Here is a 55,349-nt window from a genome sequence, read left to right as displayed (position 1 = left end):
GCCATTCAATTGTGCTCCATCCGAAGCCGTGTCTCATCAACCTGAACACAGTGTAACGCATCCCGAAGTAATATTCACGGATCAAAATGTTCCACGGTACGATGTTCCACGAATTCCACGCGTTCTGCGACAACGCCAAAAAACCGCTGCAGGCAGCAGCGGTTTTTTGGCGTTATTTCTTCGGCAAATTATAAGTAATGATGTAAGCACCGTCGTTGTACCGATAAAAGTCATAATAATACATTTGCTCGCCGGATTGATCGCGGGCGTAGAACAATTCCCATACCGGCTGGCCTTCCAGCAGTCCCAGCTGCATTTGCTTCAAATCTGCATCAGGCTTTCCTTGAAAAAATTGCTCCTTCAGCTGGGCTCGGATGACGCTATCCTTCTTCTTCCGCACGATAAACTGGTCCAGCTTCTCGCCGGTTAACCACACGACGGCGTCGTCGCCGTCCGTGTCCTTCCCTTCCACCACCCAAGCCGTCGTATCCCACACATACTTGTAGGCATCTTTCGTGGAGACGAGACCGGCGGTCTGTTTCGCCTGCCACTTCGCTTGGTTCTCTTCCTCCCACCGCGGGCCTTGAACGTGCATGTAATAAGCGTTGAGGCCGACCAGCAGCGTCACCAGGACGACCGCTGAAAATAACGCAATCCGCACGGGCGTCCAAAACGGTGAACGTTTGCGACGTACTGTTCGCATTAACGGGCGAGCAACCCTTCGAATGCACGTTGAGCTTCGGCCATAATTTGCTCCTCGTCGAGCAGCGTGCACACGCCCGACTTCACGACCTGGCGGCCGTCAACCCAGACATGCTGCACGTCGCGGCCTGAGCCGCTGTACACGAGATGCGAGACGATATCCGTCTGCGGGTAGAAATGCGGCTGTTCCGTATTAATGGCAATGAAATCGGCCTTCATGCCGGTTTTCAGCGCGCCGATCTCGTCCGCTTGCCAGATCGCCCGAGCTCCATAGACGGTTCCCATGCGGAGCGCTTCTATTGCCGGGATCGCCGTCGGGTCGCCGGAGACGCCTTTGTGAATCAGCGCCGCGATGCGAATCTCGTCGAACAAATCCAAGTTGTTGTTGCTAGCCGCGCTGTCCGTGCCAAGCGATACGGTGACGCCCGCTCTCAGCAGGTCGGGGACGCGCGCGACGCCGCTTGCCAGCTTCAAATTCGACGCCGGATTATGGGAAATGGCTACGCCGCGCTCGGCCAGCAGCGCAATTTCCTCATCGTTCAAGTGCACGGCATGCGCAACGAGCGACGGCCGGGAGAAGAAGCCCAGCTTGTCGAGATGCTCAACCGGCCGCGTGCCGTAATCGTTCACGTTCTGCTGGACTTCCGCTGCGGACTCGGACATATGCGTATGAAGCGGCACGTTCAACTCATGGGCCGCTGCGACGATACGCTCAATGTAATCCGGCGGACACGTGTAAGGCGCATGCGGCGACAGCATCGTACGGATCCGCCCGTTTGCCTGACCATTCCAGTCCTTGGCGAACTGCTTCGCTTCCTCCAGCTTCGCGGTCTGCTCCGCCGGCGAGCATAAGCCGATTACGCCGCGTGTCAGCACGCCGCGCATACCCGACTGCTCGACGACCTTTGCCAGAATCGGCATCCGGTCATACATGTCCACGAACGTCGTCGTGCCGGATTTCAACATTTCAATGACCGCCAGGGCATTACCCCAATGCGCGTCATCGTCGTTGAACTTGCCTTCCATTGGCCACATCTTATCTTGCAGCCATACTTGAAGCGCTTCATCATCCGAGTAGCCGCGCAGCAGCGACATCGCCGAATGGGCATGCGTATTGATCAAGCCCGGCATGAAGACCAAGCCTCTGCCGTTGATGCGCTCCGCCCCTTCGGGAGCCGGCGACGGAGCAGCCTCGCCTATGTATGTAATGCGGTCGTTCTCTACAACCATATGGCCTCTCACCAAAGGCTGATTATCGTCCATCGTGACGAAGGTGCCGTTCTCAATCCACAACCGGTTCATTCTCGGTCTCTCCTTCTTTCTCCAAATAATAGGCCAGACTAAGCAGGTCGCGTGTAAAATCCGCATAATGAATACGAACGTGTTCGGGTACGCGCAGAATGACAGGCGCGAAGTTCAAGATCCCTTCGACGCCTGCCGCAACGAAACGGTCCGCCACGTTCTGCGCTTCGAATGCCGGCACCGTGATGATGCCGATTCGAATGTTCAGCTCTTTGACCTTCTCGATCAAACTGTCCATAGGCTGCACGGTCAGACTGTTAATCTTCGTGCCGACGATCGGCGCGTGCGCGTCGAATACCGCCGTTATTTTCATATTATCCTTCAAATACGTATTATAATTGCATAACGCGCGGCCCAAATTACCGGCACCGACCAGTCCGACGCTGAGCGGCTGGTCTAGTTTCAGGATCTGCCGGATTTTCTCGATGAGATAGGACACATCGTAACCGATCCCTTTGCGCCCGAACTCGCCGAAATAAGCTAAGTCTTTGCGAATTTGCGCCGGATTCAGATCGAGTTTGTTGCCAAGTTCCTGAGAGGAGACCGTCTGAATATCCCGCTTATGCAAATCGCCGAGCACTTGAAGATAGACGGGAAGCCGGCGCACGACGGCCTCGGAAATTTTGAACGTCTTCGTCATGAGCGAACCTCCTCTCCTGTTTCGGTGGACAACCAATTGCGAATGCGCGGGACGATTTGATCCAAATGCATGGTCTCGATCTTCGGACCCGGCAGCGAATATAGGAAATATTTGCCGTAGTAGGTATCAATGACGCGCGTATCATAAATCAGCACGATTCCTTTGTCCTTCGAGGTGCGCACGAGCCGGCCGAAGCCTTGCTTGAATTTGATGACAGCTTGCGGCACCGACAACTTCATGAATGGGTTCTGCTTCTGCTGCTGCAGCAGCTCCGACTTCGCTTCGATCAAAGGATGGTTCGGCGGTTGGAACGGAAGACGGACGATCGCAAGACATGTCAGCGCATCCCCCGGTATATCGACGCCTTCCCAGAAGCTGCTCGTGCCCAATAGGACGGACTTGGCCTGCTGCTGGAACCGCTTGGTCAACTTGCTGCGATTGCCGCTGTCAATGCCCTGCCCGATAAGCTGAATGCCGCTTGCGGCGAGCAGCTCCTTCAACGGGTCGTACACTTGCTTCAGCATCCTGTACGAGGTGAACAGGACGAGCATCCGTCCTTTCGTCTCCACGGCAGTATCGGCCAGCGACTTGATTAGCAGTTCGTTAAAGTAAGGATCGCCGGCAGCCCCTTTCAATACGGGCAAATTGCGCGGGATTACGACGAGCGCCTGCTCTCTGTAGTTGAACGGAGATGGCAGTTGAACCGTCTTCAGCCTGCCGTTCTTCTCGTCTTCCGCCAGCCCCAGCTGCTCCGCTGCGTATTGGAACGACTTCTGGACCGACAACGTGGCGGAGGTAAGCACGACGCTCTTCTTGGCATCGAAGAAGTGAGTGCGAAGCTGTTCGCTCACGTCGGCCGGAACGGCATAGAGGTGAATCGACTTGGCCCGGAAATTCGTATTCGCTTCCAGCCAGTAGACCATATCGATCTTATCCGCCTTCATAAAGGTACGCAGCTCGTCGCGCGCGCGGGTCAAATCTTTGACGGTGCCGCTTAAGTCCGTCACCATCGCGGTGATCACCGTATCGTCGACCTCATCCTTGATCTCGCTGAACACTTTGTCGAGCGTTCGCACGATTTTGCTCAAATGGCCGTGCACGCTCTCTTCCACGATCTGCGCATCGCTCCACCCTTTCGGCAAATTGCCGTGACGCAATCGCAGTACCAGCTGCCCGGTCTCCGCCGAATCGGATGAACCGCTGCCCATCATGGCATAGAGCAGTTCGTACAACCGATCCCAATCATCCCGCAAGTCGCCGAAGTCCGGCAAAATCTCGTCAATCTTCTCCCGCCAAGCCAGCGACTTGTCGGAAGGCTCGCCCGCTAGCTTGTGAATCAGGCTGATCAATTGACCGTTGCGTGCGTCCTTCGCCAGACGGATAACGGGATGCTGCACGGATAAATACGAAATTTGCGTGCCCAGATGCTTGCCGGCGACTTCCTCGAGGTGATGGGCTTCGTCGACGATCAGTTGCTCGTAGCCTGGCAATAACCGGTGATCGGCGCGGATATCGGTGAACAGCATCGAGTGATTCGTAATGACGACGTCCGCAAGATTCGCTTCCTGCTTCGCTCTATGGTAGTAGCACCGCTTGAACCACGGGCAGCTTCGATTCAGACAGGAGTCCGCGTCGCTGGCAACCGTTCCCCAGAATTCCGTGCCTTTGTTGCCGAAATTGAGTTCTTCTTGATCGCCGTGTCCGGTCTCCGACAGCCATACGACCATCTGCGAAGCCGTGATCCGGTCCTCCGTAGGCGAGGCGAAATCATGCATGTTCACTTTGCCTTCGAATTTGCGCAGGCACAAATAGTTGCCGCGCCCCTTGAAGATGGCTGCCCGGAATGGCGCCGGCATTACCTGCTGCAGCAGCGGCAGATCCCGCTGACGCAGCTGTTCCTGCAAATTGATCGTATGCGTGCTGACGACTATCTTCTTGTCTTGCTGGATACCATAAAACAGAGCGGGGATGAGATAACCGAGCGATTTGCCCGTTCCCGTTCCCGCTTCAATCAACAGATGCCGGTTCTGCTCAAGCGCGGCCAGCACCTCAGTAAACATTATATTTTGAGGCTCACGTTCCTCGTAACCGGGGATGAGCGCCTTAATATTCTCTTTTAGTCCGCCTAGAAACTCGTCGAACGTCCATTCCGCAACGGGTATGTTTTCGCCTTCACGCGGCGGCTGCTCTTCCGTCCAGTCGCCGGCTTGCATCGCGAACTGCCTGAAATACTGATAGGCATCCGAATCCACGGAGGACATCGTTTCCTTGCGAATCGCGATCTCGTTCACGAGCCAGCCCGTATCGTCGATGGCGTCTCCAAGCAGCGAAGCGATGCGCTGCAGCGTTAGCAGCGGCAATTGCTCCAATTTGCGATAACACGCCGCAAATAGCTCAGCCGTTGCCATTGCGTCGCTATCGGCCCGGTGATGCTGATCGTGCGCAATGCCGAAATGCTCCGTAACCGAACCGAGTTGATACGAGGTCAACGTCGGATACAAAATCCGCAGCAAGTCGATCGTGTCCAGCTTCCGGCCGTCGAAGGTCATATAGCCGCTTCGCTCCAGCGCTTGGTTCAGAAAGCCGGCGTCGAAACCGACATTGTGGGCGACCAATACCGCGTCGCCTAGCAACGGGATCACTTCGAGCAGCACGTCGTCGATTGGCTTGGCATCCGCGACCATATTGTCATCGATGCCCGTCAGCTGCGTGATAAAGACCGGAATCGGAATCGTCGGCTTGACGAAGCTGCTGTACGATCGAATCGTCTGCATCTCTTCGTCAAGCAGCACGAGACCGACTTGTATAATTTCATCACCGGCACCGTGGCCGGTCGTCTCTAAATCCAAAACCGCATAGTTCATCTTCCGCTACTCGATCCTCTCCGCATACTAAAGCTGCCCGCTACCGAAATAAAGTGATAAGTGCCCATTCTGCTGCTGACATGATTTCAAATTCGATAAAGGGTCGGTAAAAGCCGGGTCAGTCTCGTGCGCCTTCAAGAAATAACGTTCTGCCTGCTCCAAATTCATTCGTACCGCTTGAATACAGCCAAGCGCGTTATATCCGAGCGCCTGCCACTTGGGGTGATCGGTCAGCTCGACGAGCAGTTGAAAATGTCTTTGCGCTTCCTGCCATTGTTGAAGATGCATATACGTCATCGCCAAGAACAGGCGCGCCATGTTGTTCTCCGGTGCCGCGTACACTGCTTGCTCGAAGTGATCGGCAGCCTCTTTGAACATGAATAATTTGAAATACCCTTGCCCCTTGACCATCAAGCTCGTCTCGAGGCTTGGATCTTGCATGATCGGCTGAGTCTGCTTCGGTCCCGATGATTGGGGCGAGTGCTCCTCGGCCGTCTTCACGGTACCAGGCTTGCTGGCTGGGGCAGCCGCCAATCCGCTCGCCCCGGGCGCAGCGCCGGGCGGCTTGCCCGTATCCGGCGCGTCCCGGTACGTATCTCGAAATTCGGCCAGCTTCTCCTCGAAGAGCAGCCATTCCTCGATAAAGGTGTCGCTCATTGATTTTAACATGGATAATTGCTCGAAGTACCGTTTCTTCTGATCGTGTTCGGCGCTGCCAAAATGGATCATGATTTCGTCAAGCAGTTCGTGCATCGTTGCGAATACATGCTGGAACATCGCCTGCATCCCCACCTTCACGCGTCGAATTTGAGTGAAATGTTATGCTCATTCTTTGCGCGGGGGATGTTTTTCATACTCCATGGCAGTCGTTACACAATCGAGCCAACCGGTTTAGATGCTGACGCCGTGAACTTCTTCATAATGGGAGTCCACTGGTTTGTTGCCGGCGTCCATCAATACGATCTTAGGCTTATACTGGCGTGCTTCTTCCTCGGTCATCATGCCGTACGAAATAATGATGATGTTATCGCCAGGCTGCACAAGACGCGCCGCGGCGCCGTTCAAGCAGATAACGCCGGAGCCGCGAGGGCCGGTAATGACATAGGTCTCGAGCCGGGCGCCATTGTTATTGTTGACGATCTGGACCTTCTCGTTCGCCCAGATGTCGGCCAGCTCCATCAGGTCTTCGTCGATCGTGATGCTCCCCACATAATTCAGGTTCGCTTCCGTCACGGTCGCGCGGTGAATTTTCGATTTCATCATCGTTCTAAACATGGTAGCCACCTCCGTGCAATTCCATCAAGCGGTTATCGATCAATCTCGTTCGGCCGAATTTGACGGCCAGCGCAACGAGAATTTTTCCATTGTGACTAATAATCTCGGCATCGTCGTGCAGCGATTCCAGGTCGGGATAGGTCAGCACTTCGGCATAATCGATCTTAGCCAATGGCGCTTGTCCGATCGACTCCTTTATTTTATCCGAAAGGGCGCGATTCGTCATGCCCGGGGATTTCACCCATTCCTCGGCGCGCGCAAGCGTCCGGGAGAGGATCACCGCTTGGCTGCGCTCCTCCTCGCTCAAGTAGACGTTGCGGGAACTTAAGGCAAGTCCGTCCGCCTCGCGTACGGTCTCGCACGGCACGATTCGGACCGGAATGTTCAAGTCTTCCGTCATCCGCTCAATGACCGCTACCTGCTGGGCGTCTTTCATGCCGAAGTAGGCACGGTCTGGCTGAACGAGATGGAACAGCTTGCTCACGACGAGCCCTACCCCGTCAAAGTGACCCGGCCGGGAAGCGCCGCACAGTCGTTCCGTCACGCCGCCGATCATCACCTTGGTCACTGGCTTCTTCGGGTACATCTCCGCGACCGACGGCATGAAGACCACGTCGATTCCGTTCTTCTCCGCAATCTGTATATCGCGCGCAGCGTCTCGCGGATATTGGTCGAAATCCTCATTCGGACCGAATTGCATGGGATTGACGAAGATGGAGAGCACGGCATAGCCGCACTCTTCCTTCGCTCTTCGCATCAAGCTCGCATGCCCTTCATGCAGGAAGCCCATCGTCGGCACGAAGCCGATGAATTGTCTCGGGTGAGCCTCCCGCTGTGCGCTTAGAGCCGCGTGCAATTGTTCGATCGTCTCGGCGATGATCACCCTCTAGCGCCTCCTTGATGCTGCAGTTCCTTCGCGGGAGCTTCGGCCGCGGCTGCCGCCTGTTCTTGGCCCCCGTAAAGGCTGGCGACCTCTTGCTGCTCCTGAACGCCGAAAGCATGCTGTTCGGCCGGGAACGCCCGAGATTTAACCTCCGTTACATAAGACGAGATCGCCTCCCGGATGGTTGTGCCGATATCCGCATACGTCTTGACGAACTTCTTCTCCCGATAGGGCGAAGCGTATTTCAGCAAGTCATGGTAGACGAGCACTTGGCCGTCGCAGCCGCGTCCCGCGCCGATGCCGATCGTCGGAATCGACAGCTCCTTCGTGATCGCCGCGGCCAGCGGTTCGGTCACGAGTTCAAGCACGATGGCGAACGCGCCGGCAGCTTCCAGCGCCTTGGCGTCGTCAATGAGCTGCTGCGCTTCTTTCGGAAGCTTGCCTTGCACTTTATAGCCGCCCAACTGATGGACCGATTGCGGCGTCAGTCCGATATGGCCCATTACCGGGATTCCGGCGCGCACGAGCGCCGCTACCTCGTCCGCGATATCCGCGCCGCCTTCCATCTTCACCGCATGCGCGCGGCCTTCCTGCATGAGACGTGCCGCATTGCGCAGCGTCGACTCAACGCTTAACCGGTATGTCATAAAGCTAAGGTCAGCCACGACGAACGTGTTCGCCGCTCCCCGCACGGTCGCGCGCGTATGGTACACCATATCATCGAGCGTGACCGGTATCGTTGTATCGTAGCCAAGCACGACGTTGCCGAGCGAGTCGCCGACTAAAATAATGTCGATGCCCGCTTCCTCGGCAAGCTTAGCGGATGGGTAGTCATAGGCGGTCAGCATGGAGATCGCTTCTCCTTGCTGCTTCATTTTTTTCATCTTCGTAATGGTGAGTGCTTGTTTCATGTCGTCATCCTCCTTTTAGGATTAGGGTAAACACAAATAAACCTTTTAGCCGCCGCTAAAAAGGTCCCATATCGAAAAGGAGCATCTTTCGCTGCTTGCGCAAGCTTCCTTCTGTCTCGGTCCCTAACGGCTCAGAGCAGAATACGCACTGCCATGCAAATATTGGTCAATCTCCTGCAAGACCGTTCGTTCAGGTGCAGTTCGCCCCATCCGCGATACCGCCCCGATAACGGTTTCCAGTTATGCCTATTATACCAGATCGCCCCCGGAATCGTCTATGAACGCGAATCCAAGGGCCGTACCGCTTCCGCGGAGAAGACGGGAAGCTCCGATCCGTCCGCCAGCCGCACGAGCAGCGCGCCGCTCTCGGTCAGCGCAACGGGCACGCCTTCAACCACGCCCCCAGGGGTCATAAGCTTCGCTGGCTTATGCAGCGTGACTGAGAGGGCTTCCCATAGCGATTGAATCGTCGCGAAGCCTTCCTTCAAGTACAAACGGTACAGGTGCTCGAACTGCTTGACGAATGCCCCGACCACGCTTGCCCGGTCGACGATCTCGCCCGAAGCGATTCGAAGCGAAGTCGCGATCTCCGCCAGTTCGGAAGGGTAATCTTCTATAGTCAAATTTACACTTATGCCGATTCCCATGATGACGTGACGGATCCGCTCGTCCTCAGCCGATGACTCCAGCAGGATGCCGCTAATTTTTTTGCCGTTGATCAGCAAATCGTTCGGCCATTTGATGCCGATCTCAACCGGCACAAGCTCCTTTAGCGCTCTGCACAGCGCAACCGCCGCCAACAACGTGAGCTGCGGCGCAAACTGAAGCGGCAAGCTCGGACGGAGCACCATGCTCATGTAGATGCCTTTGCCGGCGGGCGACACCCAGGCGCGGCCCATTCGTCCGCGTCCGCTCGTCTGCTGCTCCGCGATGACGAGCGTCCCTTCCTCTGCGCCTTCCTCGGCCAGTTTATGGGCGATATTTTGCGTGGAGTCCGTCGTCTCGAACAATTTGATGCCGGATACGAGCGTCGTGCCCTGCAGGTTGCCGAGCAGCTCCACCATCGTCATCCGGGACGGTCTGCCTGTCAGCCGGTAGCCTAACCGAGGGGAGGCTTCGATCCTATATCCCTGAGCTTCCAGCTTCCGGATCTGCTTCCAGATGGCTGTGCGGCTGATCCCAAGCTCGCGGCTAAGCCGCTCGCCCGAAACGTATTGCTCGCCGCCTTCCTCCAGCAGCGTCAAAATGCGATTGCTCATCTTGTTTCGCCTCTGCTTTCTCTCTGACTCTCCAGCGCTTCCGCGGCCTTCAGCAGCGTCTCCTTCTTGTTCTCCACTCTACCATGGGCAGCCTCGCGCAGCAGTTCCTTCAACAGCTGCCCGAGCCATGGACCGCTCGGCTTTCGAAAATGGCTCATCACATCGGCGCCCGTCACGGCAAGACCTCGCATGTCCGTCACCGCCATCTCCTCCCGCAACTCGCGAAGGAGGGTCGGAAGTGACGCGTATAGACCGCGATCTTGCCCGGCACCTGCATTGTCAAGCGGTAGATGCTCCAGCGCATACAGCCAGTTGTCCGCGATCTGCGCGCCGTGCGATAAGATGGCGTCCATCCAGAAGCGTCTCAACTCTTGAAGTGCTCGGGCTTCTTCGACTGCGCCTTCATTGACCTTGATTCTACCGATACTTGCATCCATCCGCTCAGCCAAGCTCATCGTCAAACCGAAATTCGTTCTGCGGCTGTTGGCATACTTGAGCGCTTCAAACAAAGCATCGGCATCTTCCGGCGCTAGTCCAAGAATCAGACCGGTTCGCAGCCAGTTATAGTCGACCGGCTTGTCCTTGTCGGCCGTTCCATCGTCCCACGCCGCCTCGAAGCCTGCGAACGGCGCATGCGGATGAGCGGCCTCCTGCTTCGTCAAACAGCTAGGCAGCCGTTCTTTGGTATGCGCGAGCAAGCCGCTGCGGGCAAACAAAACGGCAGCCCGCCGAGGGTGGCTGCCGCTCATCATTTTATCGGCTTCCGCGCCGATTCGCTCCATCGCTACGTGCCGCAGCAAAGGCGCATGCCGCTTCAGCGCACGCCACGTCCCGAGCGCGATCCGCAGCCGGAATTCCCCGGCGAACCGAACCGCGCGCACCATCCGAAGCGCATCCTCTTGGAATCTCGCGTCGGCTTCGCCTACGCAGCGGAGAATGCCGCGATCGATATCGCCGGCGCCTCCGTAGGGATCGACCAATGTTCCATCGGCGCGAACCGCCATTGCGTTCATCGTGAAATCCCGTCGGAGCAGATCCGCTTCAAGACTCGTCACGAATTGCACCGCCTGCGGTCTTCGATATTGTTCGTATTCGGACTCCGTCCGGTACGTCGTCACTTCGTAAGGTGTATTTCCCATCATGACCGTAACGGTCCCGTGTTTGAGACCGGTCGGGATATGGTTCGGGAATAAGGCAATCACTTGATCAGGCGTGGCCGACGTCGCCAGGTCCACATCCTTGATCGTTCGTCCCATATACGTATCTCGTACGCATCCGCCTACGAATACGGCCTCATACCCGTGCGCCTGCAGCGTCTCTAAGACGGGAAGCGCTCGAGTCATCTCTTGCGCCAGCTTCATGCCGCGCTCCCTCCTCGGCTTGCTATTCGCTACAGATTGGCTGCGGCAGATCTGCTTCAATGCCCAGCACGCGGTAGTAGATCCGTTCGTATTCCGCCGTGATCAAGTCGTTACAGAACCTCGTTCTGGCCCGGTGCAAACAAGCTTCGCGGAATTTCTGATACATCGCTTCATTGCGCAATAACATGATAGCATGCTCGGCCATCGTATCCGTGTCGCCGATCGGTGCCAGGAAGCCTGTTTCTCCGTGCGTGACAAGTTCAGGAATGCCGCCCGCTACCGAACCGATCGTCGGCACGCCGCAAGCCATCGCTTCCAGCGCGACCAAACCGAAGCTTTCTTTCTCCGACGGGAGCAGCATCAAGTCTGCCATCGAGATAACATGCGCCACATCGTCCTGTTTACCCAGGAAATGGACGCGGTCCTCAAGACCCATTGACCGAATTTTGTGTTGGATTTTGGGCAAATCCGGTCCTTCGCCGACAAGCAGCAGCCGACTTGGCACTTCCTCCGCCACTTTGGCGAAGACCTCCACGACGTCGCTGACGCGTTTGACCGGGCGGAAGTTCGAAATGTGCATGAGGATTTTCTCGCCGTCACGTACGAAATCGTTCCGCAACGAAGCGCAGCTGCGCGGATAGTAAATGCGTTTGTCGACGAAGTTATACGTCAGGTCGATCGGATTATCGATATCGAGCAGATCCTTCGTTTCGTTGATCAGATCTTGAGATACGGCTGTCACCGCATCGCTTGAATTGATCGCGAGCCGGATTAAATCCTTGAGTGATTCGTCTTGCGCGAGCACCGTAATATCCGTCCCGTGCAGCGTGGTGACGGTCTTGATATCTCCGCCGATCATCTGCTTCGCTAGCAGCGCACAGATTGCATGCGGAACAGCATAATGCACATGCAGCAGGTCCAGATTCTGCATTTTGGCGACCTGAGCCATTTTGCTTGCTAGCGACAGATCATACGGCGGATAGCGGAAGACGTAATAATCGTTAACTTCTACTTCGTGGAAAAAAATATTCTTCTTGAACTGGCCGAGCCGAAACGGAATGCTGTGCGTTATAAAATGGATTTCGTGCCCTTTCTCGGCTAGCAGCTTGCCGAGCTCTGTCGCAACAACGCCTGAACCTCCGAGTGTTGGGTAACAGGTAATGCCGATTTTGAGAGGTCTCGCCACGGTTCCCACCTCCTGGTGCGTATCTTTAGACAACTATATGCATGATGTGACGAAAACTGGCGTTAAAAAAATGCAACGGGATGCGGACGTTTGGTCGTAAACCCTTCCGCATAATCCCAGCCGCGTGTTTGCCCTAGCAGCAAATCCCTTGCCGCCACACGTTCAACATAACGATCGGTCAGCGGGGTGTCGACATGGTCTTGACCGAGACTCGCCGGATTGAACTGCGACTTGTACGCCTGAAGCGAAGCGATCTTGCGCTCGTAGCATTCACTCACGTCCACCATGAGCGTCGTCTCCGCCGAATCGTTAATATAATAGAAAATGAGCTGTTCGACGTTGACCGGAGGCATGTCCGGTGCATATTTGCGAAGCTTCGCATTAAACACCGCTTCTTCGACCAAGCGGCTGCATGCCACATGATCGGGGTGCCGATCTTCCCAATAAGGCGCGAACACAATGCGCGGACGCAATCTTCTGATCTCGCGTACGATCGCCTCGACCTGGTCCGGCGAACCGTTCAACCCGCGGTCCGGCAGACCGAGACAGGAACGTTCGGATAGACCAAGCACCGCGGAAGCTTCGGCGGCTTCCAGCCGCCTTGATTCCACGGTGCCATTCGATGACATCTCCGCCTCGGTCAAATCGCAAATCGCCGTCTTCCAGCCCGCCTGCGCATGCTTGGCCAACGTGCCGGCCATGCCGATCTCCACGTCGTCCGGGTGCGCGCCGAACGCCAAAATATCGACCGAATATGTCATGGTTGCTCCCTACTCCGGTTTGTATTTATGAACAAGCTCTCGCCATGCGAAGTCGCCGCGCTGCAGCGCTTTGACGAGCAGTTCGGCTGTCGCCACGTTGGTCGCGACCGGAATGCCCTGCACGTCGCACAGGCGAAGAAGGGCAATAATGTCCGGCTCGTGCGGCTGTGCCATGAGCGGATCGCGAAGGAAGATGATCAGATCCATCTCATTCGTCGCTACCAATGCCCCGATCTGCTGGTCGCCGCCGAGCGGGCCCGACATGAAACGGTTGATCGACAGCGAAGTCTGTTCCATGATGCGGGTTCCCGTCGTCCCCGTCGAATACAGCGTATGGCCTTCGAAGACGGGTTCGTACGCCGTCACGAAGTTCACCATTTCGTCTTTCTTGCGGTCATGCGCGATAAACGCGATATTCATGCTGTGCTCTCCTCTCCCGTTATCCCGGTACCGTCCGTTCTACTCCATTATGTGCTCGAATCCGTAGATAAGTCCCTCGTACGTCATGACTTTCTTCACCGCATGATTGACACCCGGCATATAGCCCGCCCGGTCATAGGAATCGTGACGAATCTTGAGCGTCTGGCCAAAGGCGCCAAACACCACTTCCTGCTGGGCGAAGACGCCCGGCAGACGAACGCTATGTATGCGAAAGCCGTTATAATACCCGCCTCGCGAGCCTTCGATGATTTCTTCCTCGCTCGGATTACCTTGGCGAAGCTCGCCGCGAACTTCCGAAATGAGCTCGGCCGTCTTGATGGACGTGCCAGATGGCGCATCAAGCTTCTGATCGCCGTGATACTCGATTATCTCCAGATGCGGCATGTACTTGGAAGCTTCAGCCGCGAACTTCATCATCAGAATGGCGCCGATGGAGAAGTTTGGCGCGATTAAAGCGCCGAGCCCCCGCTCTTGGCACAGCTTGTCCAGCTCTTGCATTTGCTCTTGAGTAATACCGGTTGTCCCAATGACCGGGCGCACGCCGTGCGTGATGGCCGTCCTTGCGTTCTCGTATCCGACCTGCGGAATGGAGAAATCGACAAGCACATCGGCCTTGGCCGCGGCTAACGCCGACTCGAGATCCGTTGCGGTCATTACGCCGCAAGCCGCGACTCCCGCAAGGATGCCTGCATCCACGCCGCCAGCAGACGGGGAGACGGCTGCGACGAGCTCGAGCGTTTCGTCCTGGAGGACCATCTTGACGACTTCGCGTCCCATTCGGCCACGAGCTCCCGCAACCGCCACTTTGATTCGATCAGTCATATCGTACGTAACCACCTGTCTACATTATCTTCTCTTCTTCCGGACAATCGTTCGAAACGTACCGCGCATGTTGCGGTTCACGTCGGCAAGCAGCCGCTGCGCTGCCGAATGATGCGGGTCGAGTTTCATCGCTTCGCGCGCGTACTCCGCCGCTTCTCCGAAACGGTTCTGCGACGCATAGGCAGCGCCCAGCAGGAGCAGCACCTCTACATTAAGCGGGTCAAGGCTCGCCGCGTACTTCAGCTTCTCGATCGCGCTTTCGGTATCTGGCGGCGTTCTGCCGAGCAACGCTTCGACTTCCCGCACCAACAGCTTCGCTTGCACGGTCTGCAGCTGGAACCGGAATTCATCCGAGCTCGGATCAAGCGCCGCGGCGCGCTGCGCATGGTGCAGCGCCTTCTGCGTCTTGCCGCTCCGCAAGCATGTAATGGAACATTTATAATGATGCGACGCGTGATCCGGCTCCAGCTCGATCGCTTGTTCGAACCAGCCGATGGCCTGCTCATAATCGCCGTTCAAGATGGCTTCGTAAGCTTTCTTTATGCAGCTTTCTCCATCCATCCGCCCACCCTCCTTGTCTTAACGGTTGATGGTAACAGCATATGAAGAAGGTGCGGTTACGGTTCGATGTTTTTTGGCGTCCAGCGGCCGGCGTCGCGCGTATTGAATTTATGCATAACCCGGTCATGTGCCTCGGTCAGGTCGATGCCCAGCGAATTCGCGAAGCATATGACGATGAATAAAATGTCGCCAAGCTCCATCTCGATAGAGTTATCTGCCTCATCCGCTTTCTTCGGCTTCTCGCCGAACCGATGGTTCACTTCTCTTGCCAGCTCGCCAACCTCTTCGGTCATGCGGGCAAGCATGGAGAGCGGGCTGAAATAACCTTCTTTAAACTGCGAAATATAACGGTCCACTTCGCGCTGCACTTCGGCGAGCGACTTCTCGGATGCGTTCTCGTTCATCGCGTTAATCCAATCCTTCCCTCAGGTTCACTCCATATGTTATCGTAAAGCGTCCGTGAAAACAATGCTTTTCGAAAGCGCTCAAATCAGCCATACTAGACAAGGCAACCTTAGTTTTTGGGCAGAAAGGAGTTTTACATCATGAACGCACGGCTCTCCGCCTTGCTGCGTCAGGTGCCGCTTATCACCCTGGGCACCGCCATTTATGCGTTCGGCTTGCAGTACTTCATTATTCCGAATCAACTTATGGAGGGTGGCGTAACGGGCATCGGGGTCCTGCTGAATTACGCGATCGGTCTCCCGCTCTCGGTCTCCACGCTATTGCTGAACATTCCGCTATTCATCATCGGCTGGAAGGTGCTCGGCAAAGGTCAGATGGGACTGTCCATTTACGGCACGGTCTCGCTCTCATTCTTCCTCTGGCTGATCGAGAAAGGCGTGGAAGCGGAATGGATCGAGCCGCTCCATACGTCGCACGACTACATACTTGCCGCCCTGTACGCGGGGGTCACGACTGGCGCGGGACTCGGCATCGTATTCCGTTTCGGCGGCACGACTGGCGGCGCAGACATCATCGCGCGCATTGCCTCCAAGACGCGCGGCTGGAGCATGGGACAAGTTATCCTCACGCTGGATGCCTTCATCATAGGAGCTTCGCTTCTATATATATCGAAGGAAAAAGTACTCTACACCCTCGTTATTGTTTTCATCGCCGCACGCGTGATCGATTTCATTCAAGAAGGAGCTTACGCGGCCAAAGCGTTCCAGGTATTCACCGACCACGGGCCGGAGATTTCGGCACTGATTACGAAGGAGATGGAACGGGGCGTAACGTTGTTCGACGCGAAAGGCGCATATTCTGGCAATAAAAAACAGGTCGTCTACTGCGTGATCGCGCGCCATGAAATCCGGCGTCTTAAGACGATCATTCGCAGTATCGACCCGCGGGCATTCGTTGTCATTTCCGACGTGCACGACGTACTCGGCGAAGGGTTCAAAGAAGAATAATCATGCATCTCGTTCCCAAGGCGATTTGGGCGGCGGGTAAGACGCACCGTGGCTTTCCTCGAATTTATACCTTTGCCATCCTACGAAAGCAAGGATACCCATGACGAAGGCGGCGATAAACATCGTCGCCAACTGTTCGCGGGCCGCCATGTCCGGCACCAATGGCATTATTCGTGCCGGTGCTGGATCAGTGGCGGCCGCTTCGGACGGTTCCCCCGAGGCCGGCTTCGTTACGGAGCTGTCGCCAAAAAGCATATCCGCCGAGTTTTGCAGCTCCAGCCAAACACGATCCAAATTACGGTTTCGCTCTTTCGCGCCGCTGCTTTTCGCCGCGTACACGATCGCATATTCCATCCGGTTCATCAACTCTTGAAAATGCGTCACATCGGCTTCCGGCCTCTCCAACAGCGCCGCCACCTCGAATCGTTCGGCATGAATGCGCAGCACGTTCAGCGCGGCAAGTTCAGCCGAAGACCGATCCTCCCACTCGATTACCCATGCCTGGCGCAATCTCTCCAGATCTTCCTGTACGACGTTCTGATATTGAAGCCATAACGGAGAAGAACGATAAAGCGCGTCAATCGCCAGTCTCAGTCGCGCCGCATGCAGATAGGCTTCCTCCCCGTTCGGTTTTTGAGCGAAAGCCTTCTTGGCGGATTGGATGCTTGCATCGAACGCTTTCCACCCTTTCGACGTGCCCATAGCCCGAACCTCGGTTCGCTTGGACTCCCGCTCCAATTGGATTAGCGCCGTATATGCAAGCTGACGGTTACCCTTATTCGCGGCATCGTAGAGCTCGTCCGCTATCCGAATGGCTTTAATTCCGCTCGTCGCCGTGTTCGCGTACGATTCGGACTTCTCATGAACCGCTGCAGTTCGTACCCAGTCGCTCGCGCAGCCCGACGTGATCATCAAGATCGCTGCCAATACGAGTGTCGCGCCGATTGTTTTCCTCACATGCATCCCCCCACTGTCTAAATGTATGGGGGGATGTCCCTACTTATGCTTCGATCCTTCTTGCTTTTCGGCCAAGCTGCAGGAACAGCAGCGTGAGAAGCAGGCTAAACAGCGTCAACCCGAACGTAAAGTTGCGAACGGCTTGCACGACCCTATCCAATACCTCCGGCAGCCAAGGGTAGATGTTATAGGTATAATCCATCGTATCGTTCAACCACAGCCAGCAGCCGGCGGCGAACGCCGCCCATCGGCCAAACGTGAAGAAACGGACGAATAACAGCCCTTCAATCGCCATGCTTAAATGCGAGACGATCAGCATATAGTGCTGCCATACGAGTTGATCGCCTTTCATGGCGCCGGCCACGATCATGACGACCGCCCAAATCCCGTACTTCACCGAAGTGACGACGCCCAGGGCCTCAATGATCATCCGAATCCCCCGCGCGACCGGTCCTGCGCTAGTCGAGAGCGGGAATAGCAAATAGATTAACGCCAGCGTGAAGAACAAGCTCGCCGTCGGGCTGTCCGGTACGAAGACCAGCTGCCAGGCTGGCTGCGTCTGCGACGTATCGATCAGCTGATCGCCATACCAATAGTAGCCGTACACGGTTCCAAGCGCATTGACGACGAGCAGCAGCCACAGGACGCGCCGATCCAGCAGCACAGCTCGACTCACCAAAAAAGAAAATAGCGACACTGCCCATTGCCCCTTCCTCTATCCCAAACCCATTCTCTTCAAAAAAAACCTGATCGCGATAAAACGATCAGGTTCTTCATCCATTATTCAGCTTGCTTCTGTTTCGATAGCCATGTCGTGAGCTGGTCGATTTGCTCGGCGCTCAGGTTCTGCCCGAATGCCGGCATTCTTCCGCCGCCCAGGCCATTGGTGACAATTTCAACCAATTCTTCTTTGGAATGACGGTCGCCAACGCCGCGCAGTGCAGGGACGTTCGCGCTCTCATTACCCTTGAGATCGGTTGCATGGCAGCCTACGCAGTTGGCTTTGACGATTTCCATAACAGGATCGTCCGGCTCCACGATTGGAACAACGGCTTCTTCTACCGGTACACCGCCATTCGCTTGCGCTTTCTCCCACTCTTCGCGAGCTTTCTCTTCCCGAACGTGGTGCTCTGGAATCGTGTTCGTGATTTCAAGCTCGTGTTCGTAGTGGTCCCAAGATACTTTCGTCAAGTAGAACAACGAGAACAGCGACAGCAACATTAAGGATGTTGCGATCGGACGTCTGTAGAACCGGCGCTCTTTGCCCGTATCCAGGAACGGAGCAAGCAGCAGCGACGCGAATGCGATACCCGGCACGCCGAGAATACCGAATGCCACGTAATCACCGGAAGCATAAGGATATTTCAGGAATTGATACATAAACAGGAAGTACCAGTCCGGCATTGGAATGAATGCCGCGTTCGTCGGATCTGCCGGATAACCGAGCGGTGCCGGTTCCGCAATCGTCAGAACGAGAAACCCAACCAACGCCACGCATCCAACCATCCATTCCTTCAGCAGGAAGTTCGGAATGAACGCTTCCGATTTACCCGGGAATGCCGTGTAGTCCGGCGGGATTGTATCACTGCCGACGCTCTTAGGCTTCTTCACCCGGGAGTCGCCGACATAAATTACTTTTTCGTTCGATTTGTGACCATGTGCCATTCGCGAATTACCTCCCTTCGGCTTAGAGTGGTCCAGAAATGCCTTGACGGCGGATCATGATAAAGTGAGCCCCAAGCAGCGCAAGAAGCGCGCCTGGCAGGAAGAACACGTGGATCGCGAAGAAGCGAGTCAGCGTCTCGGCGCCGATAATGTCGCCGCCCTGCAGCAATTCTTTAATGTAAGGCCCGATATACGGCACGGCTTCTGCGATCTGCATGCCGACTTTCGTCGCGAAATAAGCTTTGTTATCCCATGGCAGCAGGTAGCCTGTAAAGCCAAGGCCGAGCATGATGAAGAAGATCAACATGCCGACAACCCAGTTCATCTCGCGCGGCGCCTTGTAGGAGCCCGTGAAGAAGACGCGAAGCGTATGTAAGAACATCATGACAAGCACAAGGCTTGCGCCCCAGTGATGCATACCGCGCACGATGCCGCCGAACGCGACTTTGTGCTGGAGGTAGTCGACGCTTTTGTAAGCGTTCAAAATATCCGGGACGAAATACATGGTCAGGAACATCCCCGACAAAATTTGGATGACCGTGATGAAAAACGTCAATCCGCCAAAGCAATACACGAATGCGGAGAAGTGGTGGGCCGGGTTAACGTGTTCCGGAACTTCATGGTCCGCAACGTCCCTCCACAGCGGCGTAATATCAAGACGTTCGTCAATCCAGTTGTACACATTTTTCAACATCTGAGCCTACGCCCTCCTTATACCCGTGAATTCTCTTTGATCGGTCCGAGGTAAATCCAGCCTTCCTTGACTTCGAGTTCATACTCGTCAAGCGGCTTCGGCGCTACGGAGAGATTCTTGCCTTCGATCGTGTAGTGCGCGCCGTGACACGGGCACACGTACTCGTTGTTCTTCTCCGTGTTCCAGCCGATCGTGCAGCCCAAATGCTTGCAGACTGGAGAGAGAGCATAATATTTCCCCTGCTCGTCCTTTCTGATCCAAGCCGTTTGTTCCGGATCGCTCACGTACCAGCCATCGATCTGGTGAATCTTAAACTTGAATTCCTGCGGTTCGTTCGTTACTTTCGATTCTTCAACAACCTTGATCAAGGTGCTGCCGCTTTTCTTTTTAAGAATCGGATCAACCGCGAAACGAACCATTGGCAGCGTTACGCCAGCAGCCATGAAAGCCGTTGCGCCTCCGAGCGTATATGACAAAAATTGACGTCGGGACATTTCGTTGCGTTTCACCGGTCGATGTGCGTTCTGATCGTGGTTACTCATCTTGTTCTACCCCCTTTGCCAACCATATCTTGCGTCTTGCCCAAATGGCAAAACGTATGACGAACTTAGGACATTTCCTATAATAGCCTAGGTCATATGGAGCGTCAAGAATACTGCCAAAGTTTTGCTGGACGGAACAAAAACCCATTTTGAAATTGTTACGATTTTGTCACAATTGACCTGCTATGGCATTTGTTTTTCCCATATCGCATTCGCCTTATGCAGTTGCTGTCGATTCCGGCGGAAAAACAACGGCGCCGCTTAACGTCCAAGCCATAATTTGCGCACTGCCGTACTTACCTCTTCCGCTTGAGGCGGATGGCCCTGTGCGTCGGCGCTGACAATCAAGTCGGCGCTAACCAGCTTGTCCTTCCATCCTTCAGCATGGAAAGCGACCGCCACGATGACGTATTTGAATCCAGCCGTCTTCAAATTCGCGCAGATCACCTCGACTTTGTCGGTTAGAGCGTCTTTGTCGGCATATTGGCAAGCCGGGTAGGTGACGATCCGTCCTTTGAAAGGCTGCTCGACCAAGTCGAGCACATCGCGCAGCCGTTCCAGCGCCGCGGTCGCTTCGAAAGGCAGTTCGATTCCGCTAAGGCCCGTTACCGGCAGTACGGCGGTATCGAGGTAAAGCGCAAGCTCCGCCCATTGGTCCGGCGACAGTTCACTGAATTTCATGGTTTACTTTTCCCCTTCGCGAGTAGCTTCATTATTCCCCCAAACATCCCTTTATCCTACCATATTATCGACGCCTACGGAACGATGCGCTATACTCGCCAGCTTTAACGAAATGCCAATCGAATTTGCACGTAAAATAACCTACGCGGTGAAGATGGTCCTTCGCCGCGTAGGTTCGTTGGGCGCACGTGTTTAGGCGTGCAGCGTCTTTAATTCATCCGTCAGTCTGCGAAACGTATCCTTGTCACCCGAAGCAAGCGCTTTGTCGATCGCCTGGTACAATCGCTTCGACCGAAATTCCACAACTGCCTTATCCAGCACCATCTCGGCCGCGAGTCCGAGCATGGCTTCGTACGATACTTTCATTTTGTCCATAGGATCACCTCCAAGCTTTCGTTCAAAGATATCCTATACTCATTCCCCTGGCCGAACTGTCTCTCATCGTCCGCATGATGCTCTTGCATGCCTTCATATTCGGGTTCAAGCGAAAGCGATAGGTTTAACCAATATCCGCTTCTACTAAATTATATTCTCCGGCGTGAACAGCCGTATCCTGCGTTTGCCCTTATCCCGCGGGAATGTGCTGCGGCCTATTAATAGAAGCTAGTCCAACACGATGGCGTCTTCGTCCTCCAAATTCAATCCTGCAACGACTGCTCTCCCTAGCGGAGTGGCGCGAATGACCTTGCCGAACTGCGCGTGTTCCCCGATGCGAATCAGACCCAAATGCAGCATCATCCCGACGATTCGCTGCTCAAACAACGTCTCGGAGCTGTCATAGTAAAACGGCCTAATGTAAGGAACCAATGCGTACTTAAGCGATTCTGCCGTCACCCATTGTTCAGATAGTTTGTCGGTCCAGTAGACGAGCGACCGCAAGTTCGGCATGGCATTCTTATATAAACGGAGCCAGAACCGGTACAGCTTGTCGGTTCCTTCCGGGGCACCCGATGCTTGGCGTTCGAGGCCTGCCGGCGTTAGCGTCAGTTCGCTCTCGCCTTCCGCAATCCAACCGTTATAATAACCGTAGTCATAGATGAGGGACATCCGGTTCGGGTAATCTTTCATCCGGCGTCCGTAACCGAACCGCCACTCGCCTTTTCCCGGGAGCTGTTCCTTCACGGCTAGTCGGTCCATGATCTGAAGCACGCTTCTTTTGTACATAGCCCCATCGGAGGTCAGCTGGATTTCATTGTGATGAATAAAGGTCAAAAGCTCCTTGACATCCTCGCCCAATAGCTGCTGTTCATCCCGATAAGCTTGTGGTTCATCGTACACGAATGTGAGCTGGGAAACGAACTTCCGCTCCATGGCTTCCTTGAATCTGCGCTTCAGATCGTGAGGAACCTGGAACAAATATCGGTTCGGTCCTGAAATTCCATTAAACAGCCAGCCGTATTGTTTAAACCGCGAAATCGTCGCACGCGGGCCGCTTTCAGCTGGCGGTGCTGGTTTCTGCGTTTTGGTCCGCTTGGATGACTTCTTCGCCTGCGATGGCTCCGAAATCCGTGCCGTATCCGGTACCTCCTGCTTGTCTTCCTCCGCCCCGAACTTGCTTTGCTCGGCACGTGCCAGCAGCTCCTCCAACGAGAACGTATCCCGTAAATCGAACAACAGCGAATTCATGAACCGCAAGTCTTCCAGCTGCATCGACTTGATTTGCGTTTCGAATACATCCCTGCGGTTAACGGTGGATAAAATGGACTGGATCAGCTCATTCTTGGAGTGGCCGTTGCATTCGCATCGGTACGTCGACGCAATCCGGCTGAGCTGTACGATATCGGCATAGCTGAGCATATCCGCCAAATTCATGTCCAATCCTCCGATCTCTCGTTTCTTCGTTTAACTAGTACCATTATGGGAAGATTCGGAGCATTTAATAACCGCCCTATGAAAAAAAACCTGCCTCGTTTCAGATGAAACGAAGCAGGTCCAGATGGTCCATATATTATAGAAGCAACTAGAATAAACTAGGCACGCGCCAGGTCGTCCAGATGAAGCGTGCAGTTGTGCAGCAGCGGCTGCCAACGGTCGGTCTCGCGCTCGAAAATACTAAGGGATACGTTACCGATCGGCTTGTCCGCCAATTCCGCGCAAAGTCCCTTCAGCAATTGAGCAAGCAGACTGCCATGCGTGACGACGAGAATACTGCGATTCTCCGCATCATGCGCGGCAAGATCGTCGACGAATGCCATTGCTCTGCCGCGCAGCACCTCATCGGATTCCTGACCGTGAGGCTGGCTCCGCCAATCGGCTCCCCATCTGGCCAGCCTTTCTTCCTCCGTCGTTCCTTCGATCTCGCCGAAGTACCGCTCGCGCAATCGGGCATCGCCCGGAAGCTGCGGGATGCCGAGCGTCTGCGCGATGATGCGGGCCGTTTCGTCGGCACGCGCAAGATCACTGGCTATTATCGCATCCCAGCGTACATCCTCCCGCCGGAGCCGCTGGGCCAACAAGCCCGCTTGCCGAATACCTTCTTCGTTCAGGGGCGTGTCCGTCTGTCCTTGAATTTTGCCCAGGGCGTTCCAATCGGTCTTCCCGTGGCGGATTAATCCGATACGCATATCCATCTCCCCTTGAATGAAAAATCTCCAGCGCATACAGGCTGGAGTTCTCTGGTCGGTAACGTAATATTACGATGCGGCAAAGCAGGTTACTGCCTCGTGCGAGATAGCCAATTCAAAATGAGCAAAGCCATAATCATGCCCAAAATGGACAAGGCGATCCAATATTGCGGAAAAGTCGGTACGACGTTCAGCACCAAAGGATCGCTGATGCTGGCCACGGGAAGATCCGCATAAAAATCCGCCGTTATTAACCCCGTATTCTCAGCCGCGTTCGCCGTCTCGATCAGTCCTGTCAGCTTCGCCATCTCGACGGACGAGGCGTCCTGATTGCCGATCAACATATAAAACAAACCGCATATGAACATCGCCATGCAGCATGCGATCGCAGCGGCCGCGTTACGGCGGAATGACCTTGAGAATTGATAGGTGCGGCTCGGAACCGGCATAAACCAGGAATCCTCCGCATAGATCCGCTCCATAACCCCACGGTTGACATGGTCGACTTCGATCGGTCCGATCGCTTCGTCCAGCTCCGACAGGCTGCGAATTAACTGCTCGCTTTCTTCCCAAAGCCGAAATTCTTCCCGACAGTCGTCGCAATGGACCAGGTGGTCGTCAACGGCCATGCGTTCCGAGTCGGTCTCGGCTAGATCCCAATAGACGCCGAATGTCTCGCGTACCTCCAGGCATTTCATCGCATCTTCATCCCCTCGAATTCTTCCAGCACCGGCGATTCGCCGAAGTAGGGCTCCAGCTGCATCTTCACGCTGTTGCGCGCGCGAAATAGCAGCGACTTGACGGAGCTAACGGTCTGACCGAGTATGCTCGCGATCTCCTGATAATCCAGCTGGTCATATTCCCTTAGAATAAGGGCGGAGCGCTGTTTCTCAGGCAAATTGTTAATCGCTTCGCGCACCATCGACATCCGCTCGTTGAGCAGCAACCGATGCTCCGGCACACTGTCTGGCGGAGCGACCGGCATCACGTTGATCTCATCGAGGGACACGTTGCCGGATTTCTGCTTGCGCAGCTCGCTAAGCACCGTATTGCGGGCGATCGTGTACAGCCAAGTCGAGAACGTAGCATCCGTCTCACGGAAAGAATGCAAGCTTCGATACGCTTTATAGAACGTTTCGGAGCATAAATCCTCCGCTAACAGCTCCATCTTCGCGCTCTTCAACATATGAAAGATGAAGGCAAGGATTTTGCGCTGGTATCGCCGCATCAATTCCGAGTAAAGCTGAACGTTACCGTCTTTGATTTCGCGGATTAACTGGGAATCGGTCATTGCGGGCGACCCTCCTTGGACTTCGGAGTGTTCTCCACCCGGTACTATCATTGTACCGAACGGGTTCGAAAAAGTTGCGCGACTCCAACCAAAAATCCGTTGATAAGTCCACGCAAACGGACAAGCTATATTGAATTCGAGTTAAACTCGCAAATTCCTGCTAGATTCGACATTTTATCGACGCGCCAGATTTTTACATTCAATACTCCTATTGTAGCACAGCTATTTGCTGCTCGTGTCTTAAAAATTTTTTATCAAACCTATTCGCCCTTTCTTGATTCAAACAAAAAAAAGACCACCTCGAAAGGTGGCCCGCACAATGTGCGTTGGATTTGGATAGGAGTGGAGAGAAACCATACTGTACCTTTATTATATGTATCCGTTTTCATTCTGTCAATAAGCGTTTTCATTTTTTATAAATCATTTTTTAGAAATGAACGGAATGGCCAGTTTGGTTCAGCTTCTCCACCGCTTGATCCAAATCATCCTGGGTCCGGAAAGACAGTCTTAGCACGCCCGGAACGTCCTCCCGGCTCTCAATGATCTGAAGATTGCTCAGATTGATTCTCGCATTGCCAAGCTCCGTCGCGATTCTCCCGATAATGCCAGGGTGGTCCGGTACGTCGACGTAACACTCGTAAATGGAATGGATCATGCCCTTGCGCCGCTCAGGGAGCTGGCTCCGGAATGCGCCCGCTTGCTTGAACGCCTCCTGAATGCCCTCCGCATCCTTCCCTTCTAGCATCCGGATGAACTTGCGCGTCTCCGCGTTCCATCCTTCCAGTAAGTTAAGCAGGACATCGCGATTGCTGATTAATATATCACGCCAGACGACCGGATCGCTCGAGGCGATCCGCGTAATATCGCGGAAGCCGCCCGCCGCCAGCACGCTATACAGCGGATTCGACTCGTTGTAGCCTCTAATCTGGTTCACGAGCGCAACCGCTATAATATGAGGCAGGTGGCTGATGGCGCCTACGATCTCGTCATGTTCGTCAGGGGCCACGTGCACGATATGCGCTTTGGTCGCCTTCAACAAATGGGTCAGCCGCTCTATCGCAGCCGCAGGAGCACCCGATTCCGGCGTCAGCACATAGAACGCGTTCTCGAACAAATGCGAGGACGCCGCTTCGACGCCCGAACGCTCGGAGCCCGCCATCGGATGCCCGCCAATGAACGTCGCGCCGCTGAATCGAAGCGCCGCTGCCGTACGCGCGACGGACGACTTCGTGCTGCCGACATCGGTGATGATGCAGCCTGGCTTAAGCCGAAGCTCGCTAATTTCCCTTACGTACTGATCAAGCACGCCGACCGGAACACACAAAAAGATCACGTCCGCTTCTTCTGCCGCATCGCGAAGGGACGCCGCCATTTCATCGACGACGCCCCGTTCTACGTATTTGGCCGCGGACGATTCGCGCACGTCATAACCGACGACCGTCAAGCCCGGCTTGCCTTTGAAGCAAAGCGCGAGCGAGCCGCCGATCAAGCCGACGCCGAATATCGCGATTCTCGTCATGATATTATCCGAGCACCGCCGCTTCTTGCAATACCTGCTCGAGCGCCGCGATGAACTTCTCGTTCTGCTCCTGACTGCCTACGGTAATCCGGATGTAAGTCGGATAATGGCTCCAGCGCGCGCGAGAGATAATCCCCCGCTTCAGCAGCCCGTCGAATACTTGGGCGGAAGGCAGCTTGGCGTCGAACATGACGAAGTTGCCGTGCGGCTCGAAGTATGGCAAGCCGAGACGCTCGAACTCGCCCGTCATATAGCGAAGACCTTCGGCGTTGCGATCGCGGCAGCTCTCGATGAACGCCTTATCGCGGACTGCAGCCAATGCCGCCGCCTGTGCGAAGCGCGTCGTGTTGAACGGTTCGCGCACTTGGTTCACGAGCTGAATGACGTCCGCATGACCGACGCCATAGCCAATCCGCAGCGAAGCCAAGCCGTAAATCTTGGAGAACGTGCGCAGCAAGATGACGTTCTTGTACGACTTCAAGTAGTCCACGCTGTTCGGGAACGAGCCGTCCGTCACGTACTCAATGTAAGCCTCGTCCAGCACGACGATGACGTTCGAAGGCACCTGGCTCAAGAACGCGTCCAGCTCGTCCTTCCCAACGATGGTGCCCGTTGGATTGTTCGGATTGCAGATCCATACGATCTTCGTGCGCTCGTTCACTTTCGCCAGCATTGCCGGCAGGTCATGCTTGCCGTCCTTGAGCGGAACTTCGACGCAGACCGCGCCTTCAATCTCCGCGTTGTGCTTATATTGGGGGAAGGTCTCGTCCGCCATGATCGTCTCGTCGCCCGGTACGAAGAACGCTCTGGCCAACATGAGAATGACCTCATCGGAGCCTGCACCGAAAATGATCTGCTTGCGGTCGACGTTCAAGTGCTCTGCGACGGCTTCCGTAAGCGCCGTGCTGAAGCTGTCCGGATATATGCTCGCATTCCCGATTTCCGCGACGATCGCCGCCTTGGCCGCTTCCGAGCAGCCAAATGGATTTTCGTTCGAAGCCAGCTTGATGACCTCGGTCAGACCAAGCTCGCGTTTTACTTCCTCAAGCGGTTTGCCAGGCTGGTAGACAGGCAAATGTACAATACTGTTTTTGGGTTGCATCCCGCATTCACCTCGTTATTTAATGACTAATTGAAGTTTGACAACATTACCTGCATATTGTCTCACAACTTGAACCGGTTTGAAAGTATGAATTTTAGCGCACAAGCGCGTTAAAGCACATTCTTGCCCCGACTGCAAAACAAGACTCCTCCTCCGTAATGGAGAAAGAGCCTTGCCTGTGTGTCTCCAACCGTTCGCTGCCGCGGCGCGTTAGCCTTTCAAGCTGGCGACAAAGCTGCGAATTTGGTCCAATCCTTCTTGCTTCGTATCGGCGCTGCCGAGCAGCGGAAGCACCTCTTCAATCTTACGTACGATCGCGCTGCCAACGATGACGCCATCCGCTTGCTTCGAGAACCGCTCGACCTGCTCGCGGCTGGAAATACCGAATCCAACGCCGATCGGGAGCGTCGTCGCTTCCCGCACCGTCTGCAGAAACTGGTCGATGCCTTGATGGAAATCGGAACGCACGCCAGTTACGCCTAGCGAGGAGACGCAATAGACAAAGCCTTGCGCCTTGGCCGCGATGCGCTTCACCCGGTCATTCGACGTCGGCGCTACCAGCGGAATCAGATGAATGCCCGCCTGTTCGGACATGCCGCGGACTTCCTCGTCTTCCTCGATCGGCAGATCCGGAATAATCAAGCCGCTGATGCCTTTGTCGACGATCAGTTTAAAGAAGCGCTCCAGCCCGTATTGCAGGACCGGATTGTAGTAAGTGAACAAAATGAACGGCAGCTGCACGCCCTGCTCGCGCGCGTCGCTTGCTGCATGAATCACATCCTCGATCGTCACGCGGTGCTTCAGCGCCCGCTCGGAAGCCCGTTGAATAACGGGACCGTCCGCGAGCGGATCGGAGTATGGGACGCCGAGCTCCACCATGTCTGCGCCGGCTTGCTCCAGTGCTTTAATGATCTCGATGGATGTAGCCACGTCGGGATCGCCCATCGTTAGGAAAGGAATTAGCGCCGTCCCACCCTCTTGGCGAAGTCGTTCGAATGCCGCGTCGATACGGTTGGTCATGCTTCGTTCCCTCCCAGATAACCCATGATCGCCTGCACGTCTTTATCGCCACGGCCAGACAGGCTCACCACGATCGTCTTGTCGCTGCCGAGCGTAGGCGCAAGCTTCATCACTTGGGCGATGGCATGAGCCGATTCCAGTGCCGGAATAATCCCTTCCGTGCGGGAGAGCAGCTGCAGCGCCTCCAGCGCCTCGGCGTCCGTGATCGGGAAGTACTCTGCACGCGCCGTATCCTTCAAATACGCATGCTCCGGTCCGATCCCCGGGTAATCGAGACCGGCCGAGATCGAGTGCGCAGGCTGAACTTGTCCGAAATCGTCCTGCAGCACATAGCTGAGCGAGCCTTGGAATACGCCGTGGCGGCCTTTGGTCATCGTCGCCGCATGCTCTTCCGTCTCCACGCCTCTGCCTGCCGCTTCCACCCCGATTAGACGGACCGATTCGTCATCGACGAACGGATAGAAGATGCCCATCGCGTTGCTGCCACCACCGACTGCTGCCACGATGTAGTCCGGCAAACGCCCTTCTTCCTTCAAAATCTGCTCTCTCGCCTCGTCGCCGATAATGCGCTGGAAATCGCGCACGATCATCGGATACGGATGCGGTCCGGTCACGGAACCAAGAATGTAGTACGTATCCTCGACATGACTGACCCAGTAGCGGAGCGTTTCGTTGCACGCGTCCTTGAGCGTCCGGGTACCGGATAGAACCGGCACGACCTCGGCGCCGAGCAGCTTCATCCGGAATACATTGAGCTCTTGACGCTTCGTATCTTCTTCGCCCATGAACACTTTGCACTCCAGACCAAGCAAAGCCGCAACCGTCGCCGACGCAACGCCGTGCTGCCCTGCGCCGGTCTCCGCGATGATTTTCGTCTTGCCCATCCGTTTGGCGAGCACGCCTTGGCCGATCGTGTTGTTGATTTTGTGCGCGCCCGTATGGTTCAAGTCTTCACGCTTCAAGTAAATTTTCGCGCCGCCCAAATGTTTGGAGAGCCGCTCGGCATAATACAGCGACGTCGGGCGTCCCGAATATTTGTGCAGCAAATATTTCACTTCCGCGATGAATTCGGGGTCCTTCGAATAATGGCGGTACGCCTCCTCCAGCTCCAACAACGCGTTCATTAGCGTCTCCGGCACGTATCGGCCGCCGAACTTCCCGAAGCGTCCGCTCTCGTCTGGTACTTGACTCATCATCATGCTTTCACCCTTTCCACGAATGCTCGAATCTTCTCGATATCTTTCACGCCGTCCGTCTCCACGCCGCTCGAGACGTCCACGCCGTCCACCTCATACTGTTCCAACAGTTCGGATGCGTTCCCCGGATGCAGGCCGCCGGCCACATAGAGCGGCACGCCGATTGTCTTCGCAGAAGCCGCGTAGCGAGGAATAACTTCCCAACCAAACGTCTGTCCCGTCCCGCCGCCTGCCGTATCGATGAGCGCCGCGTCGATCCTACCCTCGTATGGGAGCAGCCGATCGTGACCTGTGCCGGCCGCGTCGTCGCCGCTGACGGAGAACACCTTCCATACTTCTTTGCCAAATTCATCGCGAATAGCCGCGCATAGCTCCGGTCCCTCATCGCCATGCAGCTGCACTACATCAAGCGGCGCTATGGCGAGCAGTTCCCGCAGCTGCTCGAGCGAGGCGCCGACGAACACGCCCACCGTCTTCGGCGCGCCTCCCAGCGGCTGATTCATCTGCTTAACTTCCTCAATTAACGAAGCCGCGGTCTCCGGCTCGACTTGCCTGCGGCTCTTGGCGAATACGAAGCCGATCTCGTCTACTTCGAGGCTGCCCATCGCCCGAATCGTTGCCGCGTCCCGAAGACCGCATATTTTGATCCGTGCTGCCCGCCGCGCATTCCCGCTCACGACTTCACCAGCGGGCCGAGCAAATCCGCTACGGCCTGCCCCACTTCCGGCTGGCGCATGAAATGCTCGCCGATCAAGACGCCCTTGGCGCCGACTTCGGTCAAGTACGCGATATCGGCCGTCGACGAGATTGCGCTCTCGCTAATGACGGACGTCCCCGGCGGAACGAGCCCGATGAGACGCTCCGTTGTCTTCAGGTCAGTCGCGAACGTATGCAGATCACGATTATTAATGCCGATTAGCGTCGCCTTGCCAAGCGTCAGGACATCGTCCATCTCTTCGCGGTTATGCACTTCGACGAGCACATCGAGACCGATCGACTTGGCGATATCGTGCAGCTCCGCCAGCTCGGCCGGCTTCAGGATCGCCGCGATCAACAGCACGGCATCTGCGCCAATCACGCGCGCTTCATACACTTGACGGTAATCGATCGTAAAATCTTTGCGCAGCAGCGGCACGTTCACCGCTTCGCGAATCGCGCTCAAATAAGCATTGCTGCCTTGAAAATATTGCTCGTCGGTCAGTACCGAGATACAGTCCGCTCCAGCCGCCTCATACGTGCGTGCCAGCTCCACCGGATGAAAATCGGGGCGGATCAGCCCTTTGGAAGGCGAAGCTTTCTTTACCTCCGCGATCAGTCCCATGCCGCGGTTACGCCCCGTCGTGACGGCACGTTCGAACCCAAGGCACGAGGGCATGCCCGCAATCGTGCGCTCGTATTCCGCGAGCGAGAACGTCTCTGCCAGCGAGGCGACTTCCTGCCTTTTCGTTGCTACGATGCGATCAAGAAACATGAGCCACTTCCCCCGTCGTTTCAATCAATTGATAAAGTTTCTGCTGCGCCAAACCGGAATCGATGATCGATGCCGCCGCGTCTACGCCTTCACGCAGCGAGCTTGCTTGCCCGCTCACGTAGATGCATGCGCCGGCATTCGCCAAGACGATGTCCCGATAAGCGCCTTGCTCTTCACCGCCGAATATTCGGCGGATGATGGCGGCATTCTCGGCTGCGTCGCCGCCGATCACTTCCGTCAGCGGACGGCGCGTCAGCCCGAGTTCCTCCGGCGTAATGTCGAATGTGCGGACCGTATCGCCCGCAAGCTCCGAAATTTGCGTCGCGTCCGAAATGCTGATTTCGTCCAAGCCATCGTGGCTGCTCACGACCATCGCGCGGCGAAGGCCGAGCTCGCCAAGCACGCCGGCGACGGTCTCCGTGCGCGAACGGTCGTACAGCCCAAGCAATTGACGATCCGCGCCGGCCGGGTTCGTCAGTGGGCCAAGCATATTGAATATCGTGCGGATGCCAAGTTCGCGCCGCGGACCGGCTGCGTGCTTCATGGACGGGTGATAAATTTGAGCGAACATAAAGCAAATGCCGATGGAATCCAAGCAGCGCGCCGCTTGGTCGGCCGTCAAGTTGATGTTGACGCCGAGCGCCTCCAGCACGTCAGCGCTGCCGGCTTTGCCGGACATAGCGCGGTTGCCGTGCTTGGCTACGCGCACCCCAGCCGCGGAGGCGATCATCGCCGAAGCGGTGGAAATATTGAATTTATGAATGCCGGATCCGCCCGTTCCGCACGTATCGAGCAGCCCTTCCTGCTCCGTCTGCACGCGGCTGGACAGTGCTCTCATCGTCTCCGCGAACCCGGTGATCTCGTCCTTCGTCTCGCCTTTCATGCGGAGGGCGGTGATGACCGAACCGATTTGCGCACCCGTTGCGTCGCCGCGCATGATGATGGCCATAACTTCCCGCGCTTCTTCCCGGGTTAAATCGGCGCCGCTCGTCAGTTGCGCAAGCGCCCGCTGCATCGTCATCGTTTCGTGTGCCATCGTTCCCCTCACCCTCTCGCATTTGCGAAATAATCGCTATTGATCATGCTCGCCGGCCGCTTCTGCGCCGGAAAAACCGCTTCCGCCGCGCGGATCGCTTTGAGCATCGCCATTCCTTTGTTGACCGTCTCCTGGTATTCGCTCTCCGGCACCGAATCCCATACAATGCCCGCTCCCGCTTGCACGTAGGCTCTGCCGTTCTTGAAAATAATCGTACGGATCGTAATGCACGTGTCCATGCTGCCGCCGAACCCAAGATAGCCGATCGCGCCGCCATAGGCGCCGCGCGCTTCGTTCTCCAACTCCGCGATGATGCCCATCGCCCGGAGCTTCGGCGCGCCGGATACTGTGCCGGCCGGCAGGCAGGACAGGAAGGCGTCGAAGAAATCTTTGTCCTCCCGCAGCTTGCCGGAGACGTTCGAGACGATGTGCATGACATGCGAGTAACGCTCGATCTCCATGTATGCGTCGCATCGCACCGTGCCGAATTCGGAGACGCGTCCGATATCGTTGCGGCCCAGATCGACCAACATCAGATGTTCCGCGCGCTCCTTCTCGTCGGCGAGCAGCTCCTTCTCGAGCGCAAGGTCTTGCTCGGGCGTCTTGCCGCGCGGTCTCGTGCCGGCGATCGGTCTCGTCTCGACGCGCTCGCCGTTGACCTTCACAAGCGCTTCCGGCGAGGTGCCCACGATGACCTCCTCCCCCATTTTGAGGTAATACATATAAGGCGAAGGATTCATCGTGCGCAGAACACGGTACACGTGAAGCGGATCCACGTCGGTATCGACACTGAACCGTTGAGAGAGCACCACTTGGAAAATATCGCCCGAACGGATATATTCCTTCGCTTTATCCACATTCGCGATAAACTCTTCCTTGGTCACATTGGAGTTGATCACGCCGAGCTCCGGGTCCAGCGGTACAGCACCGCTTGGCATGAGCAGCGTCGGCTGCGGTTGCTGGATCCGCTCCAACGTCGCGTCGATGCGCGCTACCGCTTCGTTATACGCCGCTTCGATCTGGCTATCGGTCGCTGCCTCCGGAATGTGAACATTGCCGATGACTTGAATTTGCTGTTTGAAATGATCGAACACGATGACTTGATCGCAGAACATGAATTGGATATCGTTCATGTTCAAATCGTCGATGCGGTGCGCAGGGAGCTTCTCGTAATACTGCAGCAGATCATAGCCGAAAAATCCGATCGCGCCGCCGGTGAACGGAGGAAGCTCTGGGATCGACGGGCTGCGATACGCGCGCAAGTGGGCCTTCAACAGTTCAATCGGATTGTCGCGAAGCACCGTCTTCTCGCCTTTATGCTCGATGACCATCTCCCCGTGCTTCCCGTGGATCATCATGAACGGGTCGGTGCCGATGAACGAGTGGCGCGCCCACTTGACGCCCCCCTCCACGCTTTCCAGCAGGAACGCGTGGCTCTCCCGGTAGAAATGCTGGAACAAGCGGATCGGCGTCTCGGTATCCGCCATCACGTGACGGACGATCGGAATCAAATTGTAGGTCCCTGCCAATCGGATGATCTGCTGCAGCTCATGATTCATGCGAATCGCTCCTCTTCTTAAGAAAATAAAAAAGACTCCCGCCGCAGCAGGAGTCGTGAATGTCAAAAGATAGAAAATGAGTGCTGACAGATAACACGAAGCAGCGCTTAACTTAGTGAATGTATGCCAAATAGACATAATCACTCTCGGTTAAGACGGGTTCGGTACCTCTCGCGCATAACGCACGCTCTTCTCAGCTCTACTCTGCTCATCTCTACTTCATCTGACAATCTCTAAACTGCTCTCGGCTCTTCTCTTGCGTCTTGCGCTCTTCAACAAGTATGACCTCACTATACACCAGCGCCGCTTCTCGCGTCAACCGTATGGTATTATTATTCCAGCTTCGTTTGACCCGAGACTTTAGCTCTTGGTAAGGTCGGGCCGCAGCACTTGCGCACCGGCCAAATAGACATGCTCGATCTCCCGTTGTGATTTCTCGGTGTTCACATGCACAAGAAGCCGAATGCATTTCTCCAGGCTCCCCTTCACGGGTACCTCCAGCGCGCACATGAGCGGCACGAGCTCCCAACCTTCCATGACCCGAATTGCCCGAGCCGGGAATGTGGCGTCCAGATCTCCCGTGACGGTCACCAGCACGCTGCAAATATCATCCGGCACAATGCCGTTCGCCTTCACGATCTCATGCAGCAGCTTCGTCGTTGCCTGCAAGATCGGGGCTTCTTCGTTCACTTCCACGGTGATGGCACCGCGTACGCCGCGTACACTCATCTATTATTCCTCCCGCTTTAACTCTTCGACTATTTCCCGTACTAAAGCAGATGAGACGGACTTATTGATCTCAACTTGCCCGATCGCAACCGGTACGATGAACACCATGGTGCCTTCTTGAAATTTCTTGTCGTGCATCATCGCGTCCATGATCGCATTCGTGTCCAAATGCGCCGGCAGCTTGGTCGGCAGCCCGACGCGGCGAAGCACATGCTTCGTGACCGTGTATACGTCCTCCGGCGCGCCGAGCCGTACTGCCAGACGTGCGGAACCGACCATGCCGATGGAGATTGCTTCCCCGTGAAGCAGCTCGCCATAGCCCGCCACCGCTTCAAGCGCATGGCCGATCGTATGGCCTAGGTTCAAAATCGCGCGCAGATCGTTCTCTCGTTCGTCGCGCGAGACGACGGCCGCCTTGACGCTGCAGCCCTTGTATAGCGCATAGCCAAGCGCATCCGGGTCGAGCGCAAGCAGACGTTCCGCGTTCTCGTCGCACCAGGTGACGAACTCGGCATCCCAGATCAAACCATGCTTCACCACTTCGGACAATCCGGCCGAGACATCGCGCGGCGGCAGCGTCTGCAGCGTATTCAGATCATACAATACGAGCTCCGGCTGATGGAACGCGCCGATGATGTTCTTCGCCAGCGGATGATTGACCGCCACTTTGCCGCCAACGCTGCTGTCATGTGCCAGGATCGTCGTCGGCACCTGCACGAATTTGATGCCGCGCATGTAAGAAGCGGCGACGTATCCTGCTAAATCCCCGACGACCCCGCCGCCCAGCGCCACGATCGTCGACTTGCGGTCCAGGCCCGCCTTCAGCGCCTGCCCGACCAAATCCTCGAACACGGATAGCGACTTCGACCCTTCCCCGGACGGAACGATGGCCGTCGCGATGCTATAGCCCGCCTCTTCCAGCACGGACTGCAGCAGCGGAAGATGATGCTTCGCCACCGCCACGTCGGACACGATCATGATCGGCGATTTGATGCTAATGCCATGCTGAACGAACAGCTTGCCCGCATCCTCGAGAATTCCTTCTCCAATATAGATCGGGTACGATCTCTCTCCCAGCTCAACCGTTAATTCGCGTTTGTCCCCCATTAGTAAGCTCTCACCCGCTCCAGATAGTTATTGTAATTCGCCCGGATTTCTTCCATCGAGTCGCCGCCGAATTTCTCCAGGAACGCCTTCGCGACTTCCCAAGCGACAACGTTCTCCATCACGACGCTCGCCGCTGGCACCGCGCAGGCGTCCGCCCGCTCGATCTGCGCCGAGAACGGTTCCTTCGTATCGATATCAACGCTGCGCAGCGGCTTGTACAACGTGGGAATCGGCTTCATAACGCCTCTCACGACGATACGCTCGCCCGTCGTCATTCCGCCCTCGAAGCCGCCCATCCGATTCGTTGCCCGATGGAACCCGCGCTCCTTGTCGTACATAATCTCGTCATGCACTTGCGAGCCCTGCAGCATGCCGGCCTCGAACCCGATGCCGATTTCGCAGCCCTTGAACGCATTAATGGAAACGACTGCCTGCGCGATCCGGCCATCGAGCTTCCGGTCCCAATGCACGTGGCTGCCAAGTCCAGTCGGCACACCTTCGATGATACACTCGACGATGCCGCCGAGCGAATCGCCATCCGCCTTGACGTGATCGATGTACGCTTCCATCCGCGATTCGGTTTCCTTATCCACGACGCGTACCGAGGAAGCCTCCGTTAATGGGATCAGCTCATCCAGCGGCAGGCTGTTCGGCGGTGCCGTGATTTCCCCGATTCGAATAACCTGTCCGCCGACCTTCATACCGAAGGCCGCCAGCAGCTGACGCGCAATGGCGCCGCAGGCAACCCGGGCTGCGGTCTCTCGCGCGCTTGACCGCTCCAGTACATTGCGAAGGTCGCGCTGGTTGTACTTAAGGCCGCCGTTCAAATCGGCATGGCCTGGACGCGGCCGCCGAATCCGGCGTTTCTCCTCCTCGGTATGCTCGTTCGTATGGATATTCATGATTTTCGTCCAATGCGTCCAATCCTTATTCTCGACGACGATCGCGATCGGGGCACCGGTCGTCCGTCCGTGGCGAACACCGCCGACGACAGAGGCTGAATCCTGCTCGATCTGCATCCGTCGTCCTCGTCCGTACCCCTTCTGGCGGCGGACCATCTGCACATTCAGTTCCTCGAAATCGATTGGCATATTGCTCGGTATTCCTTCAATGATCGCCGTTAGCTGCGGACCATGGGTCTCGCCAGCTGTTAAATATCGCAAGCTCATCCGGCAGCCCCCTCTCAAATGAAAACGGCTGACAACGCGGCGGACCAAGGGAAACCCGGGAGATGCCGCCATCCGTCCCTTCCCTCATCCCGCTTGTCCAGCCGTATCGATCATTGCCTAAATTTTCTGCCTAAACATCTTTGCTCATTATAGTACAGGCTTCGTCGGTTTGACAAGGAATTACAACGTCGCCACAGCGCTGGCGCGAAACGCAAAAAAGCCGCTTGGGGCAACCGTTCCCGGTCAAACCCAAACGACTCTTCTTCCTCCGCCTGGCACTACCCATTGACGGATTGTTTGCTTTGCCGTAATTGCGGATCAACGGCCAAATACGGATCGTTCACAAGCCGCGCGATCTGCCCGATATCGATGCCCAGTATTTGCGCGCATTCCTGCACGTTGATCATGCCGCGCCGATAAGCCGCAATTACTTTACGCTTGTCCATACATACCCTCCAACCCAGATTCACTCGGATATCAAGTAGTATTGGAGAAGATGGAATTGGTTATACATGCCTTTACACTTTTCGGTAGAAGAATGTCTCGGCCGGGTCGAAATTGTACTGCGCGGGGTTGAAGATTTGTTCGGTACTTCCGACAAAGAGCAGCCCGCCCGGCTTGAGCGCCTTCGAAAATTTGTGGTAGAGCAGTTGTTTCGCCTCTTCGGTAAAGTAAATCATGACGTTGCGGCACACGATGAGATCAAAGCCGCTATCGAACGTATCGTGCAGCAGGTTGCCTTGCTTGAACGTAATAATTCGCTTCAGCTTCGGATTTACTTCGTACGTGTCCGCATCTTTCTTCACCAAATATTGGGAGACATAAGCAGGTGGCACATCCCGGATGGAACGATCCTGGTATTGGCCCTGCATGGCCTTCTGCAGCACTTGGTTGTCGAGATCGGTAGCGAGTATGGACACGCGGTCGGACAGCCCGAGCTTGTCGACGATCATCGAAAGCGTGTACGGCTCTTCCCCGGTGGAGCAAGCAGCGCTCCATATTCTCAGCTTGCCCGCCGCCTTCGCCATCTCCGGCAGGAACCGCTTCTCGAGCGCATCCCACCGGCTCGGATTCCGCCAAAACTCGGACACGTTGATCGTCATCCGATCGAGAAATTCGTCCATCAGCTTTTTGTCTTTGGTAAGGGCGTCCCAATACGCAACGAAGGTATTGAAGCCGTGCTTCTGCCGGAGCGTCGTCAGGCGGCGCTTCATCTGCGCTTCTTTGTACTGCGACAGGTCGATAGCGGTTTTTTCTTTGATCCGTTTGACGAACTGCAAGAAATCCTGATCATCCATCTGCGGGTCCTCCTGCTGCTGTTCACAAGTATTTTAGATCCAACGCTGCATTGAATGTTCGTAATCCACGACTTCTTCCGGTCTAAAATAGATGCCGATCTCGCGCTCGGCGCTACTCGTGGAATCGGAACCATGGATAAGATTAAAATTGGTATGTACCGCGTAGTCTGAACGAATCGTGCCTGGGTATGCTTCCAGCGCGTCGGTCTTCCCGATCATTGCGCGGGTCAGCGCGATTACATTATCCCCTTCCCATACCATGGCGAATACAGGACCCGAAGTAATGAAATCGACTAACGGCGGATAGAAAGGCTTGCCCACGTGTTCCGCATAATGCTTCTCCGCTAATTCAGGCGTCAGGCGCATAAATTTGGCTGCGACTAGCTTCAATCCTTTGCGTTCGAATCTCGAAACAATTTCACCGATCAGTCCCCGTTGGACACCGTCCGGCTTTACCATCAGAAACGTTCTCTCCATGTACGGTTCTCCTCCCGACAATCACGAAAGCTAGTAATTCCGCTTTGCGACGAAATGAGCGATGTCCGTTAAATTTTTCTTTGCTGTAATCGCCGGAAGCCCTTCCAACGCGTGAATAGCCTTGGAAATATAACGGCTTACCATCCCTTCGGCTATCTTGATGCCTTCGCTCTTACGTATTAACTTCAACGCCGCGCGGGTATCCCCTGCTCCGCCCTCGGCATGAATGTGATGAATTTCTGACAGGAGCGCGTCTTTCACGTTCGAATCTTGGAGCGCGAGCAGTACCGGCAGCGTAATATTGCCTTGCCGGATATCCGAGCCCGGCGGCTTGCCGATTTGCTTCTCCGTACCGAGCAAATCAAGCAGGTCGTCCCCGATTTGAAAAGCCATACCGACATTATACCCGAATCGGTACAATCGATTATAGGTCGCCGGATCCGCGCCGGCCGCAACCGCCCCGAGCTGACAGCTAATCGCCAGCAGAAGCGCCGTCTTCCTGCGAATGCGCAGCAAATAATGGCGAATCGATTGCTCCGTATTGAAGAAATCGCGGATTTGCTCCATCTCGCCGATGCACATTTGGACCATAGCCTTGGCCAAAATTTGATGGATCAGCGGATTTTGCAGCTCCGTGACGATCGTGAGCGCCTTGCCGTGGATATAATCGCCGGTATACATCGCAATTCGGTTGTCCCACTTGGCCTTGACTGTCAGCTGTCCCCGTCGCGTAGCGGCGTCGTCGATGACATCATCATGTACGAGCGAAGCCATGTGAATCAGTTCGAGCGGGACCGCAACCCGCTCGAGCGTCGATAGATCATAATGCCCGAATTTGCCGGATAGCAGCACGAATACAGGGCGTATCCGCTTGCCGCCTGCCTTCAGCAAATGCGTGGACGTCTCGGTAAGCAGCGCATGCTCGGAGGATACGCTGCGCGCGAGACGATCTTCGATGACCTCGAGGTCACCTTTCATTTTGGCGTAAATATCGAGTAGTCTCATTCATTCACCTGCAGCGCAGAATCCACTTCGAAAAAGTTCATCTGGACGCGGTTCTCCAGCAAACCTAACCGATGGGCGTATTCGAAATATAAAGAAAGGCCGGCTTGTTCGTCCGGTCCAAAATCGTGATGCAGCTCTCGGAAATAACGCGACCAGTACTCGGCCGTACCGCCAAGCTCCCGGCATGCCTTATCCACTAGCGCCTCCGGATGCCGCAGGCTTTGCCGTTTGCTTTGGATCATCGCATTCCATACGGCGGCCACCTCGCGTGGAGCCGCATTGGCTACTTCTCTGCGAACGGCGACAAGCGCGAATGTCATGCCGTAGCCGGTCCAATTGCGCCACAGCTCGCCCAAGTCCAGCACGGTTAAGCCGCTGTAGTTCCAGGACGCCTGAATGGCCGGGTCGCCGATCAGCAGCGCCGCGTCCGCATGTTCCAGCATCGCTTGTAAATTCGGCTCCGTTGTAACGTAATTCGGCGAGGCTTCGTAATAAAGTCCCATAATGATTTTCAGCAGGTTGATGGAAGTCGCGGAGGTGTTCGTCACAGCGATCGTCCCGCCGTTCAGGACGTCTTCCAGCGGCGCTTTCAGGAACAACAGGATGGAATTCACCCTGCCCCGCGCGCTGACGGACAGATCGGGCAGCAGCAGATAGTCGTCCGCATGCTGCGCATAGGCAAAAGCGGCCATAGCCGTCAAGTCAAGCTCGCCCTTGCGCATAGCTTGATTGAGCAGCGATGGCACTCGCTTGACGATCGTGTAACGGTCTTCCGGCAAAGCACGGTCCGTAAAATGAAACAGCGGCCATGCGTTCGCGTAATCAATCCGTCCGATGGTGATCGGGCGTTGCAGCCCCATATGAATCATCTCCCCATCTTCTGTACAAATCGTGTTCGATGTGAATGCTATCCAGCACTTTGCCGACGAGAAAATCCACCATGTCTGCCAGCGACTGAGGTCCATAATAGAATGCTGGCATAGCCGGCACGATTTTGACGCCTAGCTTGGCGAGCTTCAGCATGTTCTCCAGATGGATCGCATGAAGCGGCGTCTCCCTCGGGACGAGCAGCAAGGTACGCCCTTCCTTCAACATGACGTCCGCTGCGCGCGTCATCAAGTCGTCCGAGATGCCATGTGCGACTGATGCTAGTGTACCCATGGAGCAAGGCATAATGATCATGCCTTGAATGAAGAAGGAGCCACTGGCAATCGAGGCTCCGATGTCTGCGTTAGGATGATACGTCAGGCGGCCGCTCGCAAGCATGCCGGGGAATCGGATGTCCAGCTCGTCCAGCCGCTTGGAGGCCGTCCAGCCGAGCTCTTCTTTCAACACCCGCCAGCCGGCTTCCGTCACGACGAGATGTACGTCGATATCACTCGCCAGCAATACCTCTGTCAGCCTGACGCCATAGATCGCGCCGCTTGCTCCGGTAATTCCGACCGCCCATCTCGTCCGACTCGGCTTTACCATTGGTGAAGCACCACCAGGTCGAACAACGTCGCGGCCAGCACGACGGTGCTAAGCGCGCCGTTCATCGTGAAGAACGCGGTCTGCACGCGGCTAATGTCGTTCGGCTTGACGATCCAATGTTCATAGAACAGGAACGCGGCGGCCGCGATCGTCCCGACGAGGTAAATCCAGCTCAGATTCGTCGTCCAGAACAACAGCAGCAAGCAGATCGCCGTAATGATATGAAACACTCTTGCGAGCGTAAGCGCCCCTTTGAGCCCGAAGCGCGCCGGAATGGAGTGGACCTTGTTGCTGCGGTCAAAATCGAAATCTTGGCACGCATAAATAATATCGAAGCCGGCGAGCCAGAATACATTGGCAATATACAGAAGCCAAGCCGCCGTGCCGAATTCGCCGGTTACCGCGACCCAAGCGCCAAGCGGCGCCAGACCGATCGTAAGTCCGAGCACGACATGGCATAACCAGGTAAACCGTTTCGTAAACGAATAAAAAACAAGGAAAAACACGGCGATCGGCGATAACACGATGCAAATCGGATCGAGCTGCGATGCGGCAATGAAGAGCAAGATAAAGGAAGCCGCTATAAAGACAATCACTTCGCTAACGCGCAGCAGACCTGCCGGAATGGCCCGCATGGCCGTCCGTGGGTTTCGTTTGTCGATGGCCCGGTCGATCACGCGGTTCAACCCCATGGCGGCGCTGCGTGCGCCGATCATAGCGAGCAAAATCCAGCCGATCTCGCCCCACTCTGGCAGCCGCTTCTCGACGACGACCGCGCCAAGCAGCGCTCCCATGAACGCGAACGGAAGCGCGAAGATCGTATGCTCGATTTTGATCATTTCCAAGAAGATACCGAACTTCCCTAGTTTCCCGAACCTCATCCTCGCTCCGCCCCCTTCGTGCCGATATGGAGCGCGGCGATTCCCCCGGTCAGCGGATATACCTTCACGTCTCGAAGACCGATCTCGCGGTAAATCTCAGCCAGACGGTGCATATCCGGGTAAGCTTTAAGCGAATCGGGCAGCCACTTGTACTGCTCGTAGCTCTTGGCGAACAGTTTGCCCAACGCAGGCAGTATCCGTTCGAAATAAAAATAATAAATCGATTTGAACGGCTGCCATGTCGGCTTGGATAGCTCCAGACAGACCACCTGCCCGCCAGGCTTGACGACCCGCTGCATCTCTTTCAGCACCTGGACCAAGTCCGGTACGTTGCGTAGTCCGAATCCGATCGTCGCATAATCGAACCGGTTGTCCTCGAACGGCAGCTCCATCGCATTCCCATGATGGAGCGTCACCTGACCGCCCAGTCCCAGCTCGCTGACCTTCGTCTGGCCGACGGCCAACATGTTCTGGCTAAAATCAAGGCCTTCGATTGCTCCGCCGCTTGCCTGCGCCATCGCGATCGTCCAATCGCAGGTGCCGCAGCACAGGTCGACCGCGGTGTCACCTTGTTGCATGTTCATCTTCTTCATCGTGAACTTCCGCCAAGCCTTGTGTCTGCGGAAGCTAAGCAAGTCATTCATTAAGTCGTATTTGGGCGCGATTTTCTCAAACACGGAATGGACATGCTGTTCTTTCGGTTTCGACTGCATTGTGTTCTCACCTTCTCTCGCCCAATACCGAAGCTGCGGGCGCAGGCGGCAGCAGGAACGACTCGCCGATTGCCGCAAGCTCGCTTGCGAACGATCCGGAATCGAGGCTCTCCGCTGTCCGTTGAATGCGTTGGGCGGACTGTGTCAGCTTCTCATGCAACAAACTTACAATGTCATACCTGTCCATAAGCGACCGGACAAACGCCGGGTCGAGCGCAGATGAATCTGCAAGCCGGCCCCGATCATCGCCGTTACCCGCTTCAAGCGCGTGCCAATACCCCCAGCTCTCCGTGAAAAGCTCGGGTTGTCCGCAACGGCTCAGCTCGGAAACGGCGACTTCGCAGCGCCCGACGTCCTGCAGCAGCTCGGCCCATAGCCCGGCGCTCTTGTCGTCAAGGATGCCCGTAAAGACTCCAAACAACTCGGTGGCGATGCCGACGCGCTCGCTCCAATATTGGTCAGCCGTCAACTTCCTTTGCCTCATCCGCATATAGAAGTCAATCTTAAGCCGGTTCACTTCGCAGACGCCTTCGCTAAGCAGACGGATCATGTGAACTTGGCCTGCCTGGGCCAACAGATGAAAGAATCGGCTGCTGTAATAATCGCCGGCCAACACCTTCAGCTGACGCGATCTCATCTCGCGTTCGGACCGCGGTCCGGTCTCATTGTCGATCCGGTCGTGAATGTCCATCCCAAGCTGTACGAGCGAGGTGACTAGGGCATATAGCTCGCTGTGCGGGTTCGGCATGCTCGGATTCGCCAGAAAAGCGAAAAGCAGCCTTGTCCGTGAATCGGGATAGACAGGCAGCTCCGTATAGGACTGTATCATATCGTAATCCACGTATTTCCGGGCGATATCAGCAATTGTGTAAGCGTTCATCGGTCAAGCCTCCGGGCACAGCAGCGAAAATCTTGCTGTTCATAATCTAAATTATTATAGCACCTCATTGTTGATTCCGCCATAGAACCACGCCCCTCGCCTCCATTGCCCTGCGAAAGACGATCATCGGACAAAGGACATGCGCAATCTGTCCCGCCACACCGGATCGAGGTCTGGCCGTGCCCCTCCGATTTCAGACAACGCGCTCGCCAGCCACTCGTCCGTCTTCCGGATATCGGCAGCCGCTTGCATGACCATAGACCGCCCCACCGCATCGCTGCCTGCCGGTGCCGACTTTACGAAACGAATGAGCAGGCGATTGACGTTGCTCGTCTGGACGTAGGCCAGGTCAGTCAATTGCTGCAGATCGGTCATCCACAAATCGATTCGTCCCGGCACACCATCCACCGCCAAGTCGACAGACAGCACCCCTTCTCTCCACTCGGCCTTCCGTATGGGCAGCTTTAATTGCTGGGCGATGATGGAATCGACCAGATTCCGAGTTTCGAGCCGTTTGATCGGCGCTGCGCGAAAGACCGCCATCTCCCCTTGGGAATCGAGCATTCTCCGCTCCGCCAGCGGCAGGAGGGTTAGGAGCGCCGTTATGGCGATCGCCGCCCCTGCTGCGCCAAGCAGCCTTCTCCACACGGTCATGTCCATTCTGCATCCCCGCTTTCCTTGTACATTCGCACTTTGTTCGCTACTCTATTGTACAAAGAAAAAAAGCAGGCTATGCCTGCTTGGATGCTCGTAATTGATGGATATTCGATCGATCGGCCCCTTGTCCAGCCTTGCCTACTCGTCGGTTTCGATCGAGCCGTGGCGCGTAATGACGGTTGCTTTTCCGCGAATCTTGATTGCGGAGGTGTGATCAGTGAATTGGGCGATCAACACTTCGCCTTTATCCAGCTTCTCCGTATGGTGAAACTTCGTGTCCTGGCCGCGCGTCAACCCGATTACTTGCACGCCCTGCGCCTTCGCCTTGATAACGATATACTCGCTGTTCTCGCTCATCTCGTCTATCCCTCTTCCTGGCTCAAAGTCGAAAAAACTGCCGATCGTTCGGCGTGGAACGAGGCAGCAGTCATGTAGGCTAACATGGTCGGGTGTACCGGATTTGAACTGGCGACCTCTACCACCCCAAGGTAGCGCTCTACCAAGCTGAGCTAACACCCGAAATGCAGCAGCCGCATACGGAACCGGTCCGTCCCTGCTCGTGCCAACCGCAAAAGTAGTCTACTGGATTTATTACCCAAAGTCAATAGAGACTCGGGAGCATTTTCATTAAAAAACGCCCGGAGCAGATTCGTCCCGGGCGTTAGGCGGCAGATGCCGCGCGGTTATTATTGAGATACCAGATCCTTCAGCGATTTACCGGCTTTGAAGGATGGGATTTTGCTAGCAGGGATGTCGATCTCTTCACCCGTTTGCGGATTGCGTCCTTTGCGAGCCTCGCGGCTCTTCACTTCAAAGTTGCCAAAGCCAACCAGTTGCACTTTGTCGCCGCTTTGCAGCGCATCGGAGATCGCATCGAATACAGCATCAACTGCTTTCGAAGCATCCTTCTTGGAAAGGTCGGTAAGTTCTGCCACTTTCGCGATAAGTTCCGTTTTGTTCATATCTTTCACCTCCCCTTACAGCATTGCAAACTCGCTTCATTACCATTCTGTTTATCACAAAACGGCGAAAAATATACCTGAATTCCGGATATATCCGGCAATTTCGCAAATTCAAACCTAGCGAAACGCGGTCGCCGCAGTAGATTATGTACCTCACGCAGCTACTTCCTGTTGAAGCACGAACAAACTTATAGTAATACAGTGCCTTTAGAATTTCAAGAGGCTGGGCTAGGTTAATTTCATGAACCCCCGCTCACGGCACGCAAAAGACGCGCCCGCCCGGGCGCGTCTCTTGCAAATCGCGACGTTACAGAATGATGGCGATCAACCCGCCGGACCCTTCGTTAATGATCCGTCCGAGCGTCTCCTGCAGCTTATAGCGCGCGTTGTCTGGCATCATAGCGATTTTGCCTTGAATGCCTTCCCGCACGATGGAATGCAGGGAGCGGCCGAACATATCGGAATCCCATACCTTGATCGGGTCGTTCTCGAAATCTTGCATCAAGTAGCGGACGAGCTCCTCGCTCTGCTTCTCCGTGCCGATGATCGGCGCGAATTCGGATTCCACATCCACGCGGATCATATGGATGGACGGCGCGGTTGCCTTCAGTCTCACGCCGAAGCGGGAGCCTTGACGGATCAGCTCCGGCTCATCCAGCTGCATCTCGGCCAGCGTAGGCGCCGCAATGCCGTAGCCCGTCGTCTTGACCATCTCGAGCGCTTCTTGGAAGCGGTCGTATTCGCGCTTGGCATGGGAGAACTCCTGCATCAGCTGGAGAAGGTGATCCTTGCCGCGAATCTCGACGCCGACGACCTCCATCAGGATTTGATCGTACAGTTCGTCCGGCGCGTAGAGATCGATCTCCGCGACCCCTTGCCCCATGTTCATGCCGCTCAATCCCGCGCGGTCGATAAAATCGTATTCGACGAACTGGCTAACCACGCGGTCGACGTCGCGCAGACGGCGAATATCCTTCACCGTATCGCGTACGGAATTCTCGTAGTTCGAACGCAGCCAGTGGTTATCATTGAGTACCATGACCCAGCTCGGCAAATTGACGTTGACCTCGTGAACCGGGAACTCGTAGAGCACTTCGCGGAGCACCGATGTCACGTCTTCCTCGCCCATTTGCGCCACGCTGAGCGTCAGTACCGGAATATCGTATTTCGCCTGCAGCTCGCTGCGCAGCTGGAGCGCTTCTTCGCTGCGCGGCTTCGTGGAATTCACGATGACCACGAACGGCTTGCCAACTTCCTTCAGCTCGTTGATGACGCGTTCTTCGGCTTCGACATAGGAGCTGCGCGGAATTTCGGCAATCGTGCCGTCGGTTGTGACGACGATGCCGAGCGTCGAGTGCTCCTGTATGACTTTGCGTGTGCCGATCTCAGCGGCTTCTTGGAACGGAATCGGCTCCTCAAACCAAGGTGTCGTAATCATCCGTGGTCCGTTCTCGTCCTCGTAACCTTTAGCGCCTTCAACGGCGTAACCGACGCAGTCAACGAGGCGGACGTTGACATCCAGCCCTTCCGCCACGCGAAGCTGAACCGCTTGATTCGGCACGAATTTCGGCTCGGTCGTCATAATCGTTTTGCCTGCCGCGCTTTGCGGGAGTTCGTCGATCGCGCGCACCCGATCGGCTTCGCTCGTGATGTTTGGCAGCACAACCGTCTCCATGAACCGTTTGATGAAGGTTGATTTGCCCGTGCGGACCGCGCCGACGACACCGAGGTAAATATCCCCGCCGGTTCGTTCGGCTATGTCCTTGAAAATGTCCACTTTCTCCACTGATATCCCCTCCCAATCGTATTTCGCCAGTACATGGACGTACCGTTACTGCCGCGTTTCCTCCTGCTGAGTAGTCGTCAGGGTTCGCCGCCATCCGCCGGTCGAAGCAGGCAAGCGACGCAACTCGTACATGAATTTGGACTAGTAATAGCTTATTAAGCCAAAGCCCCGAATATGACGACCGCACGAGGAAATCTTTTAAAACCCGTTCCTTCCCCGCACTCGCTCCTTCCAAGATTGAGGTATATGAGAGAAAGGGAGGGGCTATGACAGGAAAGGAAAAAAACGCAAAAAAACCTTTGAGATGGGATGATTGGTTTGCGTTTCAGTAAGGAAACGCAGCATTCATCCAAGGCAAATTGGCTTGAGTTCCGAATACGGAACACAGCATTTTGCCCTGGCGATTTGGTTTGCGTTTCCGGTATAGAAACGCAGCATATCGCAAGGATGATTGGTTTGCGTTTCAGTAAGGAAACGCAGCATTCATCCACGGCAAATTGGCTTGAGTTCCGAATACGGAACACAGCATTTTGCCCTGGCGATTTGGTTTGCGTTTCCGGTATGGAAACGCAGCATATCGCCCTGGCCATTTGGATTGAGTTCCGAATCGGAACTCTCCAATTTGCCTATCTCAAAGGTTATTGCGTTTAAGGATTGTCCGGTAGTTATTCGGCCGCGACCGGCTTCGGCTCGTTGTCGACGAAATGGTATACCGGCGATTTGACCGGCACGAAATCCGAACGGCTCACAAGCAGTTCCCTCAAATCCTGATTCGGTGAGGGCGACGCGCCAGACTTCTGAACCGCTTGCATCAGATCCGCCGCATAATCGACGTATACGTTGCCGCCCGCATCCATCATGGTCTGAAGCGACTGCCCCGAGAATACGCTTACGAGCTTGGGTTCACGAATGTTGAGTGCCGAATAGTCGATCCAGTAGTAACCCGGGTAAGCTTGCTCTCCATGCGGTAGCGCGCCTTTCGATCGCTGGTAGGATGAAATTTCGCGCTGGACGTCGATGACTCGCTGGTAGACCGATAGATTCATGAGCTTAACGGTAGGATCGGTCTCCTCGTTAATAATGAGAAAGTAGTAGCTTCCCCCCTTCTCGTATGCCGCAGGGGGAATGTCGCTCATATATTTCATGCGCGTTAATTTGCCAAAATCGATCCGATATTTCTCGTACACGGGCGTATCGGGCTCGCTGTTCAAAATCGGCAGCAGGCTCGTATCCTTCTGGTACTGGTCGACGACCGCCTGCACGTTCAGCACCGCGTCCTTGGCAGGCAATTCGTTCGACGCGCGTTCCTCTTCCGGATACAAGCATCCGGACAGCACAATCGCCATCACGATCATAATGGCCGCAAGAGACGCGCTCCTCCATCTATTCATCTGTCGTTTCCTCCTTCAATTACCGCCGTATCACGCCTTGCCTGCCGCTACCACAGCGGTTCTTCTCGCTGCCGCTCAAGCTGCTTGCGTACCGCCGCACGCAGAGGATCTTCCGGCACGCAGACGATGGCCGGACCGCACACTTTCGCTTGGCAGGCGAGTCGAATGCCTTCGGCGTCCAGACCGGCTAGCTTGCGCTGCTCCATCGGTTGAATCGTGGACAGCCCTTGTCCATCCGTCGTCACTTTGCACATCAAACAGGCCGCTTTCCCGTCGCAGCGCGTACGGATCGGCACACCGGATCTTCTGGCCGCCTCCAGGACCGATATCCCGGCGCGAACCTGAACCATTTTCCCTTCCGGCATAAAGGTTAGGGGTACTTTAGCACTCATCGACCTTCCCCCGATCCGTCAAATCCAGCCGCTTGTGTACATCAGCGACAATGTTGTTCTCGAAGCTGCCACTATGCTCTACCGCACGCAATCCCGCTAAATGCGGCGCCGGATTGCGCCGTATGGCGTCCATAATGAGCAATGTCCGATCTTCTCTGGCGCGTAAGACGTTAAACCATAGCTCGTGGGCTAGCGGCACGATGCCCACTTCGTATCTTCCGCATGCGACTACCTCCCGGTGCCGGTACAGCAGCTCATTGACCTTCACTTCGTAGCTGCCGAAGCCCGCATGCACTTCGAACCCGCCTACTAACTCGACGGCAACGCCATCGACCTCATAATGGCTGAGTAAGGACCGGTACATCGCCGTCACGCTCTCGTGCGGTTCGTCGATTGCGTAGCGGCTCAGCATCCGGTGAATCAGCCGCGCTTCCTCCAAGTCCGCATATAAATCCAGATCGCGGGGTGGCTGCGAGAGCCGCAGACCGCGCAGCAGGAGGCCGGCACTGCCGCCGAGGAGCCACTTTGCTCCCGATCCATCAATGCTAGCTGCAATATTCGCCAACGCCCGGCGAACCGTCTCTTTGTCGCCCACGACCTTCACCTTCCTTTTAGAAATACGGTTTGTTCACGGCTCTAATTCGACCCGCATCGGACTTGACGATCGCTTGACATGCTAGCCGGTAGCCTTGTTCGAACTCTTCCGGCTCCATGCGGTCCCATTCGGCGTCCGTCACTTCTTCAAGAAACTCAGCGCCTTCCTCTACGAGACAGCGGCAGCGGGCGCAAGTGCCCCGCGTACAGGAAAACAGCCAATCCAACTTATGCTTGACGGCCAAGTCGAGCAGCGACATGCCTTCCTCCGCTTCTACCTCTGCGGTTTTCGTCCGCGTCACCAATTCAATCATCGTTCCATGACCCCTTCCCTTATGTAACAGCTTTGATTGACATGCTTGCCGCTTCGCGATCAAGCCACCGAAATAAATCCGAAAAACGCGCCGAGAACTAACGAAACAAAGGCTATCCCCGACAATAGCGCTTTCAGAACACCTTTAAGCTTATATCGAGCTACAGTAATAAGCACAGCCGATATTGCCATCAGCCCAATCCCGATAAACGATACCCACATCTTTGTCATTGGATCCATGACCGACCACCTGCCTGTCCGACAAAATATTCGTTCCATTATAGCATTTGCAGCCTACGCACGGCTACTTCGCGGCCGCAGGTTACCGATTTTGACACAAAAAAAAGGAACAGATGCCGATAGCTGCGCAGTCCGCAAGAGCGAGAAGCGCAACCGATGCATCTGTTCGTCGATCGTTATTTCTTCATTAACATTTTCATCAGCGTCTCCATGTTGTTCATGTTGAGCCCGCTCTTCTGGACTGCGCCGACGATATCGTTGATCGTTTGCTCCGTTACCGGTACACCCGCCATCGTCGAGACTTGCTTAATGAGTTTACGCAGCTCGGTCTCATTCTGAACGGTATCTGAAGTGACGCCGCTGGCCAACTTTTTCACGGCGTTCTCGGAAATCGGCTTGCCGGTTTTTTTGGTGACCACGTTCAGCACATCTTTGGATAGATTTTTGTCCGCCATTGTCGTTCATCCCTCCCGCTCGTGCTTGCTTGCCAAGAAGACTGCCGCCTCAGACGGCGCGTATCATGGTGCTGCTAGCATCATATGAAGCGGGGACGGGATTGGTGTAGGCTCATGGCGAGGCGATATCTTCCATTTCGTGCTTGCGCAGCCGTCCCATCAAGTCCTCGGCCGCCTTGATCGGCTGCTTGCCTTCGAAGAGCACCTTGTATAGCTGCTCCGTAATCGGCATGACGACGCCGTACGTGCGCGACAGCTCGTGAGCCGCCTTGGTCGTCCGTACGCCCTCGACCACCATGCCCATGCGATCTAGCACGTCTTGAAGCGCAAGCCCTTCAGCCAGCATGGAGCCTGCCCGCCAGTTCCGACTCAGCTTGCTCGTTCCCGTTACGATCAAATCGCCGACGCCGGCAAGACCCGAGAAGGTAAGCGGGTTCGCTCCCATCGCCATACCCAGTCGCGTAATCTCCGACAGCCCGCGCGTGAGTAGGGCGGCCTTCGCGTTATCCCCGAAGCCGAGTCCGTCGGTGAGACCGGCGCCGAGCGCAATAATGTTCTTAATCGCCCCGGCCACTTCAACGCCGACTACGTCCGGATTCGTATAGACCCGGAAGAACGGCGTAATGAGCGCGTCCTGCGCGTGTTCGGCCGCTTCCAGCGACTCGGATGCGACGACGACCGTCGTCGGCTGGCGCTTCACCACTTCTTCCGCATGGCTCGGGCCGGATAACACGACGAGCCGCTTGGGATCGACGGGCAGTTCTTCGGCGAGCACGGTCGTCATGCGCTTCAGCGTCCCGACCTCGAAACCTTTGGTCGCATGCACGATAAGTGTCTCTGGCGTCATGTACGGCGCCGCCTTGCCCGCTACTTCTCGCATGGATGCGGATGTCGCGGCGAACAAGACAAGCTCCGCTCCCATCACCGCGTCCGCGATATCGTTCGTCGCCCGGATTCCTTCGGGCAGCGTAATTCCCGGCAAAAACCGGTTGTTCGTATGTAATTGGTTGATCTCTGCCGCCTGCTCCGCGTTGCGCGTCCACAGGCGCACGTCGTATTCATTGTCAGCCAGCACCGAGGCCAAAGCCGTCCCCCAGCTGCCGGCGACCAGCACCGCCGCTTTGCGTGTCGTCATCTTCGTGCCTCCTTACCCTTTGCGAGCGCCGAGTTTGTTTTCCCTTCCCTGCATCAGCTTCACGATATTGCTGCGGTGCCGGACGAAGGCGAATACGCAGATGACCAAGCTCGCCCACAGCAGAGCCATCGGTCGATCCATGAGCCAAATAAACACCGGCGTCAGCGCTGCGAAGATGAGTGAACCGAGCGAGACGAACCGGGTTAGCGCGATGGAAGCAATGGCGATCAGACCGGCGATCAGCGCCGGCAGAAAAGCAAGCGTCGCGATCACGCCTACCGTCGTCGCAATCCCTTTGCCGCCCTTGAAGCCGAACCAGACCGGCCAATTGTGACCGGCGATTGCCGCCAATCCGCACAATACCGGCAGCCAATCGCCACCCACCATGAATTTGCCCAATAGAACAGCGGCTACCCCCTTGGCGATATCAAGCGCGAACACGGCGATCGCAGGGCCTTTGCCGAGAATGCGCAGTGTATTCGTCGCGCCGGCATTACCGCTGCCGTGATTACGTATGTCGATGCCCTTGACCCATTTGGCGATAAGAATGCTGAATGAGACCGAACCTAAGAGATAGCTGATCAGTATCGCTGCTGCTTCTAACATATCTGTTTTCCTCCTGCTTGGCCGAGAGCTCCTGGGCTCTGTGTTGAGAGTTGCCGCCTGCATAAAGAAGAAGGCCGACGTATCGTCGACCTAATCTTCATCGGATTTCCGACGGGTGAAAATACGAACCGGCGTGCCTTCGAAATTAAACGCGGCCCGGATTTTGTTCTCGAGATAACGCTCATACGAGAAGTGCATCAATTCCGGATCGTTCGCGAACAGCACGAATGTCGGCGGCCTGACGGCAACCTGCGTCACATAGTTGATGCGCAGCCGCTTGCCTTTATCGGTAGGCGGCGGATTCAGCGCGATCGCATCGGAGATGACGTCGTTCAGCAGATGGGTCTGAATGCGAAGCGAATGCTGTTCGGAGACATGATTGACGACCGGCAGCAGCTTATGCAGCCTCGACTTCGTCTTCGCGGACAAATAAACGATCGGCGCATACGTCATGAATAGGAAGTGATCCCGGATCAAGTTCGTAAACGACTGCATCGTCTTGTCGTCCTTCTCGACGACATCCCACTTGTTCACGACGAAGATCGACGCTTTGCCCGCTTCGTGCGCATAGCCGGCGATATGCTTATCCTGCTCGATGATGCCTTCTTCGCCGTTGATGAGCACGAGAACGACATCGGCGCGTTCAATCGCCTTCAATGCGCGCATGACGCTGTATTTCTCGGTCGTTTCGTATACTTTGCCGCGCTTGCGCATCCCCGCCGTATCGATGAGCACGTATTTCTGCCCGTCTTTCTCGAAAGGCGTATCAATCGCGTCGCGGGTCGTGCCTGCCACATTGCTGACGATGACACGTTCTTCCCCGAGCAGCGCGTTCACAAGCGATGATTTGCCGACATTCGGACGGCCGATGAGCGCGACGCGGATGACGTCGTCCTCGTACACTTCTTCTTCCGGTTCGGGCAGCAGCTCGACGGCCGCGTCCAGCAGATCGCCGATACCGGTGCCGTGCGAGCCCGAGATCGCGATCGGATCGCCGAAGCCCAGATTGTAAAATTCATAAATATCGTCACGCCGGTTAAAATTGTCCACTTTATTAACGGCGACGACAATCGGCTTTCTCGAACGCAGCAACATCTGCGCGACTTCGTCGTCCGCGTGGGTCAACCCGGCTTTGGCATCGACCATGAAAATGATGACATCCGCTTCTTCAACCGCCAGTTCCGCTTGCATGCGGACCGACTTCATGATTTCATCTTCTCCGTCAATTTCAATACCGCCAGTATCCACAATACTGAAGGCAGTGCCGTTCCACTCGCCGGAGCCGTAGATCCGGTCACGCGTAACGCCAGGCTTGTCCTCTACAATCGCCAACCGGTCGCCAATGACACGGTTAAAAATTGTAGATTTCCCCACATTCGGCCGCCCTACGATGGCGATGATGGGTTTAGACATTGATTTCACTCCTCAAGCGTAAACAGCCGCCCCATAACGCTTACGTCTGTTTATCAAAATACTCACGCCTTCCATCATAGCAAAAAACAGCGGCCTTGGCTAACATTTCATTAGTCACGGTGATCGACCAGTATAAACGACCCGTTCTTCAGATCATGCGCCGTGGCATCCAGGATCTTTTCCAGCAGGAACGCCGTCATTTCGCGTTTTTCCGCGTCGGGTTCCACAAAAATCGGGGCGCCCCCTGCGACGGCGTCACCTTTGGTCGTGACTAGGGCTACAATTTTACCCATGCTGCTTGCTCTCTCCTTTGTTCACGCCGGCTTCCGTCGGCATCCGAACCGCGGACTCCAAAATCGGAACGCGTTGAACGACCGCCAACGCTTTGGCCGTATCCTGCTCCTGCGGCAGAAGGAAAATAGCCAGCCGACCGTCCTTCATATCCAGCTTCGCCATGGGGATGAGCGCGGGCTCCCCATCGTCCCGATAAACGCCCAAAATCGTGCACAAATCGAATAGAATCGCTTGCCGCTGCCCCAAATTGCTTAGCGTCGCTTTCCCATTCGGATTGTATGGCTCCAAAATAATGCCCATCCCGCGTTCAGCGATCAACTGTTGGTTGGAGGAGAGGCCAACGTTCATGATGTAGATATCGCCAACGAACAAATCCGGCCCGTCCACCTTCACCGGCGCGACGCTGGCGCTGGCGATATGAGAAATCGACTTGCCCGATTTTAAGGCTCGTACGATTAGCAAGGATCCGATGCCGGCCACCACGCCGTAAGGAAGACCGAGCGAGATAGAAGCGAGCGATGTGAGCAGCGCGGAGAGAATGACCAGATAATTGCGCCCTTCGAATACCATGGCCGTCCCTTCTATATAAGCCGCGCCACGCGATACAAGCTCCAAACTGTCGATTTTCGTCAACGTATTGCGCTCCATGTTGCGTACATCCCTGAACTGCTGCGCGGCAAGCGTCAGGAATGTGATCGCCGTGTAGTCTTTCTTATACAATGCCGGCACGGCCACGGCGCCTAGCGCGGCCGCGATGACGCCGAGCGAGATATGAATGATTCTCCCGTGCGGATAAGTCGGATACTGCCGGTAATCCGTCCGCAGCATGAGCAGCCTTGCCGTAATCCCGAACGCCACGCCAAGCAATATGCCGTACAACACATGATGCGGCTGGCCAAAATGATGATGAATCCACATGTTCAAACGCTCCCTCCCCGCTCTCCGGATCTGCCTTCGCCCAGCCATTTTGCAATCGCCCGAAAGCCGGCTTTCACATTCCCCGTCAACCGTGCGCTAACAAGCGCCACGGCCGTGCCGTCCCACCAGGCAAGCGATCCGATTTCGATCCTCGCCACTGCCGCGGGCAAATAAAGCGCCGCGAGCGGCGCGATCGCCGCCGATGCCGTGACGACGAAGAAATGCATACCGATCGTCTCCGTTAACATGCCGGCTAGAAATCCCGCCAGCACCGGACCGTCCAGCTCGGGACGCAAAAACACGAACACCGGGTCGGACTCGTACATATACCTCACCCACAGCCAGACGGTTCCGGAGAGCAAGGCGCATAGCAGGGCGAACAACGACTGCAATAGGCTGCGCGACGCCGCCAATGCGACAAGCGCGCAGGCAATCGCCCAGGCCGCACTTCCGTATATGTCGATACCCCGCCAACCGATCGCAAACCGATATTGATGCAGCAGCGCGATTCCGGCCAGTACGATCGTGACCTTCCATGCCGGCGTATGGTCCGCGACTTGCCTCTGCCATCCCGTCATATAGAGGATGCCCGCCATCGTCAACAGCCACAAAGCGGTTATTCCGCTATTCAACCCCAATACGCTCACCTCGCTTGATGGTTTAGTATGCGCGGGAAGTTTCCTTTACATTCCATGGGATTCGGTACCCTCGCCCCTTCCCCCTCCTGCAATGCTGTCAGGTTAAGGAAGTGAGTGGGGTAATAAGTAGTAAAACAGTAAAGTAG

The 55,349-nt window shown here is 55.8% G+C and carries 64 protein-coding genes and 1 tRNA gene; 1 reads left to right on the top strand and 64 read right to left on the bottom strand.

Features of this window, described 5'->3' with window-relative positions; all coding sequences use genetic code 11:
* Positions 1–172: 172 nt before the first annotated feature.
* From ACFFSY_RS27100 to ACFFSY_RS27025, 16 genes are all read right to left on the bottom strand, one after another.
* Positions 173–703 (bottom strand): cell wall elongation regulator TseB-like domain-containing protein, encoded by a 531-nt coding sequence (locus ACFFSY_RS27100; RefSeq protein ID WP_377500050.1) that lies wholly within the window; start codon positions 701–703, stop codon positions 173–175.
* A complete protein-coding gene (locus tag ACFFSY_RS27095) occupies positions 703–2,004 on the bottom strand; it encodes an amidohydrolase (protein ID WP_377500048.1) in 1,302 nt (433 codons plus the stop codon). Before ACFFSY_RS27095 ends, ACFFSY_RS27100 begins: the two co-directional genes overlap by 1 nt.
* Positions 1,985–2,644 (bottom strand): redox-sensing transcriptional repressor Rex, encoded by a 660-nt coding sequence (locus ACFFSY_RS27090; protein ID WP_377500046.1) that lies wholly within the window; start codon positions 2,642–2,644, stop codon positions 1,985–1,987. Before ACFFSY_RS27090 ends, ACFFSY_RS27095 begins: the two co-directional genes overlap by 20 nt.
* Positions 2,641–5,508 carry an ATP-dependent DNA helicase DinG, 3'-5' exoribonuclease type gene (locus tag ACFFSY_RS27085; protein WP_377500045.1) on the bottom strand — a complete coding sequence of 956 codons (2,868 nt, stop codon included), beginning with the start codon at positions 5,506–5,508 and terminating at the stop codon, positions 2,641–2,643. Before ACFFSY_RS27085 ends, ACFFSY_RS27090 begins: the two co-directional genes overlap by 4 nt.
* Positions 5,509–5,535: 27 nt before the next feature.
* Positions 5,536–6,285, bottom strand: a complete 750-nt coding sequence (locus tag ACFFSY_RS27080; protein WP_377500043.1) for a tetratricopeptide repeat protein — start codon at positions 6,283–6,285, stop codon at positions 5,536–5,538.
* A gap of 114 nt (positions 6,286–6,399) precedes the next feature.
* A complete protein-coding gene (gene panD / locus ACFFSY_RS27075) occupies positions 6,400–6,783 on the bottom strand; it encodes an aspartate 1-decarboxylase (RefSeq protein ID WP_377500040.1) in 384 nt (127 codons plus the stop codon).
* Positions 6,776–7,666: a pantoate--beta-alanine ligase gene (panC, locus tag ACFFSY_RS27070; protein ID WP_377500037.1), complete on the bottom strand. Its 891-nt coding sequence runs from the start codon at positions 7,664–7,666 to the stop codon at positions 6,776–6,778. The genes panD and panC overlap by 8 nt, the downstream gene beginning before the upstream one ends.
* Positions 7,663–8,577, bottom strand: coding sequence for a 3-methyl-2-oxobutanoate hydroxymethyltransferase (gene panB, locus ACFFSY_RS27065; protein WP_377500035.1), 915 nt, complete (start codon positions 8,575–8,577; stop codon positions 7,663–7,665). Before panB ends, panC begins: the two co-directional genes overlap by 4 nt.
* A 275-nt stretch (positions 8,578–8,852) precedes the next feature.
* Entirely contained in the window at positions 8,853–9,836 is a 984-nt protein-coding gene (locus ACFFSY_RS27060) for a biotin--[acetyl-CoA-carboxylase] ligase (RefSeq protein ID WP_377500033.1), read from the bottom strand.
* Positions 9,833–11,197 carry a CCA tRNA nucleotidyltransferase gene (locus ACFFSY_RS27055; protein WP_377500031.1) on the bottom strand — a complete coding sequence of 455 codons (1,365 nt, stop codon included), beginning with the start codon at positions 11,195–11,197 and terminating at the stop codon, positions 9,833–9,835. The genes ACFFSY_RS27060 and ACFFSY_RS27055 overlap by 4 nt, the downstream gene beginning before the upstream one ends.
* 22 nt (positions 11,198–11,219) lie before the next feature.
* A complete protein-coding gene (gene bshA / locus ACFFSY_RS27050) occupies positions 11,220–12,383 on the bottom strand; it encodes an N-acetyl-alpha-D-glucosaminyl L-malate synthase BshA (RefSeq protein ID WP_377500029.1) in 1,164 nt (387 codons plus the stop codon).
* Between the two features lie 62 nt (positions 12,384–12,445).
* Positions 12,446–13,144: a bacillithiol biosynthesis deacetylase BshB1 gene (gene bshB1, locus ACFFSY_RS27045; protein ID WP_377500027.1), complete on the bottom strand. Its 699-nt coding sequence runs from the start codon at positions 13,142–13,144 to the stop codon at positions 12,446–12,448.
* Positions 13,145–13,153: 9 nt separating this feature from the next.
* Positions 13,154–13,564, bottom strand: coding sequence for a methylglyoxal synthase (gene mgsA / locus ACFFSY_RS27040; protein WP_148928226.1), 411 nt, complete (start codon positions 13,562–13,564; stop codon positions 13,154–13,156).
* A 39-nt stretch (positions 13,565–13,603) separates the two neighbouring features.
* On the bottom strand, positions 13,604–14,407 hold the full coding sequence (gene dapB / locus ACFFSY_RS27035) for a 4-hydroxy-tetrahydrodipicolinate reductase (RefSeq protein WP_377500025.1): 804 nt from the start codon (positions 14,405–14,407) through the stop codon (positions 13,604–13,606).
* A gap of 24 nt (positions 14,408–14,431) precedes the next feature.
* Positions 14,432–14,968, bottom strand: coding sequence for a tetratricopeptide repeat protein (locus ACFFSY_RS27030; RefSeq protein ID WP_377500023.1), 537 nt, complete (start codon positions 14,966–14,968; stop codon positions 14,432–14,434).
* 56 nt (positions 14,969–15,024) lie between these two features.
* Complete coding sequence (locus ACFFSY_RS27025) at positions 15,025–15,372, bottom strand: nucleotide pyrophosphohydrolase (RefSeq protein WP_377500021.1); 348 nt, start codon at positions 15,370–15,372, stop codon at positions 15,025–15,027.
* A 141-nt stretch (positions 15,373–15,513) separates the two neighbouring features.
* On the opposite strand from ACFFSY_RS27025, the gene ACFFSY_RS27020 reads away from it, so the two are divergent.
* Positions 15,514–16,380: a YitT family protein gene (locus ACFFSY_RS27020; RefSeq protein WP_377500019.1), complete on the top strand. Its 867-nt coding sequence runs from the start codon at positions 15,514–15,516 to the stop codon at positions 16,378–16,380.
* On the opposite strand, the gene ACFFSY_RS27015 is transcribed toward ACFFSY_RS27020, so the two are convergent.
* The 48 genes from ACFFSY_RS27015 to ACFFSY_RS26780 all read right to left on the bottom strand — a co-directional run bounded on the left by ACFFSY_RS27015 (position 16,381) and on the right by ACFFSY_RS26780 (position 55,197).
* Positions 16,381–17,337 (bottom strand): sporulation protein YpjB, encoded by a 957-nt coding sequence (locus ACFFSY_RS27015; protein WP_377500017.1) that lies wholly within the window; start codon positions 17,335–17,337, stop codon positions 16,381–16,383. It abuts the gene before it with no gap.
* A 43-nt stretch (positions 17,338–17,380) separates the two neighbouring features.
* On the bottom strand, positions 17,381–18,001 hold the full coding sequence (locus ACFFSY_RS27010; protein WP_377500015.1) for a DUF1405 domain-containing protein: 621 nt from the start codon (positions 17,999–18,001) through the stop codon (positions 17,381–17,383).
* A 116-nt stretch (positions 18,002–18,117) separates the two neighbouring features.
* Entirely contained in the window at positions 18,118–19,002 is an 885-nt protein-coding gene (locus ACFFSY_RS27005) for a c-type cytochrome (RefSeq protein ID WP_377500013.1), read from the bottom strand.
* 22 nt (positions 19,003–19,024) lie between these two features.
* Positions 19,025–19,696 (bottom strand): menaquinol-cytochrome c reductase cytochrome b subunit, encoded by a 672-nt coding sequence (gene qcrB / locus ACFFSY_RS27000; RefSeq protein ID WP_377500011.1) that lies wholly within the window; start codon positions 19,694–19,696, stop codon positions 19,025–19,027.
* A gap of 17 nt (positions 19,697–19,713) precedes the next feature.
* A complete protein-coding gene (locus ACFFSY_RS26995) occupies positions 19,714–20,238 on the bottom strand; it encodes a Rieske (2Fe-2S) protein (RefSeq protein WP_377500009.1) in 525 nt (174 codons plus the stop codon).
* A 261-nt stretch (positions 20,239–20,499) separates the two neighbouring features.
* On the bottom strand, positions 20,500–20,919 hold the full coding sequence (locus tag ACFFSY_RS26990) for a DUF2487 family protein (RefSeq protein WP_377500007.1): 420 nt from the start codon (positions 20,917–20,919) through the stop codon (positions 20,500–20,502).
* Positions 20,920–21,111: 192 nt separating this feature from the next.
* The gene (locus ACFFSY_RS26985; protein WP_377500005.1) at positions 21,112–21,294 is read right to left on the bottom strand and encodes an IDEAL domain-containing protein; all 183 of its coding nucleotides are present in this window, start codon (positions 21,292–21,294) and stop codon (positions 21,112–21,114) included.
* A gap of 228 nt (positions 21,295–21,522) precedes the next feature.
* Positions 21,523–22,731: a hypothetical protein gene (locus tag ACFFSY_RS26980; protein ID WP_377500003.1), complete on the bottom strand. Its 1,209-nt coding sequence runs from the start codon at positions 22,729–22,731 to the stop codon at positions 21,523–21,525.
* A gap of 158 nt (positions 22,732–22,889) precedes the next feature.
* On the bottom strand, positions 22,890–23,483 hold the full coding sequence (locus ACFFSY_RS26975) for a histidine phosphatase family protein (protein ID WP_377500001.1): 594 nt from the start codon (positions 23,481–23,483) through the stop codon (positions 22,890–22,892).
* A gap of 89 nt (positions 23,484–23,572) precedes the next feature.
* Entirely contained in the window at positions 23,573–24,181 is a 609-nt protein-coding gene (locus ACFFSY_RS26970) for an anti-sigma factor family protein (protein WP_377499999.1), read from the bottom strand.
* Positions 24,178–24,774, bottom strand: coding sequence for an RNA polymerase sigma factor (locus ACFFSY_RS26965; protein WP_377499997.1), 597 nt, complete (start codon positions 24,772–24,774; stop codon positions 24,178–24,180). Before ACFFSY_RS26965 ends, ACFFSY_RS26970 begins: the two co-directional genes overlap by 4 nt.
* A gap of 427 nt (positions 24,775–25,201) precedes the next feature.
* A complete protein-coding gene (locus ACFFSY_RS26960) occupies positions 25,202–26,293 on the bottom strand; it encodes a prephenate dehydrogenase (protein WP_377499996.1) in 1,092 nt (363 codons plus the stop codon).
* A gap of 4 nt (positions 26,294–26,297) precedes the next feature.
* Complete coding sequence (gene hisC, locus ACFFSY_RS26955) at positions 26,298–27,395, bottom strand: histidinol-phosphate transaminase (RefSeq protein ID WP_377499994.1); 1,098 nt, start codon at positions 27,393–27,395, stop codon at positions 26,298–26,300.
* Positions 27,396–27,605: 210 nt separating this feature from the next.
* Positions 27,606–28,415, bottom strand: coding sequence for a tryptophan synthase subunit alpha (gene trpA, locus ACFFSY_RS26950; RefSeq protein ID WP_377499992.1), 810 nt, complete (start codon positions 28,413–28,415; stop codon positions 27,606–27,608).
* A complete protein-coding gene (trpB, locus tag ACFFSY_RS26945; protein WP_377499990.1) occupies positions 28,412–29,608 on the bottom strand; it encodes a tryptophan synthase subunit beta in 1,197 nt (398 codons plus the stop codon). The genes trpA and trpB overlap by 4 nt, the downstream gene beginning before the upstream one ends.
* A gap of 2 nt (positions 29,609–29,610) precedes the next feature.
* Complete coding sequence (locus ACFFSY_RS26940) at positions 29,611–30,288, bottom strand: phosphoribosylanthranilate isomerase (protein ID WP_377499988.1); 678 nt, start codon at positions 30,286–30,288, stop codon at positions 29,611–29,613.
* Entirely contained in the window at positions 30,285–31,082 is a 798-nt protein-coding gene (gene trpC / locus ACFFSY_RS26935) for an indole-3-glycerol phosphate synthase TrpC (protein WP_377499986.1), read from the bottom strand. Before trpC ends, ACFFSY_RS26940 begins: the two co-directional genes overlap by 4 nt.
* The gene (gene trpD, locus ACFFSY_RS26930; RefSeq protein WP_377499984.1) at positions 31,072–32,118 is read right to left on the bottom strand and encodes an anthranilate phosphoribosyltransferase; all 1,047 of its coding nucleotides are present in this window, start codon (positions 32,116–32,118) and stop codon (positions 31,072–31,074) included. The genes trpC and trpD overlap by 11 nt, the downstream gene beginning before the upstream one ends.
* A gap of 8 nt (positions 32,119–32,126) precedes the next feature.
* Positions 32,127–33,677: an anthranilate synthase component I gene (gene trpE, locus ACFFSY_RS26925; RefSeq protein ID WP_377499982.1), complete on the bottom strand. Its 1,551-nt coding sequence runs from the start codon at positions 33,675–33,677 to the stop codon at positions 32,127–32,129.
* Between the two features lie 360 nt (positions 33,678–34,037).
* The gene (aroH, locus tag ACFFSY_RS26920) at positions 34,038–34,406 is read right to left on the bottom strand and encodes a chorismate mutase (protein ID WP_377499980.1); all 369 of its coding nucleotides are present in this window, start codon (positions 34,404–34,406) and stop codon (positions 34,038–34,040) included.
* 3 nt (positions 34,407–34,409) lie between these two features.
* The gene (gene aroB / locus ACFFSY_RS26915) at positions 34,410–35,513 is read right to left on the bottom strand and encodes a 3-dehydroquinate synthase (RefSeq protein WP_377499978.1); all 1,104 of its coding nucleotides are present in this window, start codon (positions 35,511–35,513) and stop codon (positions 34,410–34,412) included.
* Entirely contained in the window at positions 35,513–36,682 is a 1,170-nt protein-coding gene (gene aroC, locus ACFFSY_RS26910; protein ID WP_377499976.1) for a chorismate synthase, read from the bottom strand. Before aroC ends, aroB begins: the two co-directional genes overlap by 1 nt.
* 278 nt (positions 36,683–36,960) lie before the next feature.
* Positions 36,961–37,128: a hypothetical protein gene (locus ACFFSY_RS26905; RefSeq protein ID WP_377499974.1), complete on the bottom strand. Its 168-nt coding sequence runs from the start codon at positions 37,126–37,128 to the stop codon at positions 36,961–36,963.
* A 72-nt stretch (positions 37,129–37,200) separates the two neighbouring features.
* Positions 37,201–37,980, bottom strand: coding sequence for a CheR family methyltransferase (locus tag ACFFSY_RS26900; RefSeq protein ID WP_377499972.1), 780 nt, complete (start codon positions 37,978–37,980; stop codon positions 37,201–37,203).
* Positions 37,981–38,013: 33 nt separating this feature from the next.
* Positions 38,014–38,457, bottom strand: a complete 444-nt coding sequence (ndk, locus tag ACFFSY_RS26895) for a nucleoside-diphosphate kinase (RefSeq protein WP_377499970.1) — start codon at positions 38,455–38,457, stop codon at positions 38,014–38,016.
* Between the two features lie 30 nt (positions 38,458–38,487).
* Positions 38,488–39,462 carry a polyprenyl synthetase family protein gene (locus ACFFSY_RS26890; RefSeq protein ID WP_377499968.1) on the bottom strand — a complete coding sequence of 325 codons (975 nt, stop codon included), beginning with the start codon at positions 39,460–39,462 and terminating at the stop codon, positions 38,488–38,490.
* Positions 39,459–40,322: a menaquinone biosynthetic enzyme MqnA/MqnD family protein gene (locus tag ACFFSY_RS26885; RefSeq protein ID WP_377499966.1), complete on the bottom strand. Its 864-nt coding sequence runs from the start codon at positions 40,320–40,322 to the stop codon at positions 39,459–39,461. Before ACFFSY_RS26885 ends, ACFFSY_RS26890 begins: the two co-directional genes overlap by 4 nt.
* Positions 40,285–40,935 carry a UbiX family flavin prenyltransferase gene (locus ACFFSY_RS26880; RefSeq protein WP_377499964.1) on the bottom strand — a complete coding sequence of 217 codons (651 nt, stop codon included), beginning with the start codon at positions 40,933–40,935 and terminating at the stop codon, positions 40,285–40,287. The genes ACFFSY_RS26885 and ACFFSY_RS26880 overlap by 38 nt, the downstream gene beginning before the upstream one ends.
* Complete coding sequence (locus tag ACFFSY_RS26875) at positions 40,929–41,816, bottom strand: UbiA-like polyprenyltransferase (RefSeq protein ID WP_377499962.1); 888 nt, start codon at positions 41,814–41,816, stop codon at positions 40,929–40,931. Before ACFFSY_RS26875 ends, ACFFSY_RS26880 begins: the two co-directional genes overlap by 7 nt.
* Entirely contained in the window at positions 41,813–42,529 is a 717-nt protein-coding gene (locus tag ACFFSY_RS26870) for a demethylmenaquinone methyltransferase (RefSeq protein ID WP_377499960.1), read from the bottom strand. Before ACFFSY_RS26870 ends, ACFFSY_RS26875 begins: the two co-directional genes overlap by 4 nt.
* 7 nt (positions 42,530–42,536) lie before the next feature.
* A complete protein-coding gene (locus tag ACFFSY_RS26865) occupies positions 42,537–43,409 on the bottom strand; it encodes a heptaprenyl diphosphate synthase component 1 (RefSeq protein ID WP_377499958.1) in 873 nt (290 codons plus the stop codon).
* Positions 43,410–43,532: 123 nt separating this feature from the next.
* Complete coding sequence (locus ACFFSY_RS26860) at positions 43,533–44,063, bottom strand: hypothetical protein (protein WP_377499956.1); 531 nt, start codon at positions 44,061–44,063, stop codon at positions 43,533–43,535.
* A gap of 141 nt (positions 44,064–44,204) precedes the next feature.
* Positions 44,205–44,423: a trp RNA-binding attenuation protein MtrB gene (gene mtrB, locus ACFFSY_RS26855; protein WP_377499954.1), complete on the bottom strand. Its 219-nt coding sequence runs from the start codon at positions 44,421–44,423 to the stop codon at positions 44,205–44,207.
* 85 nt (positions 44,424–44,508) lie between these two features.
* Positions 44,509–44,585 (bottom strand) — tRNA-Pro (locus ACFFSY_RS26850).
* A 167-nt stretch (positions 44,586–44,752) separates the two neighbouring features.
* Positions 44,753–45,028 carry a non-specific DNA-binding protein Hbs gene (hbs, locus tag ACFFSY_RS26845; protein WP_183598181.1) on the bottom strand — a complete coding sequence of 92 codons (276 nt, stop codon included), beginning with the start codon at positions 45,026–45,028 and terminating at the stop codon, positions 44,753–44,755.
* Between the two features lie 307 nt (positions 45,029–45,335).
* Positions 45,336–46,814, bottom strand: a complete 1,479-nt coding sequence (spoIVA, locus tag ACFFSY_RS26840) for a stage IV sporulation protein A (protein ID WP_377499952.1) — start codon at positions 46,812–46,814, stop codon at positions 45,336–45,338.
* A gap of 665 nt (positions 46,815–47,479) precedes the next feature.
* Positions 47,480–48,205 carry a YphF family lipoprotein gene (locus tag ACFFSY_RS26835; protein ID WP_377499950.1) on the bottom strand — a complete coding sequence of 242 codons (726 nt, stop codon included), beginning with the start codon at positions 48,203–48,205 and terminating at the stop codon, positions 47,480–47,482.
* 47 nt (positions 48,206–48,252) lie between these two features.
* Positions 48,253–48,597 (bottom strand): 2Fe-2S iron-sulfur cluster-binding protein, encoded by a 345-nt coding sequence (locus ACFFSY_RS26830; protein ID WP_377499948.1) that lies wholly within the window; start codon positions 48,595–48,597, stop codon positions 48,253–48,255.
* On the bottom strand, positions 48,587–49,192 hold the full coding sequence (locus tag ACFFSY_RS26825; RefSeq protein WP_377499946.1) for a hypothetical protein: 606 nt from the start codon (positions 49,190–49,192) through the stop codon (positions 48,587–48,589). Before ACFFSY_RS26825 ends, ACFFSY_RS26830 begins: the two co-directional genes overlap by 11 nt.
* A 16-nt stretch (positions 49,193–49,208) precedes the next feature.
* Positions 49,209–49,505, bottom strand: coding sequence for a 2Fe-2S iron-sulfur cluster-binding protein (locus ACFFSY_RS26820; RefSeq protein ID WP_377499944.1), 297 nt, complete (start codon positions 49,503–49,505; stop codon positions 49,209–49,211).
* 59 nt (positions 49,506–49,564) lie between these two features.
* Positions 49,565–49,744, bottom strand: coding sequence for a DUF2768 family protein (locus ACFFSY_RS26815; RefSeq protein ID WP_377499942.1), 180 nt, complete (start codon positions 49,742–49,744; stop codon positions 49,565–49,567).
* A gap of 176 nt (positions 49,745–49,920) precedes the next feature.
* Positions 49,921–50,199 carry a stage VI sporulation protein F gene (locus tag ACFFSY_RS26810; RefSeq protein ID WP_377499940.1) on the bottom strand — a complete coding sequence of 93 codons (279 nt, stop codon included), beginning with the start codon at positions 50,197–50,199 and terminating at the stop codon, positions 49,921–49,923.
* Positions 50,200–50,311: 112 nt separating this feature from the next.
* Complete coding sequence (locus tag ACFFSY_RS26805) at positions 50,312–51,334, bottom strand: NAD(P)H-dependent glycerol-3-phosphate dehydrogenase (protein WP_377499938.1); 1,023 nt, start codon at positions 51,332–51,334, stop codon at positions 50,312–50,314.
* Positions 51,335–51,346: 12 nt separating this feature from the next.
* The gene (gene plsY, locus ACFFSY_RS26800) at positions 51,347–51,940 is read right to left on the bottom strand and encodes a glycerol-3-phosphate 1-O-acyltransferase PlsY (RefSeq protein ID WP_377499936.1); all 594 of its coding nucleotides are present in this window, start codon (positions 51,938–51,940) and stop codon (positions 51,347–51,349) included.
* Positions 51,941–52,030: 90 nt separating this feature from the next.
* A complete protein-coding gene (gene der / locus ACFFSY_RS26795) occupies positions 52,031–53,353 on the bottom strand; it encodes a ribosome biogenesis GTPase Der (protein WP_377499934.1) in 1,323 nt (440 codons plus the stop codon).
* A 110-nt stretch (positions 53,354–53,463) separates the two neighbouring features.
* The gene (locus ACFFSY_RS26790; RefSeq protein ID WP_377499932.1) at positions 53,464–53,646 is read right to left on the bottom strand and encodes a capping complex subunit for YIEGIA; all 183 of its coding nucleotides are present in this window, start codon (positions 53,644–53,646) and stop codon (positions 53,464–53,466) included.
* The gene (locus ACFFSY_RS26785) at positions 53,639–54,565 is read right to left on the bottom strand and encodes a YIEGIA family protein (protein WP_377500443.1); all 927 of its coding nucleotides are present in this window, start codon (positions 54,563–54,565) and stop codon (positions 53,639–53,641) included. The genes ACFFSY_RS26790 and ACFFSY_RS26785 overlap by 8 nt, the downstream gene beginning before the upstream one ends.
* A gap of 2 nt (positions 54,566–54,567) precedes the next feature.
* The gene (locus ACFFSY_RS26780; protein WP_377499930.1) at positions 54,568–55,197 is read right to left on the bottom strand and encodes a YphA family membrane protein; all 630 of its coding nucleotides are present in this window, start codon (positions 55,195–55,197) and stop codon (positions 54,568–54,570) included.
* Positions 55,198–55,349: the final 152 nt, after the last annotated feature.

Origin of the sequence: Paenibacillus aurantiacus (genome assembly GCF_042431225.1) — a bacterium.
GTDB classification, from domain to species: domain Bacteria; phylum Bacillota; class Bacilli; order Paenibacillales; family Paenibacillaceae; genus Paenibacillus_Z; species Paenibacillus_Z aurantiacus.
This window is presented reverse-complemented; position numbering and strand designations above follow the sequence as displayed.

What these genes read in the sequence shown, in the direction of transcription:
- ACFFSY_RS27100 (WP_377500050.1), bottom strand. Translation starts at nt 703, where the DNA reads ATGCGAACAGTACGTCGCAAACGTTCACCGTTTTGGACGCCCGTGCGG.
- ACFFSY_RS27095 (WP_377500048.1), bottom strand. Translation starts at nt 2,004, where the DNA reads ATGAACCGGTTGTGGATTGAGAACGGCACCTTCGTCACGATGGACGAT.
- ACFFSY_RS27090 (WP_377500046.1), bottom strand. Translation starts at nt 2,644, where the DNA reads ATGACGAAGACGTTCAAAATTTCCGAGGCCGTCGTGCGCCGGCTTCCC.
- ACFFSY_RS27085 (WP_377500045.1), bottom strand. Translation starts at nt 5,508, where the DNA reads ATGAACTATGCGGTTTTGGATTTAGAGACGACCGGCCACGGTGCCGGT.
- ACFFSY_RS27080 (WP_377500043.1), bottom strand. Translation starts at nt 6,285, where the DNA reads ATGTTCCAGCATGTATTCGCAACGATGCACGAACTGCTTGACGAAATC.
- panD (WP_377500040.1), bottom strand. Translation starts at nt 6,783, where the DNA reads ATGTTTAGAACGATGATGAAATCGAAAATTCACCGCGCGACCGTGACG.
- panB (WP_377500035.1), bottom strand. Translation starts at nt 8,577, where the DNA reads ATGAAACAAGCACTCACCATTACGAAGATGAAAAAAATGAAGCAGCAA.
- ACFFSY_RS27060 (WP_377500033.1), bottom strand. Translation starts at nt 9,836, where the DNA reads ATGAGCAATCGCATTTTGACGCTGCTGGAGGAAGGCGGCGAGCAATAC.
- ACFFSY_RS27055 (WP_377500031.1), bottom strand. Translation starts at nt 11,197, where the DNA reads ATGAAGCTGGCGCAAGAGATGACTCGAGCGCTTCCCGTCTTAGAGACG.
- bshB1 (WP_377500027.1), bottom strand. Translation starts at nt 13,144, where the DNA reads ATGACATATTCGGTCGATATTTTGGCGTTCGGCGCGCACCCGGACGAC.
- mgsA (WP_148928226.1), bottom strand. Translation starts at nt 13,564, where the DNA reads ATGAATATCGCGTTTATCGCGCATGACCGCAAGAAAGACGAAATGGTG.
- dapB (WP_377500025.1), bottom strand. Translation starts at nt 14,407, where the DNA reads ATGACTGATCGAATCAAAGTGGCGGTTGCGGGAGCTCGTGGCCGAATG.
- ACFFSY_RS27030 (WP_377500023.1), bottom strand. Translation starts at nt 14,968, where the DNA reads ATGGATGGAGAAAGCTGCATAAAGAAAGCTTACGAAGCCATCTTGAAC.
- ACFFSY_RS27025 (WP_377500021.1), bottom strand. Translation starts at nt 15,372, where the DNA reads ATGAACGAGAACGCATCCGAGAAGTCGCTCGCCGAAGTGCAGCGCGAA.
- ACFFSY_RS27020 (WP_377500019.1), top strand. Translation starts at nt 15,514, where the DNA reads ATGAACGCACGGCTCTCCGCCTTGCTGCGTCAGGTGCCGCTTATCACC.
- ACFFSY_RS27005 (WP_377500013.1), bottom strand. Translation starts at nt 19,002, where the DNA reads ATGGCACATGGTCACAAATCGAACGAAAAAGTAATTTATGTCGGCGAC.
- qcrB (WP_377500011.1), bottom strand. Translation starts at nt 19,696, where the DNA reads ATGTTGAAAAATGTGTACAACTGGATTGACGAACGTCTTGATATTACG.
- ACFFSY_RS26995 (WP_377500009.1), bottom strand. Translation starts at nt 20,238, where the DNA reads ATGAGTAACCACGATCAGAACGCACATCGACCGGTGAAACGCAACGAA.
- ACFFSY_RS26990 (WP_377500007.1), bottom strand. Translation starts at nt 20,919, where the DNA reads ATGAAATTCAGTGAACTGTCGCCGGACCAATGGGCGGAGCTTGCGCTT.
- ACFFSY_RS26985 (WP_377500005.1), bottom strand. Translation starts at nt 21,294, where the DNA reads ATGGACAAAATGAAAGTATCGTACGAAGCCATGCTCGGACTCGCGGCC.
- ACFFSY_RS26980 (WP_377500003.1), bottom strand. Translation starts at nt 22,731, where the DNA reads ATGAATTTGGCGGATATGCTCAGCTATGCCGATATCGTACAGCTCAGC.
- ACFFSY_RS26975 (WP_377500001.1), bottom strand. Translation starts at nt 23,483, where the DNA reads ATGCGTATCGGATTAATCCGCCACGGGAAGACCGATTGGAACGCCCTG.
- ACFFSY_RS26970 (WP_377499999.1), bottom strand. Translation starts at nt 24,181, where the DNA reads ATGAAATGCCTGGAGGTACGCGAGACATTCGGCGTCTATTGGGATCTA.
- ACFFSY_RS26965 (WP_377499997.1), bottom strand. Translation starts at nt 24,774, where the DNA reads ATGACCGATTCCCAGTTAATCCGCGAAATCAAAGACGGTAACGTTCAG.
- ACFFSY_RS26960 (WP_377499996.1), bottom strand. Translation starts at nt 26,293, where the DNA reads ATGACGAGAATCGCGATATTCGGCGTCGGCTTGATCGGCGGCTCGCTC.
- hisC (WP_377499994.1), bottom strand. Translation starts at nt 27,395, where the DNA reads ATGCAACCCAAAAACAGTATTGTACATTTGCCTGTCTACCAGCCTGGC.
- trpA (WP_377499992.1), bottom strand. Translation starts at nt 28,415, where the DNA reads ATGACCAACCGTATCGACGCGGCATTCGAACGACTTCGCCAAGAGGGT.
- trpB (WP_377499990.1), bottom strand. Translation starts at nt 29,608, where the DNA reads ATGAGTCAAGTACCAGACGAGAGCGGACGCTTCGGGAAGTTCGGCGGC.
- trpC (WP_377499986.1), bottom strand. Translation starts at nt 31,082, where the DNA reads ATGTTTCTTGATCGCATCGTAGCAACGAAAAGGCAGGAAGTCGCCTCG.
- trpD (WP_377499984.1), bottom strand. Translation starts at nt 32,118, where the DNA reads ATGGCACACGAAACGATGACGATGCAGCGGGCGCTTGCGCAACTGACG.
- trpE (WP_377499982.1), bottom strand. Translation starts at nt 33,677, where the DNA reads ATGAATCATGAGCTGCAGCAGATCATCCGATTGGCAGGGACCTACAAT.
- aroH (WP_377499980.1), bottom strand. Translation starts at nt 34,406, where the DNA reads ATGAGTGTACGCGGCGTACGCGGTGCCATCACCGTGGAAGTGAACGAA.
- aroB (WP_377499978.1), bottom strand. Translation starts at nt 35,513, where the DNA reads ATGGGGGACAAACGCGAATTAACGGTTGAGCTGGGAGAGAGATCGTAC.
- aroC (WP_377499976.1), bottom strand. Translation starts at nt 36,682, where the DNA reads ATGAGCTTGCGATATTTAACAGCTGGCGAGACCCATGGTCCGCAGCTA.
- ACFFSY_RS26905 (WP_377499974.1), bottom strand. Translation starts at nt 37,128, where the DNA reads ATGGACAAGCGTAAAGTAATTGCGGCTTATCGGCGCGGCATGATCAAC.
- ACFFSY_RS26900 (WP_377499972.1), bottom strand. Translation starts at nt 37,980, where the DNA reads ATGGATGATCAGGATTTCTTGCAGTTCGTCAAACGGATCAAAGAAAAA.
- ndk (WP_377499970.1), bottom strand. Translation starts at nt 38,457, where the DNA reads ATGGAGAGAACGTTTCTGATGGTAAAGCCGGACGGTGTCCAACGGGGA.
- ACFFSY_RS26890 (WP_377499968.1), bottom strand. Translation starts at nt 39,462, where the DNA reads ATGAGACTACTCGATATTTACGCCAAAATGAAAGGTGACCTCGAGGTC.
- ACFFSY_RS26885 (WP_377499966.1), bottom strand. Translation starts at nt 40,322, where the DNA reads ATGGGGCTGCAACGCCCGATCACCATCGGACGGATTGATTACGCGAAC.
- ACFFSY_RS26880 (WP_377499964.1), bottom strand. Translation starts at nt 40,935, where the DNA reads ATGGTAAAGCCGAGTCGGACGAGATGGGCGGTCGGAATTACCGGAGCA.
- ACFFSY_RS26875 (WP_377499962.1), bottom strand. Translation starts at nt 41,816, where the DNA reads ATGAGGTTCGGGAAACTAGGGAAGTTCGGTATCTTCTTGGAAATGATC.
- ACFFSY_RS26870 (WP_377499960.1), bottom strand. Translation starts at nt 42,529, where the DNA reads ATGCAGTCGAAACCGAAAGAACAGCATGTCCATTCCGTGTTTGAGAAA.
- ACFFSY_RS26865 (WP_377499958.1), bottom strand. Translation starts at nt 43,409, where the DNA reads ATGAACGCTTACACAATTGCTGATATCGCCCGGAAATACGTGGATTAC.
- ACFFSY_RS26860 (WP_377499956.1), bottom strand. Translation starts at nt 44,063, where the DNA reads ATGACCGTGTGGAGAAGGCTGCTTGGCGCAGCAGGGGCGGCGATCGCC.
- mtrB (WP_377499954.1), bottom strand. Translation starts at nt 44,423, where the DNA reads ATGAGCGAGAACAGCGAGTATATCGTTATCAAGGCGAAGGCGCAGGGC.
- hbs (WP_183598181.1), bottom strand. Translation starts at nt 45,028, where the DNA reads ATGAACAAAACGGAACTTATCGCGAAAGTGGCAGAACTTACCGACCTT.
- ACFFSY_RS26835 (WP_377499950.1), bottom strand. Translation starts at nt 48,205, where the DNA reads ATGAATAGATGGAGGAGCGCGTCTCTTGCGGCCATTATGATCGTGATG.
- ACFFSY_RS26830 (WP_377499948.1), bottom strand. Translation starts at nt 48,597, where the DNA reads ATGAGTGCTAAAGTACCCCTAACCTTTATGCCGGAAGGGAAAATGGTT.
- ACFFSY_RS26820 (WP_377499944.1), bottom strand. Translation starts at nt 49,505, where the DNA reads ATGATTGAATTGGTGACGCGGACGAAAACCGCAGAGGTAGAAGCGGAG.
- ACFFSY_RS26815 (WP_377499942.1), bottom strand. Translation starts at nt 49,744, where the DNA reads ATGGATCCAATGACAAAGATGTGGGTATCGTTTATCGGGATTGGGCTG.
- ACFFSY_RS26810 (WP_377499940.1), bottom strand. Translation starts at nt 50,199, where the DNA reads ATGGCGGACAAAAATCTATCCAAAGATGTGCTGAACGTGGTCACCAAA.
- ACFFSY_RS26805 (WP_377499938.1), bottom strand. Translation starts at nt 51,334, where the DNA reads ATGACGACACGCAAAGCGGCGGTGCTGGTCGCCGGCAGCTGGGGGACG.
- plsY (WP_377499936.1), bottom strand. Translation starts at nt 51,940, where the DNA reads ATGTTAGAAGCAGCAGCGATACTGATCAGCTATCTCTTAGGTTCGGTC.
- der (WP_377499934.1), bottom strand. Translation starts at nt 53,353, where the DNA reads ATGTCTAAACCCATCATCGCCATCGTAGGGCGGCCGAATGTGGGGAAA.
- ACFFSY_RS26790 (WP_377499932.1), bottom strand. Translation starts at nt 53,646, where the DNA reads ATGGGTAAAATTGTAGCCCTAGTCACGACCAAAGGTGACGCCGTCGCA.
- ACFFSY_RS26785 (WP_377500443.1), bottom strand. Translation starts at nt 54,565, where the DNA reads ATGTGGATTCATCATCATTTTGGCCAGCCGCATCATGTGTTGTACGGC.